Origin of the sequence: Nocardiopsis sediminis (genome assembly GCF_042650565.1) — a bacterium.
Taxonomy (GTDB): Bacteria; Actinomycetota; Actinomycetes; order Streptosporangiales; family Streptosporangiaceae; genus Nocardiopsis_B; species Nocardiopsis_B sediminis.
On the sequence record NZ_JBHSBH010000015.1, the window covers coordinates 375,648 to 430,386 of the forward strand.

At 73.5% G+C, this 54,739-nt stretch carries 54 protein-coding genes (2 of these 54 only partly in view); 15 read left to right on the forward strand and 39 right to left on the reverse strand.

The window, feature by feature from the left end:
* On the forward strand, positions 1-167 hold the end of the coding sequence (katG, locus tag ACFOVU_RS24195; RefSeq protein WP_378537250.1) for a catalase/peroxidase HPI. The gene continues 2,062 nt to the left of window position 1, outside the view; only the last 167 of its 2,229 coding nucleotides appear in the window; its start codon lies off the left edge, out of view; its stop codon occupies positions 165-167.
* A 108-nt stretch (positions 168-275) separates the two neighbouring features.
* On the opposite strand, the gene ACFOVU_RS24200 is transcribed toward katG, so the two are convergent.
* Positions 276-1,364, reverse strand: coding sequence for an acyltransferase family protein (locus ACFOVU_RS24200; protein WP_378537252.1), 1,089 nt, complete (start codon positions 1,362-1,364; stop codon positions 276-278).
* Between the two features lie 729 nt (positions 1,365-2,093).
* On the opposite strand from ACFOVU_RS24200, the gene ACFOVU_RS24205 reads away from it, so the two are divergent.
* Entirely contained in the window at positions 2,094-4,037 is a 1,944-nt protein-coding gene (locus ACFOVU_RS24205; RefSeq protein ID WP_378537253.1) for a helix-turn-helix domain-containing protein, read from the forward strand.
* Between the two features lie 545 nt (positions 4,038-4,582).
* On the opposite strand, the gene ACFOVU_RS24210 is transcribed toward ACFOVU_RS24205, so the two are convergent.
* From ACFOVU_RS24210 to ACFOVU_RS24225, 4 genes are all read right to left on the reverse strand, one after another.
* Entirely contained in the window at positions 4,583-5,653 is a 1,071-nt protein-coding gene (locus ACFOVU_RS24210) for an ABC transporter substrate-binding protein (RefSeq protein ID WP_378537255.1), read from the reverse strand.
* Positions 5,654-5,765: 112 nt separating this feature from the next.
* Complete coding sequence (locus tag ACFOVU_RS24215; RefSeq protein ID WP_378537256.1) at positions 5,766-6,365, reverse strand: DJ-1/PfpI family protein; 600 nt, start codon at positions 6,363-6,365, stop codon at positions 5,766-5,768.
* On the reverse strand, positions 6,362-7,189 hold the full coding sequence (locus tag ACFOVU_RS24220) for an ABC transporter ATP-binding protein (protein ID WP_378537258.1): 828 nt from the start codon (positions 7,187-7,189) through the stop codon (positions 6,362-6,364). Before ACFOVU_RS24220 ends, ACFOVU_RS24215 begins: the two co-directional genes overlap by 4 nt.
* Entirely contained in the window at positions 7,186-8,304 is a 1,119-nt protein-coding gene (locus tag ACFOVU_RS24225; protein ID WP_378537259.1) for a FecCD family ABC transporter permease, read from the reverse strand. Before ACFOVU_RS24225 ends, ACFOVU_RS24220 begins: the two co-directional genes overlap by 4 nt.
* Before the next feature lie 348 nt (positions 8,305-8,652).
* Here ACFOVU_RS24225 and ACFOVU_RS24230 point away from each other — a divergent pair, with 348 nt between their 5' ends.
* Positions 8,653-9,552 carry a TIGR03619 family F420-dependent LLM class oxidoreductase gene (locus tag ACFOVU_RS24230; RefSeq protein ID WP_378537261.1) on the forward strand — a complete coding sequence of 300 codons (900 nt, stop codon included), beginning with the start codon at positions 8,653-8,655 and terminating at the stop codon, positions 9,550-9,552.
* 186 nt (positions 9,553-9,738) lie between these two features.
* On the opposite strand, the gene ACFOVU_RS24235 is transcribed toward ACFOVU_RS24230, so the two are convergent.
* Positions 9,739-11,166, reverse strand: a complete 1,428-nt coding sequence (locus ACFOVU_RS24235; RefSeq protein WP_378537263.1) for a xylulokinase — start codon at positions 11,164-11,166, stop codon at positions 9,739-9,741.
* 428 nt (positions 11,167-11,594) lie between these two features.
* Here ACFOVU_RS24235 and ACFOVU_RS24240 point away from each other — a divergent pair, with 428 nt between their 5' ends.
* The 6 genes from ACFOVU_RS24240 to ACFOVU_RS24265 all read left to right on the forward strand — a co-directional run bounded on the left by ACFOVU_RS24240 (position 11,595) and on the right by ACFOVU_RS24265 (position 16,854).
* Positions 11,595-11,957, forward strand: a complete 363-nt coding sequence (locus tag ACFOVU_RS24240; RefSeq protein WP_378537265.1) for a hypothetical protein — start codon at positions 11,595-11,597, stop codon at positions 11,955-11,957.
* A gap of 256 nt (positions 11,958-12,213) precedes the next feature.
* The gene (locus ACFOVU_RS24245) at positions 12,214-12,741 is read left to right on the forward strand and encodes a hypothetical protein (protein WP_378537267.1); all 528 of its coding nucleotides are present in this window, start codon (positions 12,214-12,216) and stop codon (positions 12,739-12,741) included.
* Positions 12,742-12,822: 81 nt separating this feature from the next.
* Complete coding sequence (locus tag ACFOVU_RS24250) at positions 12,823-13,845, forward strand: peptidoglycan-binding domain-containing protein (RefSeq protein WP_378537269.1); 1,023 nt, start codon at positions 12,823-12,825, stop codon at positions 13,843-13,845.
* The gene (locus tag ACFOVU_RS24255) at positions 13,838-14,581 is read left to right on the forward strand and encodes an ABC transporter ATP-binding protein (protein ID WP_378537271.1); all 744 of its coding nucleotides are present in this window, start codon (positions 13,838-13,840) and stop codon (positions 14,579-14,581) included. The genes ACFOVU_RS24250 and ACFOVU_RS24255 overlap by 8 nt, the downstream gene beginning before the upstream one ends.
* Positions 14,581-15,648, forward strand: coding sequence for a hypothetical protein (locus tag ACFOVU_RS24260; protein ID WP_378537272.1), 1,068 nt, complete (start codon positions 14,581-14,583; stop codon positions 15,646-15,648). Before ACFOVU_RS24255 ends, ACFOVU_RS24260 begins: the two co-directional genes overlap by 1 nt.
* A gap of 105 nt (positions 15,649-15,753) precedes the next feature.
* Positions 15,754-16,854 carry a phosphotransferase gene (locus ACFOVU_RS24265; RefSeq protein ID WP_378537274.1) on the forward strand — a complete coding sequence of 367 codons (1,101 nt, stop codon included), beginning with the start codon at positions 15,754-15,756 and terminating at the stop codon, positions 16,852-16,854.
* Between the two features lie 98 nt (positions 16,855-16,952).
* Here ACFOVU_RS24265 and ACFOVU_RS24270 read toward each other — a convergent pair whose 3' ends face one another.
* Positions 16,953-17,390 (reverse strand): ATP-binding protein, encoded by a 438-nt coding sequence (locus ACFOVU_RS24270; protein WP_378537275.1) that lies wholly within the window; start codon positions 17,388-17,390, stop codon positions 16,953-16,955.
* A 324-nt stretch (positions 17,391-17,714) separates the two neighbouring features.
* Here ACFOVU_RS24270 and ACFOVU_RS24275 point away from each other — a divergent pair, with 324 nt between their 5' ends.
* A complete protein-coding gene (locus tag ACFOVU_RS24275) occupies positions 17,715-18,527 on the forward strand; it encodes a helix-turn-helix domain-containing protein (RefSeq protein ID WP_378537277.1) in 813 nt (270 codons plus the stop codon).
* On the forward strand, positions 18,524-18,706 hold the full coding sequence (locus ACFOVU_RS24280) for a DUF397 domain-containing protein (RefSeq protein WP_378537278.1): 183 nt from the start codon (positions 18,524-18,526) through the stop codon (positions 18,704-18,706). The genes ACFOVU_RS24275 and ACFOVU_RS24280 overlap by 4 nt, the downstream gene beginning before the upstream one ends.
* A gap of 53 nt (positions 18,707-18,759) precedes the next feature.
* On the opposite strand, the gene ACFOVU_RS24285 is transcribed toward ACFOVU_RS24280, so the two are convergent.
* From ACFOVU_RS24285 to ACFOVU_RS24350, 14 genes are all read right to left on the reverse strand, one after another.
* Positions 18,760-19,302, reverse strand: a complete 543-nt coding sequence (locus ACFOVU_RS24285; protein WP_378537280.1) for an NUDIX hydrolase — start codon at positions 19,300-19,302, stop codon at positions 18,760-18,762.
* A gap of 11 nt (positions 19,303-19,313) precedes the next feature.
* On the reverse strand, positions 19,314-19,463 hold the full coding sequence (locus tag ACFOVU_RS24290) for a hypothetical protein (protein WP_378537282.1): 150 nt from the start codon (positions 19,461-19,463) through the stop codon (positions 19,314-19,316).
* A gap of 132 nt (positions 19,464-19,595) precedes the next feature.
* The gene (locus ACFOVU_RS24295) at positions 19,596-20,522 is read right to left on the reverse strand and encodes a TIGR03619 family F420-dependent LLM class oxidoreductase (RefSeq protein ID WP_378537283.1); all 927 of its coding nucleotides are present in this window, start codon (positions 20,520-20,522) and stop codon (positions 19,596-19,598) included.
* 183 nt (positions 20,523-20,705) lie between these two features.
* On the reverse strand, positions 20,706-22,133 hold the full coding sequence (locus ACFOVU_RS24300) for an Nramp family divalent metal transporter (RefSeq protein ID WP_378537285.1): 1,428 nt from the start codon (positions 22,131-22,133) through the stop codon (positions 20,706-20,708).
* Between the two features lie 110 nt (positions 22,134-22,243).
* The gene (locus tag ACFOVU_RS24305) at positions 22,244-23,404 is read right to left on the reverse strand and encodes an enolase C-terminal domain-like protein (RefSeq protein WP_378537287.1); all 1,161 of its coding nucleotides are present in this window, start codon (positions 23,402-23,404) and stop codon (positions 22,244-22,246) included.
* Positions 23,405-23,478: 74 nt separating this feature from the next.
* Positions 23,479-24,429: a phosphoglycerate dehydrogenase gene (locus ACFOVU_RS24310; protein ID WP_378537288.1), complete on the reverse strand. Its 951-nt coding sequence runs from the start codon at positions 24,427-24,429 to the stop codon at positions 23,479-23,481.
* On the reverse strand, positions 24,426-25,673 hold the full coding sequence (locus tag ACFOVU_RS24315; RefSeq protein WP_378537290.1) for a sialidase family protein: 1,248 nt from the start codon (positions 25,671-25,673) through the stop codon (positions 24,426-24,428). Before ACFOVU_RS24315 ends, ACFOVU_RS24310 begins: the two co-directional genes overlap by 4 nt.
* Entirely contained in the window at positions 25,670-26,440 is a 771-nt protein-coding gene (locus tag ACFOVU_RS24320; protein WP_378537291.1) for an HpcH/HpaI aldolase family protein, read from the reverse strand. Before ACFOVU_RS24320 ends, ACFOVU_RS24315 begins: the two co-directional genes overlap by 4 nt.
* 84 nt (positions 26,441-26,524) lie before the next feature.
* Positions 26,525-27,529, reverse strand: coding sequence for an aldo/keto reductase (locus tag ACFOVU_RS24325; protein WP_378537293.1), 1,005 nt, complete (start codon positions 27,527-27,529; stop codon positions 26,525-26,527).
* Positions 27,526-28,395: an ATP-binding cassette domain-containing protein gene (locus tag ACFOVU_RS24330; RefSeq protein ID WP_378537295.1), complete on the reverse strand. Its 870-nt coding sequence runs from the start codon at positions 28,393-28,395 to the stop codon at positions 27,526-27,528. The genes ACFOVU_RS24325 and ACFOVU_RS24330 overlap by 4 nt, the downstream gene beginning before the upstream one ends.
* Positions 28,392-29,315: an ABC transporter ATP-binding protein gene (locus ACFOVU_RS24335; RefSeq protein WP_378537296.1), complete on the reverse strand. Its 924-nt coding sequence runs from the start codon at positions 29,313-29,315 to the stop codon at positions 28,392-28,394. Before ACFOVU_RS24335 ends, ACFOVU_RS24330 begins: the two co-directional genes overlap by 4 nt.
* Entirely contained in the window at positions 29,312-30,277 is a 966-nt protein-coding gene (locus ACFOVU_RS24340) for an ABC transporter permease (protein WP_378537298.1), read from the reverse strand. The genes ACFOVU_RS24335 and ACFOVU_RS24340 overlap by 4 nt, the downstream gene beginning before the upstream one ends.
* A complete protein-coding gene (locus ACFOVU_RS24345; protein ID WP_378537299.1) occupies positions 30,274-31,209 on the reverse strand; it encodes an ABC transporter permease in 936 nt (311 codons plus the stop codon). The genes ACFOVU_RS24340 and ACFOVU_RS24345 overlap by 4 nt, the downstream gene beginning before the upstream one ends.
* A gap of 3 nt (positions 31,210-31,212) precedes the next feature.
* Complete coding sequence (locus tag ACFOVU_RS24350) at positions 31,213-32,790, reverse strand: ABC transporter substrate-binding protein (protein ID WP_378537300.1); 1,578 nt, start codon at positions 32,788-32,790, stop codon at positions 31,213-31,215.
* 556 nt (positions 32,791-33,346) lie between these two features.
* Between ACFOVU_RS24350 and ACFOVU_RS24355 the strand changes: the two genes are divergently transcribed.
* Positions 33,347-34,135: a DeoR/GlpR family DNA-binding transcription regulator gene (locus ACFOVU_RS24355; protein ID WP_378537302.1), complete on the forward strand. Its 789-nt coding sequence runs from the start codon at positions 33,347-33,349 to the stop codon at positions 34,133-34,135.
* Between the two features lie 126 nt (positions 34,136-34,261).
* Here ACFOVU_RS24355 and ACFOVU_RS24360 read toward each other — a convergent pair whose 3' ends face one another.
* Both ACFOVU_RS24360 and ACFOVU_RS24365 read right to left on the reverse strand, forming a co-directional pair.
* Positions 34,262-34,879, reverse strand: a complete 618-nt coding sequence (locus tag ACFOVU_RS24360; protein ID WP_378537303.1) for an FMN reductase — start codon at positions 34,877-34,879, stop codon at positions 34,262-34,264.
* A complete protein-coding gene (locus ACFOVU_RS24365; RefSeq protein ID WP_378537305.1) occupies positions 34,876-36,045 on the reverse strand; it encodes an LLM class flavin-dependent oxidoreductase in 1,170 nt (389 codons plus the stop codon). Before ACFOVU_RS24365 ends, ACFOVU_RS24360 begins: the two co-directional genes overlap by 4 nt.
* 622 nt (positions 36,046-36,667) lie before the next feature.
* Between ACFOVU_RS24365 and ACFOVU_RS24370 the strand changes: the two genes are divergently transcribed.
* Complete coding sequence (locus tag ACFOVU_RS24370) at positions 36,668-37,216, forward strand: hypothetical protein (protein ID WP_378537306.1); 549 nt, start codon at positions 36,668-36,670, stop codon at positions 37,214-37,216.
* Between the two features lie 58 nt (positions 37,217-37,274).
* Here the strand turns inward: ACFOVU_RS24370 and ACFOVU_RS24375 are convergent, their stop codons facing one another.
* From ACFOVU_RS24375 to ACFOVU_RS24395, 5 genes are all read right to left on the reverse strand, one after another.
* Entirely contained in the window at positions 37,275-38,714 is a 1,440-nt protein-coding gene (locus ACFOVU_RS24375) for a CitMHS family transporter (protein ID WP_378537308.1), read from the reverse strand.
* Positions 38,715-39,023: 309 nt separating this feature from the next.
* Entirely contained in the window at positions 39,024-39,353 is a 330-nt protein-coding gene (locus tag ACFOVU_RS24380) for a hypothetical protein (protein WP_378537309.1), read from the reverse strand.
* 114 nt (positions 39,354-39,467) lie between these two features.
* A complete protein-coding gene (locus ACFOVU_RS24385) occupies positions 39,468-40,436 on the reverse strand; it encodes an HpcH/HpaI aldolase/citrate lyase family protein (RefSeq protein ID WP_378537310.1) in 969 nt (322 codons plus the stop codon).
* Entirely contained in the window at positions 40,420-41,643 is a 1,224-nt protein-coding gene (locus ACFOVU_RS24390) for a CaiB/BaiF CoA transferase family protein (RefSeq protein ID WP_378537311.1), read from the reverse strand. The genes ACFOVU_RS24385 and ACFOVU_RS24390 overlap by 17 nt, the downstream gene beginning before the upstream one ends.
* Positions 41,644-41,800: 157 nt before the next feature.
* Positions 41,801-42,535, reverse strand: a complete 735-nt coding sequence (locus ACFOVU_RS24395; protein WP_378537313.1) for a TetR/AcrR family transcriptional regulator — start codon at positions 42,533-42,535, stop codon at positions 41,801-41,803.
* A 107-nt stretch (positions 42,536-42,642) separates the two neighbouring features.
* Here ACFOVU_RS24395 and ACFOVU_RS24400 point away from each other — a divergent pair, with 107 nt between their 5' ends.
* Positions 42,643-43,344 carry an NAD(P)-dependent oxidoreductase gene (locus ACFOVU_RS24400; RefSeq protein WP_378537314.1) on the forward strand — a complete coding sequence of 234 codons (702 nt, stop codon included), beginning with the start codon at positions 42,643-42,645 and terminating at the stop codon, positions 43,342-43,344.
* Between the two features lie 51 nt (positions 43,345-43,395).
* Here ACFOVU_RS24400 and ACFOVU_RS24405 read toward each other — a convergent pair whose 3' ends face one another.
* The 6 genes from ACFOVU_RS24405 to ACFOVU_RS24430 all read right to left on the reverse strand — a co-directional run bounded on the left by ACFOVU_RS24405 (position 43,396) and on the right by ACFOVU_RS24430 (position 49,314).
* Positions 43,396-44,319 (reverse strand): LysR family transcriptional regulator, encoded by a 924-nt coding sequence (locus ACFOVU_RS24405; protein ID WP_378537316.1) that lies wholly within the window; start codon positions 44,317-44,319, stop codon positions 43,396-43,398.
* 544 nt (positions 44,320-44,863) lie between these two features.
* Positions 44,864-45,280, reverse strand: coding sequence for an STAS domain-containing protein (locus tag ACFOVU_RS24410; RefSeq protein WP_378537317.1), 417 nt, complete (start codon positions 45,278-45,280; stop codon positions 44,864-44,866).
* A 228-nt stretch (positions 45,281-45,508) separates the two neighbouring features.
* Positions 45,509-46,432 (reverse strand): universal stress protein, encoded by a 924-nt coding sequence (locus tag ACFOVU_RS24415; RefSeq protein ID WP_378537318.1) that lies wholly within the window; start codon positions 46,430-46,432, stop codon positions 45,509-45,511.
* A gap of 178 nt (positions 46,433-46,610) precedes the next feature.
* Positions 46,611-47,780 carry an NAD-dependent formate dehydrogenase gene (locus tag ACFOVU_RS24420; RefSeq protein WP_378537320.1) on the reverse strand — a complete coding sequence of 390 codons (1,170 nt, stop codon included), beginning with the start codon at positions 47,778-47,780 and terminating at the stop codon, positions 46,611-46,613.
* Between the two features lie 150 nt (positions 47,781-47,930).
* Positions 47,931-48,860, reverse strand: coding sequence for a LysR family transcriptional regulator (locus tag ACFOVU_RS24425; protein ID WP_378537321.1), 930 nt, complete (start codon positions 48,858-48,860; stop codon positions 47,931-47,933).
* 52 nt (positions 48,861-48,912) lie between these two features.
* Complete coding sequence (locus tag ACFOVU_RS24430) at positions 48,913-49,314, reverse strand: MerR family transcriptional regulator (protein ID WP_378537323.1); 402 nt, start codon at positions 49,312-49,314, stop codon at positions 48,913-48,915.
* Between the two features lie 59 nt (positions 49,315-49,373).
* Here ACFOVU_RS24430 and ACFOVU_RS24435 point away from each other — a divergent pair, with 59 nt between their 5' ends.
* The gene (locus ACFOVU_RS24435; RefSeq protein ID WP_378537324.1) at positions 49,374-50,339 is read left to right on the forward strand and encodes an NAD(P)-dependent oxidoreductase; all 966 of its coding nucleotides are present in this window, start codon (positions 49,374-49,376) and stop codon (positions 50,337-50,339) included.
* Between the two features lie 20 nt (positions 50,340-50,359).
* Here the strand turns inward: ACFOVU_RS24435 and ACFOVU_RS24440 are convergent, their stop codons facing one another.
* The 5 genes from ACFOVU_RS24440 to ACFOVU_RS24460 form a co-directional block, all read right to left on the reverse strand.
* Positions 50,360-51,241 carry an alpha/beta fold hydrolase gene (locus ACFOVU_RS24440; RefSeq protein WP_378537326.1) on the reverse strand — a complete coding sequence of 294 codons (882 nt, stop codon included), beginning with the start codon at positions 51,239-51,241 and terminating at the stop codon, positions 50,360-50,362.
* 66 nt (positions 51,242-51,307) lie between these two features.
* Complete coding sequence (locus ACFOVU_RS24445; protein WP_378537327.1) at positions 51,308-52,189, reverse strand: amidohydrolase family protein; 882 nt, start codon at positions 52,187-52,189, stop codon at positions 51,308-51,310.
* Positions 52,186-52,515: an L-rhamnose mutarotase gene (locus ACFOVU_RS24450; protein WP_378537329.1), complete on the reverse strand. Its 330-nt coding sequence runs from the start codon at positions 52,513-52,515 to the stop codon at positions 52,186-52,188. The genes ACFOVU_RS24445 and ACFOVU_RS24450 overlap by 4 nt, the downstream gene beginning before the upstream one ends.
* On the reverse strand, positions 52,515-53,585 hold the full coding sequence (locus ACFOVU_RS24455; RefSeq protein WP_378537330.1) for an aldo/keto reductase: 1,071 nt from the start codon (positions 53,583-53,585) through the stop codon (positions 52,515-52,517). The genes ACFOVU_RS24450 and ACFOVU_RS24455 overlap by 1 nt, the downstream gene beginning before the upstream one ends.
* A gap of 49 nt (positions 53,586-53,634) precedes the next feature.
* Positions 53,635-54,739: the 3' portion of an alpha-L-fucosidase gene (locus tag ACFOVU_RS24460; protein WP_378537331.1), read on the reverse strand. 248 nt of this gene lie beyond the right edge of the window; 1,105 of the gene's 1,353 nt are visible here — the last part of the coding sequence; its start codon lies beyond the right edge, outside the window; its stop codon occupies positions 53,635-53,637.

Genomic DNA, 54,739 nt, shown 5'->3' on the forward strand with positions numbered 1-54,739 from the left:
AGCTGCTGTGGACCGGCAGCCGCGCCGACCTCGTGTTCGGGTCCAACTCCGAGCTGCGCGCGGTGGCGGAGGTCTACGCGGCCGACGACGCGAAGGAGAAGTTCGTGACCGACTTCGTCGCGGCGTGGCGCAAGGTCATGGAGCTCGACCGGTTCGACCTCGCCTGATCCGCTCCGCGGGGTCCGTCCGGTCCCCGCACGGAAGCCGGCCCGGCCGTCATGGCCGGGCCGGCTTTTCTGTATTTGCTGTGCGCGCGGACGTGCGCGGGGTGACGCCTACCTGCGGCCGCTGGTCTCGGTGGTGCGGGACCGGGTTCGCGACAGGGGGAGCTCGAACAGCCACGGCGAGGGCAGGACCCGGTACAGGACCAGGCAGATCCCCACGACGACCGCTGTCAGCACCACGGGCTCGACGGCCGCGACCACCAGCTGCACGGTGGGGCCGGCGTCCGAGATCGGGCCGAGGAGCGCCAGGTGCAGCAGGGCCAGCAGCGGCATGTGCATGACATAGATCGGCAGCGTCTTGCGGCCGACGCTCACCAGGGCGCCGGTCACCGTCTCCCAGCGTGTCACCAGGCTGGCCGCGGTCACCCCGAGGAACACGGCGACGGAGGAGACGACCGGCCACAGCCCGAACCAGGTCTCGATGCCGAAGTACTGGACCGCCCCGAGGATCCCCACATAGGGCACGGCCACGGCGAAGAGCCTCGCCCAGCTGGCCGCTTCGGCCACCCGCTTGATGAACGTCTTGCCGTACACGCCGACGAGGAAGAACAGCAGGTTCTCGAGGGGGTCGAGGCGGTCCCCGGGCACAGGGATCAGTTCGGCGGACGCCGCAGCGGAGAGCGCGAACGCCGCCGCGAGCACGGCCGGCGCCGGGATCGGGCGGGCCAGCTTGGCCAGCACGAAGTAGACGGCCAGCGCGTAGAGGTACCACAGGTTCGTCGGGCTGATCGTGAGCTGCGCGAGGAGTTCACCGAGGGTGCCCGCGTGCGCGGTGTCGAAGTCGGGGACGAACGCCAGCACGGCGGTGTGGATGAGCAGCCACAGCGCGTACAGGTAGAGGAAGTTGGCCACCTTGGAGCGGCCGATGACGCGCCACGGCCGGCTCAGCGCGCTTGCCGCGAAGAAGCCGGAGATCGCGAAGAACAACGGCATCCGCAGCGGCAGGAAGATCTCGCCCGCGGCGCCCCACAGGCCGGGGAAGGGCAGGGCGATGTTCCAGCCGACCTGGAGGTAGTGCTTCATGATGACGTGCCACAGCACGACGAGCAGGATGCAGACGCCCTTGGCGACGTCCGCCCACTCGAGCCGTCCCGTCTGACCCGCCGGGGACTGGGGGGTGGACGTGTGTGCGCCGGCCATCAGCCGAGGCGCCTCTCGGGCAGCCGCGCGAGAACGCCTCGCACGGGGTCGGTGTGCGCAGCGCAGATTCCCTGCACATCCATGACGCACCTGTTCCTTTCTCATCGATGGCGTGACGCCGGCCCGCATCGTCGGGGCAGCGGTGCCGGCCGGGCACGCCGTGTCCGTGCGCGTTTCCCGGCGCCCGGGAGGGGAAGGGGCGCAGGCCGGTGCCGGGCGTGGGGGAACGGTCTCCTTCGAAATCCGAAAAGGGGGGGTCCTCCCGGGCACGGGGGCCGGTGCCGTCCCGCGTGAACCGCGGGCACGGAGCTGGACGGCCCGGCCGTGTGCGCACGCGGCGCCGGGGCATCGCCGGGATCCCCGCCACCCTAGGAAGAGTGCGATTGGTCCCGGTATCGACCAAAGGTCCCGATCCGTTGTCCGCGGGTACCGCGGTCGCCCCCGGCCCACCTCCACCGGAGGCGGGAGCGACGGATCAGCGCGGCGAGGAGACCGGTTATGGGGACCGGCGGCGGCCTGACCGGCCACGGTCCCCCGTAAGCGCCCCTGACCCGCCCCGGCCCGTATCGGCGTCGCGAGGACCGCCGCGCCGTCGCCGATTAGGGTGCAAGGGTGGCTGAATCAGCGACCAGGGCCCCGTGCAACCGCGTCCTCGCATGCCCGGACGCCCGGCCGCCACGCGCCGTCCCTGCGGACCCCCCGCGCAAGGCCAGGTAAGGAAGGTGCACCATGCCAACGCTGAGCGGCATGTGCGACGAGCCCGACTTCTGTCTCCGCTTCGCGATCAACGGTGACCAGCACGGCGACCGGGCGGTCGACTCCGTTCGCGTGCTCCCAGGGCGCGCCTGGAAGGGCGACCACCCCGGCGACGTCCGGGACGCCCTCGTGGTGATCGGCCGCCCGGAACCCGCCGGGCACCAGGACCTCCGGGCCGCGGCCGACCGGCTGCTCCGCGAACTCGCCCGCCAGCGGGCGGCCGGCCTCGCGGTGGTGACCGACCGGCACGGGGCCCGCACCGTCCCGCTGCCGGTCCGCAACTCGGCCGCCCGGCTGAACGTGCCGTTGCTGACCACGACCGCGACCCCGGACGCATGGGCGACGGCGCTGATCCCCCGCCTGCGCGACTACCGCTTCCGGCAGGCGGAGTGGCACGCCGATCAGCTCACCGCGCTGTTCAACCGGCTCCCGGACCGCCTGGGCGATGCGGGCGAGGCCGCAACGCAGCGGATCGCCGACTGGCTGGCAGCGGCGGTGGACGCGGAGGTCATGGTCAGCGACCCGGAGCGCGGCGTGCTGGCCGCCTCACCCGAGACGGCACCCGGCACCCTTGCCCCGCTGCTGGTCACGCAGAGCGTGCGCCCGGAGTCCTCCGATCCCCCCGGACCGGCCGCGGGCGGCGCCCCTCACACGCGCCTGATCCCTCTCGCCCCGACCCGTACGGCGGCGGTGCTGTCGGTGGCCGGGCGCCGCCCCTTCAACGAGGTCGACACCGACCTCATACGGCACGCCGCCAAGGTACTCGGGCTGATCGACCAGGCCGAACACCGCCACCGCATCGCCGGCGCCGAGCGCGAAGTCCACCTGAGCACCTTCCAGCTGCTGCTCCTCGGGGAGGAGATCGCCGCCCAGCGCGTGATGGCCGCGATCGCCCCCGGTCTGCTGGCGACCGATCACGTGCGCGTTTACGTGATCGACTGCGCCGATGAGGACCGGGAGATGACGGCCCGCGACGCCGAACACGCCGTCGCCGACCGGGCGCTGCTCGCCCTGTGCCCCGCCTTCAACCACCTGCTCGTGGTGGATCCGCTGCACGAGGGCGATACCGACGATCCGGGCCGGGTGCGCGACGCGCTGCGGCGGGTCGTGGCCGCACGGCCGCTGCACCGTATGGGCGGCAGCCGGATGCGCCCCCTCGGCGGCGTCGCGGACGCCTACAACGAGGCCATCAATGCCCTGCCGCTCGCGCAACGGCTCCCGGACCGGGTGGCGCTCTCCGACGAGCGCGCCAACCTCGTGGACGTCCTGCCGGTGGAGCCGGCGCGGCGCTGGGCGGGGGCCGTACTGCGCCCGCTGCTGACACTGCCGACGGACCGGAGCGACAGACTGCTCGGGACGCTCGATCTCGGCCTGGATTTCACGCAGAAGGCGGCCGGCCGCATCCTGAGCATCCACCGCAACACGGTGACGCACCGGATCACCACGTGCTTCGACCTGCTCGGCATCGATCGCGACCGCGTCCTGAACCAGGTCGCCGTCTCGGCGGCCCTCAAGATCATCGGCGTCCACGGACACGACGACGCCGCGACCGATCCCGCGGCCGACTTCGCCGCGATGCTGTCCGCGCCCGAGGTGCGGGCGTGGGCCGAGGCGTTCCTTGCGCCGTTGCGGGACGACCCACGCGACCTGCTGGGCACGCTGGGCGCGTGGCTGGACAACGACACCCACGCCGAGCGGACGGCCGCCGCGCTGGGCACGTCGCCCGCGGTGGTCCGGGGCCACCTGCGCGCGGCCGCGCCGCTGATCCGGCGCGAACTGGTGCCGGACGTGGAATCCGACGACGCGCTCGATGACGAGCACGTGCTGGGCGGGGTGCGGCCGCTGGCCTTCGCCCTGCGCGTCGGCGTGGGCCGGCCGCACATCCCCGACGCCTGGCCCCGGGCGGCCCGGGGCTGACTCCGCGCGGCGGGCGCGGGGGCGGCCCGGTGTGGCCGGGCCCGGCCACATCGCCGGCCGGCCGACCCGTGCACCGGCGGCAGATCTCCTCCTGCCCGTTGTGCACTGCGGAGGGCGGGGCGCCCGACCCGTGCACCGGTCACGCGCCCGCGAGGGCGATTGTGCACCGGTGGCGTGGCGCGAAGCCGGCGGGCTCTTTAGCGTGGTGGCGGTGCCCCGGACCGGTCCGGGGCCGAGGACCGCAGAGATCCGGTGACACACCGGCCGCACCGGCATGAGCCCGCCGGGGCACCGGCTGAGGACGGACGCCGACCACCCATCGGTCGGCGTGCAGCCGGGGCACCGCGGCCGGTGCCCCGTCACCGCGCTTCTCGGCGATCCGCGCGGCCTCCAACTGCCGGTCGGGTGCGTCCCCCGGGCGGCGGGTGAGGGAGAAGGGCCTCTCCCCGCCGCCCGGGGGACGGCCGGGGGCACAGGGGCACCCCGGCCGTATCCGGCCGTCGTCGCTGATCCCCTGCCACACGCGCGGTCGGCCGGTCGCCGGTTCACGCGGTCGCGTGCAGGGTTTCGGCGATGGCGGCCACGGCCCGCCCGTTGAGGACGCTCGGCGAGACGGCGATGGACTGGGGCAGGACCGCGAACCGGTCCTCCCGGACCGCCGTGGTCCGGGACAGGACCGGGTCGGCGCGGACGGCGTCGGCGATCTCGGGTCCGCTCAGGGTGGAGAAGCCGGTGAGCACGACGATGGCCTCGGGGTCGCGGGCGACGACCTCCTCGGGGCTGACCTCCAGCAGCTCCTGCTCGATGTCGCCCGCGATGTTCTCCCCTCCCGCGCGCGTGATGACGCCGTTGGCCGGGCTTGCGGCGCCCAGGGTACCGATCGGCCGGCCCGCCTGAGGCGCGTCGGAGACCATCAGGACGCGCACGGGCGCCGTGCCGGACGGCGGCGCCGCCGCGTCGGCATCGGAGGCGACGCGCTCCGCCAGCTCCTCCCCGCGCTCGGGCACCCCGAAGACCTCCGCGGTCTGCCCTATGAACTCCAGCGTGCCGTCGATGCCGGTCACCGTGCCCGATGCCGGGCAGGCCACGAGCGCGTCGCTGCCCGCAGCGCGCAGTTCGGCGACGGTCGGGGTGCCGTCGAAGGACCCGAACTGGAAGGGGTGGATGCCCATCACGAGATCGGGTTCGGCGGCGATCACCAGCTCCCGGCCGGCCTGCCCGTCCTCGAGGACCGGGATGCGGGACAGCTCCTGAGCCTCCTCTCCCTCGAACGGGTCGAAGAAGCCGGTGTCGGCGGTGCCCACGATCCGGTCGGCCAGCCCGAGTCCGGCGAGGATCGCGGCCGATCCGCCGTCGAGGGTCACGACGCGTTCGGGCGGGTCGTCGGGGGTGGGCGGCGCGGGGCAGGACTGCGCCGCCGTGTCCGCGGCGCCCTCGGCCGGGGTACCGCCGCCCGGCTGGGCGCAGCCCGCTGCGGTGGCGAGCAGCGCCCCCGCTGCGGCCACCGCCACCAGGCGGCGCAACGGCGCCGCCCGGCACGCGGCGCCCGCGCCCGCGTCCGCGTCCGGGGCGGCCCGCTCCGGCGCCGGGGAGGGTTCCGCGGAGATCGTCGTCATCGTGCGCCTTTCGACGGGCGGGCCGCTTCGCGTGCCGCGGCGGGACGGGGGGCGGCCGCCTCCGGCGGCCGGAAGGGTCCCGGACCGCGGGCCGGAGCGGTCGGCGGGGCCATCAGGCGCGGGCGGGTTCGTACTGGATGCCGCGGCGCACCGTGTCGGCGGCCGCGGGCGAGTCGAGCCGGCCCACGAGGTGCAGCGCCATGTCGATCCCGGCCGACACCCCGGCGCTGGTCACCACGTCGCCCTCGTCGACGAAGCGGGCATCGTGCACCACGTCGATGGCGGGTCCGCTGTCGGCGAGCACGCCCAGCGACCGCCAGTGGGTGGTCGCCCGGCGCCCCTGGAGCAGCCCGGCGGCGCCGAAGACCAGCGACCCGGTGCACACGCTGGTCATCAGCGGCGTGCTGCGGCGCCATTCCCGGACGCGGTCCAGGTGCGCGGCGTCGCCCATGAGGGGCCGGGTGCCCTGGCCGCCGGGGTGGACGAGCACGTCCAGCGGGGGAGCATCGGCGTAGGAGGCGTCGGCGGCGATGCGCAGTCCCTTGGCGCAGCGCACCGGTTCGCCGTCGGGGCTGAGGGCGAGCACCCGGGGGCCGCCGGAGGCGACGTTGGCGGCCCAGAAGGAGAACACCTCCCAGGGGCCGACGGCGTCGAGCTCCTCGACGCCGGGGAAGAGCAGGATGCCGATGACGGGGCCGGTCGAGTCGCTCATGCGGTGTGTTCCCTGTTCTCTTGGGGTGCAGCGCCCGCCGCACGGTGCGGCGGGCTGTCGGTGGCGGGGCGGATCAGCAGGCGGGGGCGGCCGTCCACGGGGTCGGGCAGCAGGCTCGCCTCGACCCCGAACACGCGGCGCAGCAGGCCGGGGGTGCAGACCTCGTCCGGCGCCCCCGCACCGGCGACCTTTCCGCCGGACAGCACCACCACGGTGTCGCAGTAGTAGGCGGCGAGGTCGAGCGAGTGCAGGGCCGCGATCACGGTGATGCCCATGCCGCGGACCAGGCTCAGCACGTCGAACTGGTGGCGCGGGTCCAGGTGGTTGGTGGGCTCGTCGAGGATCAGCAGCCGGGGGCGCTGGGCGAGCGCGCGGGCCAGCAGGACCCGTTGGCGCTCGCCTCCCGACAGGGTCGAGACGGGGCGGTCGGCGAAGGCGGCGCACCCCGTCGTCTCCATGCACTCGGCGACCACGGCCGCGTCGGCGGGGCCGATCCGGTCGAAGACGCCCAGGTGCGGGGCGCGGCCCAGGGCGACGGCCTCGCGGGCGGTGAAGTCGAACCCGCCGTGCTGGTCCTGGCCCAGGACGCCCACCGACCTGGCGACGTCGCGGTGCGGCAGGCGCCAGACGTCGGCCTCCCCCAGCACCAGCCGCCCGGCTGTGGGGCGCAGGGCCCGGTAGACGGTCTTGAGCAGCGTGGACTTCCCGCTGCCGTTCGGTCCCACCAGCGCCACCATACTCGCGTCGGCGATGTCGAGATCGACCCCTGACACGGCGGGGACCGCGGTCCATCCTGCTGTCAGCCCTTCCACGCGCAGTCTCATGCCGCCCCCGTTCTACCGGGGCCGCCGCGTCTGACGGCGATGACGAAGAACGGGACGCCGACGACCGCCGTGAGGATGCCGATGGGCAGTTCGGAGGGGGCGAGCACGATCCGGGCGGCGGTGTCGGCCCACACCAGCAGCAGCGCACCGAGGAGGGCCGCGACCGGCAGGACCCGCCGGTGGTCGGCGCCGACCAGGATGCGGGCCAGGTTGGGGACCACCAGGCCGACGAAGCCGATGGTGCCCGACACCGCGACGACCGTCCCGGTCAGCAGCCCGGCGGCGGCGAAGAGCACGGCCCGGGCCCGGGTGGCGTTGAGGCCCAGGGCCGCGGCGCCCTCGTCGCCCAGGACCAGCAGGTTGAGCCGGCCCGCGCCCGCGATCAGGGCGAGGGAGAGCACCGCCACCACCGCGGCGCAGGTCAGAGCGAGCGGCCACTGCGCGCCGGCGAGGCTGCCGAGCAGCCAGAAGAGCACCTGCTGCTGGGCGTCGGCGGAGTCGGTGCGCAGCACCAGGAAGGAGGTGAGGCCGCCGAGGAGCTGGCCGGCGGCGATCCCGACCAGGATCAGCCGCATGGGGTGCAGCACTCCCCCGCTGCGCGCGGTGGCGAAGACGCACGCCCCTGCGGCCAGCGCGCCGCAGAATGCGGCGAGGGGCAGGGTGAGCGTGCCCAGCAGCGCCGAGCCGGCGACGGTGAGCACGGTGACGGCGCCGAGGCCCGCACCGGAGGACAGCCCGAGGATGAAGGGGTCGGCGACCGGGTTGCGCACCAGCGCCTGCACGACCGTGCCCGCCACGGCGAGCCCGGCGCCGACGGCGACCCCTTCCACGACCCGCGGGGCGCGCAGGCTCCAGACGATGAAGTCCTCCGTGGTGCCCGGCGTGTCCATGCCGAGCAGGTGCAGGCCGAGGATGCGGGCCACCGTGCCCGGCGCCACGGCGACCGGTCCGATGCCCACCGCCAGGACCACCGATGCGGCCAGCAGGACGGTCAGCGCGGCGATGAGCACCGGCAGCGGAACGGTCCGCCACCGCGGCCGCTGTGCGGGCGCCCCGGTGCTACGGCCCTGCTCCGGCGCGGCGTCCGTGGCCGTCCCGGGGCCCGCCGCGCTCAACGGTCGTCACCGCACGGTCCCGCAGCGTGCAGGGCCGCCGGCCAGCGGGGGCGCCCGGCGCCCGGGGGCGGCCCGGCGGGGTGCCGCCGATGCTGCCGATGCCTCATGGTGGCGGGCTCCTCGTCGTGTCGGCGTCGCGCCGCGGCCGATCGCCGCGCACCCTGAGCAGTCGTCGGCGGGGCCCGGGGAGTTCCCGGCGACTGCGGCGGGAATCGCACGCGGTCGCGGGCGGCGACCCGGCACGCGGATACCGGCCGGATACCCGTGCCGCGCGGTACGCCGCCGCCGCGCACGGATACGACCATGGGTAGAGTCGTGGACACCGTCGGTAGCCGGATGGAGCGCCAGATGAAGATCGGATTCACCCTGCCGCAGATGGGCCCGCTCGCCCACGAGGCCGGAGAGGTCGCCCGGTTCGCCCGCGAAGCCGAACGCCTGGGCGCGGACAGCCTGTGGGTCGGCGACCGGCTCCTGGCCCCGATCGAACCCACCGTGGGCTACGCGGGCAGCGACACCATCCCCGAGGCCTTCCACTCGATCCTGGACCCCTTCGCGCTGCTGGCCGTCGCCGCCGCTGCCACGGAGACCGCGCACATCGGCACCAACGTCCTCAACGCACCCTGGTACGCACCCGCGGTGCTGGCCCGCTCCCTGACCACGATCGATCTCATCAGCGACGGCCGCCTGCTGCCCGGGTTCGGCACCGGGTGGTCGCCCGAGGAGTACCGGGCGGCGGGGATCCCCATGGAACAGCGCGGGGAGCGGCTGGACGAATGCCTCGACGCGCTGGAGGAGATGTGGTCGGCCGGGCCCGCCCAGTACGAGGGCCGCTACTGGAAGGTCCCGGCCACCCACGTCGACGTCAAGCCGGCCCAGCGCCCGCGCCCGCCGGTGTACCTGGCCGGGTTCGCCCCGGCCGCCCTGCGCCGGGTGGCCCGCCGCGCCGACGGCTGGCTGCCCGTGTGCGCCCCCGGGGCGGGCGGTTTCGACCCGGGGAGCATCAACGGGCCGATGGCGACGGTCCGCGACTTCGCCGAAGAGCTGGGCCGCGACCCGGTCGCCATCGGCCTGGTCCTGCGCGTCTACCCCGTCGCGGGCGCCTCGGTGGACCAGATCGTGCAGGCCATCACCCGCGCCGCGGACGAGGCCGGTGTCGACCACGCCTTCGTGGAGATGATGAACCTCGCCCGGACCGTCGACGAATCACTCGACATGGCCGGGGAGATCCTCACCGCCGTCCGGGGCTGACCCGGCGGTGCCTCGTCGCCGGGTACCCCGGCGGATCAGTCGGCGGCGATGGCCTCCAGCTCGATGAGGAGTTCGGGGCGGGCGAGCCGGGTGACCCCGGACAGCACGCCGGGCGGGCGGACGTCGAAGGCGGCCAGGCGTTCGGCCGTCACACGACGGGCAGGGGTCCCGGCGCGTGCGCCCCGGTCAGCCGGGCGGGGTCGCCGGGACCGCGGTGCCCGTCCCCTCGGCGGCCAGCAGGGCCGCGCCGCGCACCGATGCGGCGCCGGCGCCGGGGACCGGCTCCAGAGGACGCGCGAGGACGCGTTCGAGCAGGCGGCGCCAGCGCGGGTCGCGCGCGCCGCCGCCCGCTGTGCGGACCGGCGTCCCGTCGCGCTCCGCGAGCACGTCCACCGCCTCGGCGATGGCTTCGGCCACCCCGACCAGGACTGCGTGCAGCAGGTCGGCGCGGCCGTGCCCGGCCCGCAGGCCCGTGAAGGAGCCCGCCGCGCCGGGCGCCCCTCGCTCCGGGGACAGGTGCGGGCGGAAGACGGGGCCTCCGTCGCGGTCGGCCGCGGCGTACAGCTCGTCCCAGGTGGCGCCGAAGACCCGCACCGCCCACTCCAGGGCGAGGCCGGCGTTGGCGATGGCCGCGAGCCGGTAGCGGCCGCGGGGGGTCGCGGTGCGGAACACGTTCGTGCGCGGGTCGAGGGCGGCGCCGACCCCGTCGGTCAGCGCCACCACCTGGGCGCCGGTGCCGATGGTCAGCTGGACGTCGCCGGGCGCCAGGCCGGTGCCGAGCGCCGCGGCGGCGGTGTCGGCGGCGCCGGTGACGACCGGTGTGCCCGGCCGCAGGCCGAGCGCGTCTGCGGCGCCCGGCAGCAGGTCCCCGGCCCAGTGCGCCGAGGGCTGGACCGGGGCGAGCAGGTCCGGCCGGATCCCGAGTGCGGCGGCGATGTCGGGCGCCCAGTCGTCGGCGACGAGGTCGTAGAGGAGCGTCCCCGAGGCGTCGCTCGGGTCGGTCGCCGCCCGGCCGGTCAGCCGCAGGCGGAGCCAGTCCTTGGGTTGCAGCGCCCAGCGTGCGCACGCGAGGGCCGGCGGCTCGTGCTCGCCCAGCCAGGCGAGCATCGGACCGGCCGCGCCCGGCATCGGCGGGTTGGCCAGCCGCCGGTGCGCGTCGGCGTCCAGCGCGGCATAGCGGTCGAGCTGGGTGGCGGCGCGCGCATCGGGCCACAGCATCGCGGGCCGGACGGGGTCGCCGCCGGCTTCGGTGAGGACGACCCCGTGCATCTGCCCGGACAGGCCGACGGCCTCGACGCGGTGCGCCCGGCCGTCCACACAGCGGCGGACGGCGTGGACGACGGCGTCCCACCACAGCCGCGGGTCAATCTCCGACCACGACGCCTGCGGGCTGCTCAGCGCATAGGCGGCCGAGGACACCGGGCCCAGGCGGCCGTCGGGCGCCAGCAGCGCGGCCTTCACGGAACTGGTCCCGAGGTCGATTCCTAGGAAAAAAGGGATGAATGGCTCCGAATGGGCCGCATATGAATTCACTTCACTCCACCTCGACCGCACACCGCCAGGGGCATACGAAACCGACCCATCGACGAAATGGCGCCCACCGCCATCACCCATCCCACCACGTCATGCATTCCCCGAAAGACAATCCCCACCCCACAGCCGCGCATGAAACCCAAGGAGGATTCGGACTTACGACCCGCCGATCCCAGCGGACGACACATTCACCGTTCCGCCTCACACCGTTCTCTTACTCGGATTTAGTGTCCGCATTCGGACAAGGGAGCTAATATACGAACCATCACTCCACGCGAGCTGGGAGGTCAAAGCTCGCACTAACCGATTGTAATGGCGGGATCACCTGAAAACATCTTCCTTTCACTCCAATGCGCGGATAGATTCCGAAGCACTTCGGAAATACTCCGGACATCTCCGAAGTGGCAGGGTGCCGATCCGGACGGCCCATGCCGCCCCGGCCGACCGGCCAGTCGGCCGGGGCGATTCAAGCGTCACACATCCCATCGCTGGAGTGAAAGAGAATGAGCGTGACGACCACTTCCGGGAAGACTCCCGCCACCCTGTCCACCCGCGTCAAGGCGGGCCTGTTCACCGTTCTGGCCACGGCCGGGATGGGCCTGGCCCTCGCCGTCCCGGCCGCCCCGGCGTCCGCCGAGGCCACCACCGCCGGGGACGTCTCCACCCTCCGCTGCGACTACTACCTCCACGCCGGCACCGACTACGCCGAAGCGTGGGGCTACGTCGACACCTGCGGCTCCTACAACCAGGTGCGGGCCTACGCCCGGCACGGCAACGTCAGTGCGCTCACCGCCTGGTACACCCGGTACGCCCGCGCCTACGTGGACTCCGGCACCTCGTCGATCTCCCAGGCCCGGGTGGACTACCGCTGAATGAGCGGGAACCGATGAAGTGAATTCAACGCCGGTCACCGCCCGTCGCGAGTACTTTCCGAATACCACGTGGAGCGGCTCGCGGTGACCGGCACCTTAAAATGAAAAACCGATTCCACCGAGGACGGAAAACATGCGGATTTCCGCTCCGGCACGAACGGCGACCCTATTCACGGCCGCTGGAATACTCTTTCTGACGGGATGCTCGGCTCTGGATCCGAGCGCCCCGGACGCATCCGGGCCGAGCGGCCCCACCATGGACCTCAGTCTGGTGGAGCAGTTCGAACAGGCCCGCGAGAACGCCGCCTCGGACTTCGAGCGCGAGGTCTTGGACCGCGCAATAGAGAACGGCGAGATCGCGGCCGAGGATTATGAGGACGCGTTCAACCGGTACCGGCAGTGCGCCGAGGACGCGGGGCTGGACGAGACCTACGAGCGGCGCTCCGACGGCATCTACACGATCACGCCCCCTCTGCTGGAAGCCGACGCGGACATCGACGAGTACCTGGAGGTCAGCGGCGACTGCGCCGAGGGCACCACCATGCAGATCGAGGCGCTGTACCAGACGCAGGTCAACAACCCCGGCCTGATCGAGGACACCCGGGTACTCACCGTCGACTGCCTGGTCGCGGAGGGACTGGCCCCAGAGGGGTACACACCCGACGAATTGGACGAGGACGTCTCCGACGGCTTCGCCGACGCACCCTTCGACCCCGCGGAACCCGCCGCTCAGGAATGCCTCCAGCAGGGCGGGTACAGCATCTCGGTCGAGGACGGCTCCTGACACCGGAACGACGGCCGGTGGGTCCGGGCGGCGCCCGGCGCCGCCGTTCCCTCGGGATCACCACCACGTGAAAGGTCCGGTGTGAACTACAGGTCCTGGACGACCGCGCTGCTCGCCGGGGCGGCCCTGCTGAGCGCCGGTGCGGGCGCGGGCTACCTGCTGCGCCCCGCCGATGTGCCCAGCGGGCTGGCGGCCTCCGACGGGCAGACCACGGCCCCGGTCACCCGTGAGGAGTTCGCCGACGAGCGCACGGCGCAGGTCGCCTTCCAGGTGACCCCGGAGTCCACCCTGGAGATCGGGCTGTCGGGCCGCGTCACCACCACGGACTGCGCCGCGGGGGCCGAATTGGTGTCGGGCGAGGCGGTCGCCACCATCGGCGCCACCCCGCTCATCGCGCTGGCGACGGAGGTCCCGCTCTACCGCGACCTGGAGGAGGGCGACCGCGGCGGCGACGTCCAGGCGTTGCAGCGGGAGCTGGCCCGGCTCGGCTACGCGGTGGGCGACGACGGCGTCTTCGGCCGTCCCACGGCCACCGCAGTGCGCGACCTGCTGGAATCGGCGGGCGTGCGCGATCCCGATGGCGAGATCGAGTCCGACCAGGTCCTGTGGCTGCCCTCCCCCACCTCCGTCCTGGACGAGTGCGAGGCGCCCCTCGGCATGACGGTCGGTGGCGGGGCGCCGTTCGGCACGGTCCCCGGCGGGCTGGACGGGATCCGGGTCGACGCGATGCCCGGCGGCGCGGTGGAGGGCGACCGGATCATCGACGTCTTCGGGATACGCGGCCCGATGTCGGAGGAGGGCGAGGTCACCGACCAGGGCTTCCTGGACGAGGTGGAGGCCGCCCCGGAGTTCGCCGAGTTCCTGTCGTCGGAGGAAGCGGTGACCGCCGAGATCTCGCTGGCCGAGCCGTTGCAGGCGCTCAAGGTGCCGCCCGGGGCGGTGTTCGGCATCGACGGCGACGACGCGTGCATCGAATCGGGCGGCACCGCCCACCCGGTGCGGATCGTCGGCTCCAACCTCGGCGCCACCCTCGTCGTGCTCGACGGCGAGGCGCCGGCCGACGTGAACCTCGGCTCGGCCATCCGATCGGAGTCCTGTGACTGAGCCGTCCGCCGCCCCTGATCCCGGCCCCGGCGCGGCGGTCCGCGCCCGCGGGCTGGGCCACCGCTTCACCGGGACCGCGGACCTGTTCACCGGGCTCGACTTCGACCTGCTGCCGGGCGAGGTCGTGGGCGTGTGCGGCCCGTCGGGGTGCGGGAAGTCCACACTCCTGTCGATCCTCGCGGGGTGGCTGGCACCCCACTCCGGAACCCTGGAGGCGACCGGGGTCGAGCGGACCGGCTGGGTGTTCCAGAACCCGTTCGGCGTTCCGGGGCGCACCGCGCTGGACCACGTCGTCCTCCCCCTCCTGGCCAAGGGCCTGGACCGGTCCGCCGCCGAGACGCGGGCCGATGAAGCGATGGCCGACTTCCGGCTGGAGGCGGTGCGCGACCGGCCGTTCCGCGAGCTGTCCGGAGGCGAGGCGCAGCGGCTGATGCTCGCCCGCGCCGTGTGCTCGGCCCCCGATCTGCTGCTGGTCGACGAGCCCACCGCCCAGCTGGACCTGCGCACCGCCGCCACCGTCAACCGGACGCTCGGGGCGATCGCCCGCGCCGGCACGATCGTGGTGATCGCCACCCACGATCCGCACACCCGCGAGGCGTGTACCCGCGTCCTCGACCTGGCGACGGCGGCAGCGGGCGGGGCGAACGCTGAGGGGGGCGGCGGGGGCGATGGAGCGGGCGGCGCCGGGCCGCACGCGGGGGCCGCGGATGTGCCCGGCAGCGGGGCGGCCGGCTGATGCGCCCCGGATCGGTCCTCTCCGAGGCCCTGCGCAACCTGGCCGCCGGGGCGACCCGCGCCGCGGTCTTCGGCCTGTCCCTGTTCGCGGTCACGGCCGGGCTCGCCTTCGTCGACACCCGCTACGTCGTCGGGCTGGAGCGCCAGGCGGCCGAGTTCGTGGCGACGGGGGCATCGGTGCGCACGCTGCTCGCCGAGAACATGACCGACGGCCAATCCTGTGAACGGCTCACCGAGTCACCCGCGATCCGATCCTCGGGCGCGCTGCGCGAGGCCGATGCGCTGGAGCTGTCGGCCATGCCCGCGGACCCGCTTCCCGTCTACGAGGTGACACCGGGGCTGGCCCGTCTGCTGGGTGTGGAGGGCACCGCGTCGGAGGGCGTGTGGCTGCCCGTGCCCCTCGCCGAATCGCTGGGCGTGCGCGCGGGCGAGCGCCTGGCCACCGGGTCGGGGCCGATGACCGTCGCGGGGACCTACGACTACCCCGATGACGGGCGCGACCGCAGGCTGGGCCACGCCGTCCTGGTTCCGCGGGTCCCCGCCGCGACGTTCGACGAGTGCTGGGCCGAGGTCTGGCCGGTATCGGAGTCCGCGGACGCGCTCATCTACGCCGCCGCCGACGTCGTCCCCGATGCCACGACCACGATCACCATCGGCCAGCTCAACACCGCCCGGGGCGCCGACTTCGATGCCACCGCGCAGTTCGCGGCCCGCCCGACGCGCCACGCCGCCGCCGGCTGCGCCGTGGTGGGGTTCGCGCTGGGGTTCGTGGCGGTCCGGCTGCGGCGGCTGGAGATCGCCGGGGCGCTGCACGTGGGCGTGGGGCGGGGCGCCCTCCTCGCCCAGGTGGCGATCGAGACCGGGGCGTGGGCGCTGGGCGCGCTGGCCATGGCGGTCGGCGCCCTCGCCTGCGCCGCCGGGATCGGCAACCCGGCGGACACCGCCGAGGTGTTCGCCATCGGGCTGCGCGGGCCGGCTGCGGCCGCGCTCACCGCCCTCCTCGGGGCGGCCGGCGCGCTGCTGCTCATCCGGGAGAAGCACCTGTTCCGCTACTTCAAGGGCCGCTGACCCGGGTCCCCTGCTCCGGCGAGGAACGCCTCAGCCATGGCGGATGGCGGCGCGGCGCGGAAAATCCGGGTGCCCGGGCGGCGCGTGGCCGGTAGCGTGCGGCCCATGCTGTACCGACCCACGGAACTCGATGACCGCGATGTGCTGGACGCGCTGAAGGACTGGGGGATCGACGCCGCGACGGCGGACTACGCCGCGGTCGGCTTCGGCGACCACCACTGGACCGCGGCCGACGGCGACGGCCACCGCTGGTTCGTGACCGTCGCCGACCTCGAGCAGAAGTCGGCGCCGGGGGTGTCCACCGACGCCGCACTGGAGGACCTGCGCCGCGCGATGGACACCGCTGCGGACCTCCACGAGGGAACCGCGGCCGGACACGATGGCGGCACGGCGGAGGCCACGGGGGACGGGGAGCCGGGCACGCGGAACGGGACGCCCGGCACCAGGCCGACGGGCGACGACGACGGCCTGGACTTCGTCGTGGCGCCCCTGCGGAACACGGAGGGCGCGACCGTCCGGCGGATCGGCGACCGGTACGCCCTCAGCGTCTTCCCCTTCACGGCGGGTGAACCGGAGGGCTTCGGGCAGGAATTCGACGCGGCCGGGCGCCGCAAGGTCGTGGACCTGCTCGCCGCGCTGCACCGGCGCCGCCCTCCGGAGTCGGCCCCCGCTCGGCCTCCCCAGGTCCCGGGGCGGGAGGGGCTCGACCGGGCCCTCGCAGAGACGGACCGCCCCTGGGAAGCGGGCCCGTTCTCCGAGGCCGCACGGGCTCTGCTGGGCGGGCACGCCGAGGGCCTGCGCGCGGGCCTGGCCCGGTTCGACCGCCTCGCCGATCAGGTGGCCCGCCGATCCGGGGACCTCGTCGTGACCCACGGGGAGCCGCACCGCGCCAACCTGCTGTGGCGCGCGGACGAAGGCCGGTTCGTGCTGGTCGACTGGGACACGGCCGGCCTGGCGGTACCCGAACGCGACCTGTGGCAGGTCACCGCCGACCCCGGCGACCTCGCCCGCTACGAGGCGGCCACGGGACACACGCCCGACCCTGCGGCGATGGAGATGTACCGGCTCCGTTGGGACGTCGAGGAGCTGGTCATTTACACCGGCTGGTTCCGCGCCCCGCACGAGCGCAACGCCGACACCGAACAGGCATGGACCGGCCTCATCGAATCGGTCGAACGCCTTGCGGACCGGGCCTGCGACCACTGACATGGGAGTGCCGGACCGCCTGGGGGTCATGGGGCGGTCCGGCGGGGACGCGCGGTCCTGTCCCGCCCCCTCATCGATCGGGACAGGACCGCACGTGGTCAGGCAGAGGCCGCGGCGGAGGTCGCCCGGTCGCTCCAGGTGAGGGTAAAGGCGACCCCGGTCCGGGGTTTGGGCAGGGGCTCCCAGGTGTCGGCGAGGTAGTCGACCAGGGTCATGCCGCGCCCGTGCTGCGCCATCGGTGTCAGCGGCCGGATGAAGGGAAGTGTCCCGCCGGCGGGACGCCCTTCGTCCTCGACCTCGATCGTTATCTTCCGCTGCTCCACCATCAGGGTCACGTCGAACGTCCCGCCGCGGCCCGAGGCCGTATAGCGGACGGCGTTGGTCACCGCCTCACTCAGCAACAACACCGCCGACGCGACGGTCTCACCGGGGATGTCGAAGGCGGAGTGGGCGGACAGCAGGTCCTCACACCAGTGCCGCGCCCGCTTCACCTGCTCGGCCCACCCCGGAAACCGGGCGTAGTAGACCACGGCCATCACCGCCCCCCGATCCGGAACAGGTAGGGGCGAACGCGGCGCCCCCGGTGTCGACGGCAATTCCCATATCGGGATTGCATCCCGATAAGCTGCGTCATTGAGTCCTCCCTGGTTGTGTCAGGTTGAGGGCTGAAGGTCCTGTCCTGTGCGCTCACACAGGGCGGGACCATTTCCATTCGGGCGACCAGAATCTCCGTAGCCCTGGTAAGACCTCGCTAATGATCCTGGCCTTATAAAGGAACCTTTTCCAGCTATCGCCGCAGGTTGCGAAGATCTTCGATTGTTCCAAGTGATTTCCGATGGGAGTCTGCTAATCTCCGATGCATGCCGATAGACATCGCTGACGCTGCCCGAAAGTTCGGTGCGGAGGTGAGGAGAAGACGCAATCAAGCTGGGCTTTCGCAGACCCAGCTCGCTGACCAGATACCGCTGGCCCAGTCCACCATCAGCAGCATCGAGCTAGGCAAGACGCACACCAAAAGGGACCAGGCCGCACGAATCGACCGCGTTCTTACCGGGGGCGGGAAGATCATCGCCCTCTGGGAAAGCCAATACGACGGATTTCAGGTCCCCGCTTGGGTGCGTGAGGTATCCGAACTGGAAAGCCGAGCAACGGAGATCCGGGACTACCACCCATTGGTCGTCCCCGGACTGATGCAGACCGGAGGCTACGCACGCGCTGCGATCCGCGCGGGTAACAAGGGTGCGGCCGACAGCGAGATCGATGGGCTGGTCGCAGAACGGCTCGCCCGACAGCGGATATTCGACGCTGAGCTTCCTCCCCGCGTCGTCGCCGTGATCGACGAGTCGGTCTTTCGGCGCGCAACGGGCGGCCCCACCGTGCTTGCGGCCCAGATCGATCATCTACTGTCCATGATGGACCGAGACCGTGTGGAGATCCTCGTCGTGCCTCTGGAGACACGGTCTCACCCGGGCATGGATGGAGCGTTCCGCCTCATCAGGGTCCCCGAGGTGGGGGATATTCTTTGGCTGGAAACCCGTGTTTCCGGTGGTCCCGTCGAAGACGCTGATGCCACGTCAGTCCACTTGGGCCTCTTCGCCGACCTGCTTGGGGTCGCGCTCCCAGTGGACGGTTCGCGCGCCCTGTTGGAAAAGATCAAAGGAGACCTGAAGTGATCAAGAACGAGTCGTGGCGCAAGTCCTCGTACTCGGTCGGCGAGTCCAACTGCGTCGAGGTCGCGGACACGGCCGATAAGGGAAGAGCCGTCCGCGACACTCAGAACCGCGATGCCGCCACTCTCCCGGTGGGCTCCCGTGAGTGGGTCGCCTTCCTCGCCGACATCGACGCCCTGTAGCCCCCGCCGCCCGGTCGCCGTTGATGCCGATAAGCGCCGGGCGGCCGGATCGGTCAGTTCAGTGCGTGCACGACGCGGTTGCGCAACATCTCGCCCGCGATCGTGTCGGCATCGCGCCAGGCCGCTGCGAGAACTTCCTCCGTCTGGAGTTCGCCGACATCGGCCGACGTCCGGAAGAGGAACCGGAAGTCGAAGTGTCGGTGCTCCGGCTCTCCCTTGGCGTCGTTGGCGGGGATGGGATGCACGTCGATGTGCAAGGGGCGCGTCCCAACCGGGGTGGCGACCGAGGCGGCGATCCCCGTCTCCTCCGTCAATTCGCGCTGAGCCGCGTCGATGAGCCAGGAGTCACCGGACTCGATGTGACCACCGGGCAGCAACCAGGCGTCAAGGGCCCGGTGCCGGACGTGGAGCACGCGCCCCCTGGCGTCGGCGAGGATCGCCCCGGCAGTGGCGTGGCCACGGAATTCCGTGCGCGAGGTGAGGTCGGCCCCAGATTCAAGAAGGTCGAGGACGGGGGCGAGCACCTCCTTCTCGTCCGGGTGAGCGCCGAGGTAGTCGTCCAGGGTCTCGCGGATGTGCTCGGCCGTGATGGACAAGGGCAGGGCTCCTATCGGTTGAAGTAATCGAGCCACGTCGCGGCGATGGCGGCGCGGTCGGTTGGACCGATCTCGTGGATACCAGGGTTCAGCCCGCCACGCGTGAGCATTGCGGAAGCGGCGATGATCTCCGCCTGAACGAGGAAGATGAACGGTCCCACCTCGGCCCCGTGCAGGAAGTTGACGGCGTTACCGCCGTTGAGCTTCCGAACAACTGAACGCGGTCGATTCCCGCGAAACGGATCCTCCGTGACGACGTACGCCGACCCTCCGGCTCTTCGGCCCGGCGGCTCTCAGTCGGCTGCCGGAGCCAGGGATTCGGCGATTTCGGTGGAGCGGGCCGTGGCGGCAGCGGGATCGACGTCTGGGGAGCCGACCTCCGGGTCCCAGTTGAGGTCGTAGAAGAGTTCGGTGACGCCCTGGTCGCCGAGCCAGGCGGTGTCCTCGCGGATCTGGGCGGCAGACCCCGACAGCGGCAGACGGCGTCCGTCCTCCCCCGCCGCCTCGGCGCCGTAGCGGACCACGCCGCGGCACACGACCCGTACCGCCCGGGGGTCGCGCCCGGCCTGTTCGGCTGCGGTGCGCACTACCGCGATCTCCTCTGCGATGTGGGACAGGTCGGTGGCGCTACGGCTGAGCCACCCGGCGGCGAGCCGACCCGCCCGTTGCAGCGCGGTGTGCGCCACGCCGCCCAGCAGCACCGGCGGCCCGCCGGCCTGCACCGGCTTGGGCGCCATGCGGCTGGGCGGGATGGTGTAGAAGTCGCCCTCGAAGCCGCTGACCTCGTCGCCCCACAGGGTGCGCAGCACGGCGAGGTACTCCTCGGCGCGGGCCCCGCGCCGGGCGGGCGTGGTGCCCGAGGCGGTGAACTCCTCCGGCGACCACCCCGATCCCAGCCCCAGGTCCAGCCGCCCGCCGGAGAGGACGTCGAGGGTCGCCGCCTGCTTGGCGACCAGCACCGGGGACACGAAGGGCATGTTGACGATGGACACCCCCAGCCGGATGCGCGAGGTGACGGCCGCGGCGAACCCCAGCGTCACCATGGGGTCGAGGACACTGCGGTAGCCGGGCCCGACCTGGCTGTCGTCGGCCGGAGTGAGCAGCCGCTGGAAGGTCCACAGCGAGTGGTAGCCGAGTTCCTCGGCGCGGGCGGCGAACGCGCCGAGATTGTGCGGGGTGGCCCACGCCCCGGACACCGGGGCTCCGAATCCGATCAGCATGCCCCCACCGTAGCCAGACCCGTTCGAGAACGGGTCACCGGCACGACCGTGCCGCGCGCGGTGCCCCGCCCCCGCGGGCCCGCGCCCGGACGGTGGGCGCCGGGAGCGGTCCGGCCCGCCCCCACCGGCGGGCCGGACCGCTGAGAGCCGTCGTCCCGCCACGGCGGGACGATGGCGGCACCCTTACTCGGGCACGCCGAGCCCGAACACCTCGATGATGCTGTAGACGCCCAGGACCGCGATGGCGATGCTGCTCAGCACGAGGGCGCCGGTGAGCCACGGGTTGGCGCGGAAGCGCCGGTCGACCTCGGTGGTGCGCAGGTGCCAGACGGCGATCACCACGGCGACCAGGAAGATGCCGGTGGCGACCCCGCCGATCTGGACCATGATCACCGGCGACTGGATGAACAGGAAGAACGACGCCCACAGCGGCGGGAAGCACCAGGTCAGGATGCGGATGGTGCGGCGGCGCACGGCGACGTCGGACCAGTCGATGACCCCGAGCAGCCCCAGGGTGTTGGTCCACAGCCGCGGCACGCTGGCGGTGGAGCCGATGTTGGTGGACCACAGCACCGCGATCGCACCGATCAGGAACACGTACTGCGCCCATTCGCCCATGGTGTCGGTGTACATCCGGGCGAGGGTGGTGATCATGTCGTTGCCCTCGGGCACGAGGCCCTGCGGGTGCAGGACCGATGCGCCGATGACGTAGAACGCCAGGGTGCACAGCGTGCAGATCAGCCACGACACCAGCACGTCCAGCCGCATCACCCGCAGCCACCCCTCGGCGCGGACGGCCCGCTCCTCGGTGCCGTCGTCGGGGCCGGTCCAGCGCGCGTAGCCCTTCTCCAGGCACCAGTAGGTGTAGGTCGTCATCTCGTCGGCGCCGACGCCGGTCATGCCGAACATGGCGACGGCGATGCCGATCGTGCCGGCGGGGATCGCGAAGCTCAGCCCGGTGGCGAGGTCGGCCGAGCCGTAGCCGAACTCGGTCAGCGGCAGCCCCACCGCCAGGCCCACGGTGGAGAAGGTGAAGATGCCCACGGAGATGGCGGCGGCGCGCTCGACGATGCTGTACTTGCTGCTCTGGAGCAGCAGGATCGTCGTGATGGTGATGATGGCCGTCCAGACCAGCATCGACGGGAACGACAGCGCCTCGCCGTAGATGGGCCACAGGATCGACAGCGCGGCCGCCGTCCCGCCGATGATGCCGCCGCGTTGCAGCATCTTCGCGAAGTCCATGCCGATCCACAGCCAGTTGATCCAGCCGACCCGGCCGATCTTCGGCCCCACCTGGCTGTAGCCCTCAAGCGCGGGCTTGCCGGTCAGGATGGTCCAGCGCGCCAGCTCCATCTGGACCCAGACCTTCACCGCGGTGCTGATGATGACCAGCCACAGCAGCACGAACCCGGCACGGGCGCCCAGGGAGGTGGTGACGATCAGCTCTCCGGAGCCGACCACCGCCGCCGACAGCACCAGCCCGGGGCCGAGGTAGCGCAGCCGGCCGGCGAAGGTGGTCGGGGCGTCGCGGGCGTCCTCGGGGCGCAGCGCATAGGGGTCGGCGGCACCCGGCGGTGGGGCGGAGCCCTCGTCCGCGGCGGTGTTGGACATGGTGGGGGCCTTTCGTGGCCGGCCCGGCGCCGCCGTGCGGCGCCGGGGTCGAACTGGACGGGGAACGGTGCGGGGACGGCCGGGTCAGGGGCGGTTCACCGTTGTGCGGGTCAGGCGAATTCGCGGGTCTCGACCGTGTGCGCCTCGATGGCGTCCCAGTCGTAGGCGATTCCCAGGCCCGGTCCTTCGGGCACCGGCACGCAGCCGTCGGCGCCGATGGCGTCGAGGCCGTCGCGGTAGTCGTCGGCGTAGATGAGCTGGCTGCGCCCGATCTCCGACGACTTGGGGTGGACGAACGACATCTCGTAGTAGTTGGTGTTGCGGATGGACGCCATGAGCTGGCGCTGCGCGGGCCCGGGGGTGTGCAGTTCGACGTCGAGCCCGAGGCCCTCGGTCGCGTGGGCGATCTTCAGCGCGCCGGTGATGCCGCCGTCGTACTCGGCGTCGGCGCGCACGAAGTCGGTGCCGCCGCCGACCGCGAAGTCCACGTGCTGCTCGAGCCCGCGCACGTGCTCGGTCTGCAACAGCGGGGTGCGGATCAGCTCGCGCAGCCGCTTGTGGCCCTGGATGGAGATGCCGGTGTCCTTGTAGGGGTCCTCCAGCCACAGGTAGCCGGCCTCGTCGCAGGCGCGGCCGACCTGCACGGCGTGGGCGAAGGTCTCCAGCTTGCAGCCGGGGTCGAGCATGAGGTCCATGGCGGGGCCGACGGCGTCGCGCACCGCGGCGATGGTCTCGACGACCTCGGCCACCTCGTAGTCGTCCCAGACGTGCAGCTTGTAGGCGCGGTAGCCCAGCTCCTTGCACTGCACCGCGAAGTCGGCGTAGGCCCGTGCGCAGTCGAGGCCGCCCGCGCGGTCGCCGGCGGCGGTGGAGGCGTAGGCGGGCAGCCGCGTCTTCCAGCCGCCCAGCAGGGTGCGGACGGAGACGCCGAAGGCGCGCCCGGCGAGATCCCACAGCGGGATATCGATGAGCCCCATGCCCATCTTGTCGAACTTGCGGAGCTGGCGTTTGACGTCGTTGTAGATCAGCTCCCGCTGGAACGGGTCCTTGCCGATCAGGTAGTCGCCGAACATGTTGACCTGGGCGGCGGCGATGGAGTTGCCGCCCACGTACTCGCCGGTGACGCCCTCGTCGGTGTAGATCCGCACGGCGTAGGCGCTGACCGGTTTGCTGCTGCCGGGCTCGTAGACCAGGGAGAACCCGGTGGGGTGCTTGGCGAAGTCGCGCATCTCGAACTTCGCCTTGTCGATGCGGATGCGCTCGATCTTCATAGGGTCCGCTGCTCCAAGTGTCGGAGGGTCCGGTGTCGGGTCGGGTCGAGTGGAGCCGCCGAGGGCGGCGGGCGTCAGGTGGCCTCGTGCCGGGGGTCGCCGCCCGCCAGCACCCGGACGACGTCCTCGGCGACCATGACGCCCATGGTCCGGTTGGCCTCGCGGCTGCACGCGCCGATGTGCGAGGTCAGGACGAGGTTGGGCGCGGTCCGCAGCGGGCTCTCGCCCAGCGGCTCGACGGCGAAGGCGTCCAGCGCCGCGGCCCCCAGATGCCCGCTGTGCAGCAGGTCGGCGAGGGCGGCCTCGTCGACCAGGCCGCCGCGTGCCGCGTTGACCAGGCAGGACCCGGGGCGCATCGATTCCATCCGCGCGCGGTCCAGCAGCGGCGCCGCACCGGGCTCGGCGGGCAGGTGCAGGCTGAGGACGTCGGCGCCGGTCACGCACTCGTCCAGGCCGACCCCGCGCGCGCCGTGCTCGGCGAACGCCTCGGGGGCGAGGTAGGGGTCGTAGGCGACGACGTCCATCCCGAAGGCCCGGCCGTAGCCGGCCAGCAGCCGCCCGATCCTGCCGAACCCGATGATGCCGAGGGTCGAGCCCGCCAGCTCGCGGCCGAAGAGCTTCGGCCACCCGCCGTCCAGGACCTCGGTGTGGGCGCGGCCGATCTTGCGGGTGGCGCTGAGGATCAGCCCGAAGGTGAGCTCGGCGACGGCGCGGGAGTTGCTGCCGGGGGCGTAGACGACGCGGATGCCCCGCTCGCGGGCGGCGTCCAGGTCGATGTTGTCCACGCCCACGCCGTGCTTGGCGATGACCTTCAGCTTGGGCCCGGCGTCCATGGCCTCGGCGGAGATGGGGTCGAGCCCGACGATCAGCGCGTCGGCGTCGCCCGCCCGCTCCAGGAGTTCCGCGCCGGGCAGCGCCCGGTCGTCGTATGGCCGCACGGCGGCGGTGCCCGCCCGTTCCAGGACCCGCCACGGCTCGTCGGAGAACCGGCCGAAGGTGGGGGTGGTGATCAGGGTGGTCGTCACGCGGGGACGCCCTCCTCGGGACCGCCGTCGGCCGCGGCCCAGCCGGGGCCGACGCGGACGTGCTTGATGGCCTGGCGGTGGTAGGTGAAGGCGATGTGCAGGTCGCCGTCGGGGCCCTGGACGACGGAGGGGTAGGACAGCTCCCGGTTGAGGCCGTCGCGGGAGTTGTTGGTCATGCAGTAGCCGTCGCCGGTCTGCACGTCGCGCCGCACCGGCCAGGTGCGCCCGCCGTCGGGTGAGATGGCGAGGGTCAGCGGGGCGCGCGGGGTGCCCCAGAACGCGGTTCGCGCCCCCTTCGCTCCGGAGGGCGCGGCGGCGGCCGGGGCGGGCCCGGCGGGCGCCTCGGCGAGCCCGTCGTCGCCGATCTCGTCGTAGAGGGAGACGCGGCGCTCGGTGGTGCCGGTGGCGCGGGCGTCGTTGTAGACCAGCGCGAGCCGGCCGTCATCGAGCCGGGTGACCTGGATGGAGGAGTTGTTGTTGGGCAGTTCGGTGGCGACCGGGACCGTCCAGCTGCGCCCCTCGTCGGTGGAGCGCGACTCGTAGATGGAGTCGGCCCAGCGGCTGCGGAACAGCGCGAGCAGGGTGCCGTCGTCCAGCGGGACGACGTTCATGTGCACGCATCCGGTGCTGCCCGGGATCTCCTGGTGGCGCCAGGTTGTGCCCTCGTCGTCGGAGACCAGGAGCCCGCTGGTGTCGAGGTCGCCGACCCACTTGCCCTCGGCGGGCCGCACGCAGTGGAAGACGGGCAGCAGCCACCGGCCCGAGTCGAGCACCACGATGGGCTGGCGGACGAACACCCCGCCGGTCGCCGAGGCGTGGATCAGGGTGCGCACGGGCCCCCAGGTGTGCCCGCTGTCGTCGGATATGCGCACGCGGACTTCGGCGGTGTCCTGGTTCCCGGCGTGCTGGGCGGTGTAGAGCAGCCACAGCGCGCCGCCGGGAGCGGGGAACAACACGGGGTTCTGCTCGGAGCGGGTGGCGTCGTCGGAGAGCCGGACCGGCTCCGACCAGGTGCCGGAGCCGGCGGGCAGCCGGGAGAACCAGACGCTGATGTCGGCGACGCCCTCCTGGGTGCCGCCGAACCACACGCAGCCGAGGTCGCCGTCGGGCAGCACGGCCAGGTTGGCGGCGTGCGACTGGACGGTGGGCGCGGGCAGGAACGCGTCGCTGCGGCCCGGGTCGCCCTCGGCGGTGCGCAGCCGGCCGTCGGTCGGCAGCGCGCCGGGGGCGGGTGCGGCGCTCATTCGGCGCCGTCCCGGACCGCCTTGAGGTGGCCGGTGGCGGCCTGCTCCAGGTGGACGAGCTCGCTGGCGACGGAGGCGAAGGTGAAGCCCTCGGCCAGGCGCCGGGCGGCGACCTCGCCGCTGGGGGTGTGGATGCCGGCGGCGATCCCGGCGGCAGCGGCGGCCTCGCGCACCCGGACCACGGCGGCGTCGAACACCTCGTCGACCGCGGGGTCGGTGGAGGTCGCGCCGCCCACGGCCAGCCGCAGGTCGGAGGGGCCGACGTAGATCCCGTCGAGGCCGGGGGTCGCGCAGATCGCCTCGACGTCCTCCAGGCCCTGCGGGGTCTCGATCATCGCCAGGACCAGGGTGCTGTCGTTGGCCTCGGCGGGCACGGGGCCGATGCGCAGCATGGAGCGCATGGGCCCGTAGGAGCGGATGCCGTGCGGCGGGTAGCGGGTGGCGGCGACCGCGGCGGCGGCGTCGGCCGCGCTGTTGACCAGGGGCACGATCACCCCGGCGGCGCCGGCGTCGAGCGCCCGGCCGATGGGGGTGGGGTCGTTGGCCTCGACCCGGACCAGGCCGGCCGAGGCGCCGCCCGCGTCGATGGCGAGCAGCCCGTTGAGCATCCCGGAGTAGCCGAACAGGCCGTGCTGGGCGTCGAGGGCCACGTAGTCGTAGCCCAGCCGGGCGAGGCGCTCGGTGGCCACCGGGGCGTCCAGCAGCGCCCAGTAGCCGATGGCCTTCTCACGGTTGCGGATCTTGCGGGCGAACTCGGCCGCGGTCATGGTGGGGTGGCTCCTTCGTGTGGTTCGGTCCAACGGGTCCGGCGGTGCAGCGGGCGCCCGGCCGCAGCGGGCGGGCGCCGGGGGTCAGCGGTTGTAGGCGGGCATGGGGCCGTGGAGGGTGGCGCCGACCTCGTCGCAGGCCGCGACCAGGTCGGCGGGCAGCGGGCCGGCCGCGGCGGCGGCGAGGTTGGCGGAGAGGTGCTCGACCCTGGACCCGCCCAGCAGCAGCGACCCCACAACGGGGCGGGACAGCAGCCAGCGCAGCGACAGGTCGGTGAGCGCCAGCCCCGCGCCGTCGGCGATCTCCGACAGGGAGGCCACGGCGGCGAACAGCGCCGGGTCCCAGTAGCGCTGCCGGTACATGCCGGCGAGCCGGGAGTCGCCGAAGCGCCCGCTCGCGGGGTCCTCGTCGAAGCGGTGCCGGCCGGTCAGCAGCCCGCCGCCGAGCGGGTTGTAGACCATGGTGTGCAGGCCGGTCGTCGCGGCGAACTCGGCGTACTCGGTCTCGATGCGGCGGGCCAGCAGGTTGTAGAGCTGCTGGGCGACGACCGGGCGCGGCGCTCCGGCGGCGTCGGCGGCGTGGTTGAGCTCGCCGATCTGCCAGGCGGCGTAGTTGGAGACGCCCAGGGCCCCGATCTTGCCCTCGGCGACGAGCTCGGCCACGGCGCCCAGGGTCTCCCCCAGCGGGGTGGCCCGGTCGGGCTGGTGCAGGTAGAAGAGGTCCACCCGGTCGGTGCCCAGGCGGCGCAGGCTGCCTTCGAGCGAGGCCCGCAGGCCCGGCGCGGACAGCGGGGCGTGGTCCCCGGCGTCGGGGTGCGGGATGCCCGCCTTGGTGGCCAGCACGATCCGGTCGCGCCGGGCGGGCAGCAGGTCGCGCAGGATCTCCTCGCTGGCGCCGCCCGCGTAGCCGTTGGCGGTGTCGACGCCGGTGACGCCCGCGTCCAGCGCGGTGTCGAGCATCCGTGCCGCGCCGTCGGCGTCCACGGTGTCCCCGAAGGTCATGGTCCCGAGGACCAGCGGCGACAGCGGGGTGTCGATGCCGGGCAGCCGGGCGGGGGCGGGGTGGGCGGCGGTGGGGCCGGAGGTCATCGGGCGGCTCCTTCGGTGGCGGTTGCGGTGGGGGCCAGGGCCGCGGCGAGGACCGCGCGCGGCTTGCGCCCCGTGATGGTGGACGGGTCCAGCGCGGCGCCCCGGAGGGCGCGCGTGTAGGGGTGCTCGGGCGCGGCGAGGACGCGCCCGGTCGGGCCGCGCTCTACGACGCGGCCGCCGCGCATGACCAGGACGTCGTCGCTGAGCTCGCGGACGACCCCGAGGTTGTGCGAGATGAACAGGTAGGTCAGCCCGCTCTCGCTCTGGATCTCGCGGAGCAGGTCGAGCACCTGGGCCTGCACGGAGACGTCGAGCGCGCTGGTGGCCTCGTCGCAGACCAGCACATCGGGGCGGCTGGCCAGGGCGCGGGCGATGCCCACGCGCTGGCGCTGGCCGCCGGAGAACTCCGGCGGGCGGCGCTCGCCCGCCGAGGCGGGCAGGCCGACCCGGTCGAGCAGTTCGGCGGCGCGCGCGGCGCGCTCGGCCCGGGAGCGGACCCCGCTGAGGCGCAGCGGTTCGGCGACGATCTCGGCGGCGGTCAGGTGCGGGTCGAGGGAGCCGTAGGGGTCCTGGAAGACCATCTGGATGCGCCGGCGCAGCGGGCGCAGCCGCCGCTCGGGCATCCGGGAGATGTCCTGGCCGTCGAGCAGCACGGTCCCCGATGTGGGGGTGAGCAGCCGGACCAGGGCGCGGGCGATGGTGGACTTGCCGCAGCCCGACTCCCCCACGACGGCCAGCGTGCGGCCGCGCCCGACGGAGAAGGAGACCCCGTCGACGGCGCGGAACACCCCGCCGGGCACCGGGTACTCCACGACCAGGTCGCCGACCTGAAGGATCGGCGTCTCGCGTGCGGTGGGGTCGCTCATGCCGGGTCTCCGTTCGCGGCGGCGTGCTCAGCGGGTCCAGCGGGTCCGCCCGCGGCGGGCGCGGGGGCGCCGTCCCAGGGGCCCAGGGACGGGACCGAGCGCAGCAGGGAGCGGGTGTAGTCCTCGGCGGGGGCGCCGACGATCTGCTCGGCGGTGCCGCTCTCCACGAAGCGCCCGTTGCGCATGACGTGGATGCGGTCGGACACCACCCGGGCCACCCCCAAGTCGTGGGTGATCATCAGGATGCCGACCCCGGTGCCGGCCTGGAGCTCCAGCAGCAGGTCGAGGATCCCGGCCTGGACGGTGACGTCGAGGGCGCTGGTGGGCTCGTCGGCGACGATCAGCGACGGCTCCCCGGCCAGCGCCATGGCGATGAGCACCCGTTGCAGCATGCCGCCGGAGAGCTGGTGCGGGTAGGCGCGCAGCCGCCGCTCGGGCTCGGGGATGCGCACCTGGGTGAGCAGGTCGACGGCGCGGGCGCGGGCCGCGGCCCGGTCCAGCCCGGGGCGGCGCAGCCGCACGACCTCCAGGAGCTGGCCGCCGATACTGTGCACCGGGCTGAGCGCGGTCATGGGGTCCTGCGGGATGAGGGAGACCGCGCGGCCGCGCACCTTGGCGGCGGCGCGCGGGTCGGCGACGACGTCGTGCCCCTGGACGCGCACGCTCCCGGACAGGACCGCGAGGTCGTCGGGGAGCAGCCGCAGCACGCCCATGGCGGTGGTGGACTTGCCCGACCCCGATTCGCCGATGATGGTGACGGTCTCGCCGCGGTGGATCTCGAAGGAGACGCCGTCGACGGCGCGGACCACCCCGTTGTCGGTGATCAGCTCGATCTGGAGGTCGGTGACGCTCAGCAGCGGCTGCGAGCCGGCGGGCGTGCCGGCCTCGGCCGCGACGGCGCCGGAGGCGGTGGCGCTCATGACGTGGTCTCCTTCCGGGTGGCGAGGGCGGCGCGGGAGCGCCGGGAGCGGTCGCGCAGGCCGTCGCCGAGCAGGTTGACCCCGACCACGAGCAGCACGATGAACAGGCCGGGCAGGGTGACCAGCCACCACGAGGTGGTGATGTAGTCCTGGCCGTCGGAGATGATCCGGCCCCAGGTCGCGAACGGGCGCTGGGGGCCGGCGCCGAGGTAGCTCAGCGCGCTCTCCAGCAGGACCGCCTGGGCGAGCAGCAGCAGGACGACCAGGGTGGCCCGCCGCACGATGTTGGGCAGCACGTGGCGGACCAGCACCGATACGCGGCCCAGCCCCAGGACCCGGGCGGCGTCGACGTAGGGTTTCTCGCGTTCGACGATGACCAGCGACCGGGTGAGCCGGGCGACCTCGGGCCACTGGGCGATGGCGATGACGCCGGTGATGACCGGGACCGAGGGCCCGAACAGGGCGACCACCAGGAGCAGCATCATCAGCAGCGGCAGCGACATCTGCGCTTCCAGCAGCCGGGAGACGACGGAGTCGACCCAGCCGCCGAAGTAGCCGGCGGCGGCGCCGGCGATGATGCCGATGATGCCCGAGACGAGGATCGCGAGCAGGCCGATGGTCAGCGACACCTGGCCGCCGTGCAGCACGCGGGCGAGCAGGTCGCGGCCGAGCTGGTCGGTGCCGAAGAGGTGGCCGTCGGTCAGCGGCGGCAGCCGGCGCGCGTCGAGCTGCTGCTCGTCGGCGCCGGGGATGGGCAGCACCCCGGCGAGGGCCACCGGGATGATGACCAGGAGCGTGCAGACCGCGCCCGCCCACAGGCGGGCGGCGGCGCCCTTGCGGCGCCGGGTGGCGCCGGCGCGGGCGACGTCGCGCGGCGTGACCCGGCTGGGGCGGGCCTCCGGGCCGGCGGCGGCGCGCGCGGCGGGCACGGGGCCGGTGGGTGTGGTGGAGCCGGTGGTCATCGTCGGACCGCCTTCCCGATGCGGACCCGCGGATCGAGGAGCGGGTAGGCCAGGTCGATGAGGAGCTGGACGAGGATCGCCAGGGCGGCGGTCACGAGCACGGTGGCCTGGATCAGCGGGTAGTCGCGGGTCTCCAGGGCGCGCACCACGAGGGAGCCGACACCGGGCCAGGCGAACACGACCTCGACCACCACCACGCCGTTGAGCATGGCCGCGAAGCGGGTGCCCAGCGCGGTCAGCACCGGGATCGCCGCGTTGCTCATGGCGTAGCGCCAGGTGAGGGCGCGTTCGGAGACGCCACGCGAGCGCGCGGCGGTGAGGTAGGGCGCGTCGAGGTTGGCGGTCATCTCGCGGCGCACCAGCCGGGAGACGAGCGCGACCTGCAACAGCGCCACGGTCAGGGTGGGCAGCACGATCCCGCCCCAGGTGGCGAACCCCGATGCGGGCAGGACCGGGACCAGCACCGCGAACACGGTCAGCAGCATGACGCCGGACCAGAACTCCGGCATCGACTGGGCGGCGACGGTGCCGACGTCGGCCCCGATCTCCCGCGCGGTGTTGGCGCGCCGCGCCATCCACACGCCCAGCGGCAGGGCCACCAGGGTCGTGACGAGGATGGCGGAGGTGGCGAGCGTGGTCGTGTAGGGCAGGCGCTCCATGACGACGTCGAACGCGGGCGCCTGGAAGGAGTATGAGGTGCCGAGGTCGCCGGTGAGCATGTCGCGGACGAAGATCAGGTACTGGACCGGGAGCGGCTGGTCCAGGCCGAACTGCTGGCGGATGCGTTCCAGGTCCTCGGTGGTGGCGAGCGGGCCGGCGAAGGAGGTGGCGGGGTCGCCGGGGGCCAGCCGGATCAGCACGAACACGGCCGAGACCGTGAGGAAGACCGTCAGGGCGCTCTGGCCGAGGCGGCGCAGGAGGTAAAGGGCCATGGCTCAGCCGTCCAACCGGGTCGCTGCGAGGTCGTAGGAGTTGCTGGCCTCCAGGGCCAGGCCCGTGACGCGGCGCCGGCGCGCCAGCACGGAGTTGGGCACGAACGCCCACAGGCAGGGCCAGGTGTTCCACACCGCGTGCTGGACCTCTTCGGTGAGCGCCTGGCGGGCGTCGTCGTCGACTTCGTCGTAGGCCCGGTCGAGCAGGTCGGTGATCTCCGGGATGACGTAGCCCTGGTAGGTGTCGCGGGTCTCCTCTTTTTCGGCGGTGCCGCCGAACATGCCCTGGACGGTCGGCAGGGCCAGGCCGGTGGGGCTGGCGAAGCCGTTGCCCAGGACGTCCCAGTCGCCGGCGCGGCCCTGGCGCCACAGGGAGATGTCGCCGCCGGGCTCGAACTGCTGGAGGGTGACGTCGACCCCGATGGCCTTGAGCATCTGGAGGACGGCCTCCATGACCGTGGTGTCGCTGGCGAACTCGCCGGTCTCCCAGATGAGCTTGAGGTGGAGGTCGTTGGGGTGGACCCCCGCCGCGTCGAGGAGCTGGCGGGCCTTGCGGGGGTCGTAGGTGTAGGTGCCGGTGGGCACGGCGCCGGTGAGGGCGCTGGAGACGACGCCGTCGGCCTGGGTGACCGAGCCGACCAGGACGTCCTCGACCAGGCGTTCGCCGTCGATGGCGAAGGTCAGCGCCTCGCGGACGCGGGCGTCGGCGAGGGGGTGGTCGGCGGGCTTGCGGAAGTTGTAGAAGAGCTGGTTGATGCGGGTGCCCGGGACGCTCTCCATGGCGACGTCGCGCAGGCCGACGAGCTGTTCCTGGGAGTCGGGCGAGATGGTGTCGATGACGTCGACCTCCCCGCTGCGCAGCGACACCACCCGGCTGGACTCCTCGGGCAGGAACCGGACACCGACCCTGGCGACGCCGGAGCGGGGGCCCCAGTAGTTCTCGTTGCGTTCGAGGGTGTAGGTGCCGGTGCCGCGGTTGGCGGCGGTGACGGTGTAGGGGCCCGATCCGATGCCCGACTGGAGCTCTTCGGGGGCGTTATCGGCGGCGGGGGTGATGAGGATGTTGGCCATCAGGTAGTCGAGGACCGGGAGCGGGCGCTCGGTGTGCAGGAGGAAGGTGCGGTCGTCGACCTCTTCGACCTGCGGCCACTCCGGGAAGAAGGAGGCCAGGAAGGAGCCGCTGACGCCCTGGTACATCTCCAGCGCGGTGGCGACGTCCTGGGCGGTGACGGGCGAGCCGTCGGAGTAGTGGATGCCCTCGCGCAGCCGGACCGTCCACTCGGTGGGGGCGGTCAGCTCGAACCGGTCGGCGAGGACCGGCTGCGGGGTCAGCTCGGGGCCGATGCGGGTGAGCGCCTGGCGCACGGCGCGCTGCACGGTGACCGCGGCGTCGAACTGGTTGAGCTTGTTGTCGAGCGAGACCAGGGAGCGGTTGAGCGCCAGGGTCATGGTGTCGGCGCCCTGGGCGCCGGTGGGCCCGGCGCACGCGCCGGTGGCGGAGAGCGCGGAGACGCCGGCCACAGCGGCGCCCAGCCGCAGGAGACCGCGGCGTGAGAGCGCCGGCGATCCGGGTCGCATCATGTTTGTGCCTCCCTGCCTGCGTATCCGGGGTGTACGCAATGGCCCGTCCGGAGGTGCCTTGACCTGGTGTGACCCAGATCCGCCACCTTGTTACCTGGGTCACGATGACACAACTGCGCATTGTGCGCAATGGTCGGTGGGTAATTTTGCGCGGTCAGGGCGATGGAGTGCCCGCCGGACCCGCCGCGGGGGAGGGCGGCTCCGGGCCACTCGCCGCCCGCCCGCACGCAGTGAAAAGGGGGTTTCACTCCACGTTTCGACAGCACCGCCGCCGGCCCGAGGAGCGGGCTTCCGGCTGGGGGTGGTCAGGGGAGGAGGCGCGTGATTGAATGCGCGTTGTGCGCAGAACGGCGCCGAGGGCTGTCGCCACCCGCACGCCTCGGGACACGGGATCACCGGGTCTCCTGCCAGGACGACGGATGAGCGGCACGGCCGCAGCACCGGGACCGCGCACGCTTCTGCGGTCCTACCCTGCCGCCGCCGGTGGCATGATCGAGGCCGGTATCAGGCGGCGGGTCCGCCGCCGGTGCCGCCGAATCGATGTGAGAGGACGCCGATGCCCCGAGGTACCCGCGCCCGTCGTGAGGCGATCGTCCGCCTCGCCACGACCTCCGGGCTGGCGAGCGTGGAGGAGCTGTCGGCGACCTTCGGCGTGACCCCCTCCACCATCCGCCGCGACCTCGCCCAGCTGGAGGCCGCCGGCGAGCTGGCGCGTACCTATGGGGGCGCCATCGCGCTGGTCGCCCACCCCGAGGCGTCGCTACGGCAGCGGCTGGGCGAGGCGTTCGAGGCCAAGCGCTCGATCGCCCGGTGGGCGGCGGCCCAGATCGGCGCGGGCGAGACCGTGCTCCTGGACGCAGGGTCGACCACGGGCGCACTCGCCCACGAACTGCGCAATGCGCGCGATCTGACCGTCGCCACGACCGGGATGACGGTGCTGGAGCAGCTGGCCAACGCCGAGTACGTGCACGTGGAATGCCTCGGCGGAACGCTCCGCCACCTCAGCGAGGGCTTCGTCGGCCCGCTCACGGAGGCGGCGCTCGGCAGGATGACGTTCGACCGCGTCTTCCTCGGCGCCGACGGCGTGACGGCGGAAGACGGCATCTGCGAGGCGAGCCTCCAGCAGACGCGTCTCAAGGAACTGATGGCCCAGCGCTCGGAGAAGGTCTACGTCCTCGTCCACTCGGCCAAACTGGGCCGCCGCCCCTTCCACGCCTGGGCCCGCCTGCCCACCGGCTGGATCCTCGTGACGGACTCCAAGGCCGAGCCGTCCGCCCTGGCCCCGTTCCACGCAAGGGGCGTAGAGGTAGTGGTGGCCCACCCGGACGGAACCGTCCGGACGTAGCAGGCCCCGTCCGCGAATCGGGCGGAGGCCGGAGCAGCAGGTGGGGGCTACAGCGCCTCGATACCGGCGATCGGGCACTTCCCTCCCGCTTACGTCATTCCACCGGGGAACATTCGAAGCTCACCGTCACTGGTCGCCGAGGAGGCGTTCGAACGGGATGGGGTCCTCGTACGGGTCGGGCTCGACGACGGCGGTGCGGCCGGTGATCAGGGTGGCGAGTTCGGTTCCGGCGCGGCGGGCGCGGTCCGTGAGGGCGCCGGACGCGCCGCCGTCGCCGCCCCAGTCCTCCGATGCCGCGTAGACCGCGCTGGGCGCGACGACCGAACGCAGGTAGGCGAACATCGGGCGGATCGCGAACTCCAGGGCGAGGGAGTGGCGGGCGGTCCCGCCCGTGGCGCCGATCAGCACGGGCGTCCCCTCCAGCGCCCCGTCCTCCAGCACGTCGAAGAACGACTTGAACAGCCCGCTGTAGGACGCGTTGAAGACCGGCGTGACCGCGATCAGCCCGTCGGCGCCGGTGACCCGGTCGATGACGCCGCGCAGGCCGCTCGGCGCGAACCCGGTGAGCATGGTGTTCATCAGGTCGTGCGCGTGGTCGCGCAGCTCCACCGTCTCGACCCGGACGCCGTCGCCGTGGTCGCGCAGGGCATCGGCGGTCGCCTCGGCGAGGCGGTCGGCCAGCAGCCGGGTGGACGAGGGGCGGCCCAGCCCGGCGCTGACGACGGCCAGCGTGCGGTCGCTCATCGGGGATCCTCCGTCTGCTCCCGCTCCCCGGAACGGTCGGCCCGCTCCGCGCTCTGCGCCCCGTCCTGCTTCGCCTCCCCCTCCTCGGACTCCGACCTGGCGGCCGCCACACGCGCGGCGTGGGTCGGCCCCTCGGGGACGTGTGCGGGGCGCACCGCCTCGAACTCCTTGCGCAGCACCGGCACGACCTCCTCGCCCAGGATGTCCAGCTGCTCCAGGACGGTCTTCAGCGGCAGCCCCGCGTGGTCCATCAGGAACAGCTGGCGCTGGTAGTCGCCGAAATAGTCCCGGAAGGCCAGCGTGCGGTCGATGACCTGCTGCGGGCTGCCGACGGTCAGCGGGGTCTCCCGGGTGAACTCCTCCAGGGAGGGCCCGTGGCCGTAGACCGGCGCGTTGTCGAAGTAGGGCCGGAACTCCTTCACCGCGTCCTGGGAGTTCTTGCGCATGAACACCTGCCCGCCGAGGCCGACGATGGCCTGGTCGGCGGATCCGTGGCCGTAGTGCTCGAAGCGGCGGCGGTAGAGGCCGATGAGCTTCTGGTAGTGCTCCTTGGGCCAGAAGATGTTGTTGGCGAAGAACCCGTCGCCGTAGTACGCGGCCTGTTCGGCGATCTCGGGGCTGCGGATGGAGCCGTGCCACACGAACGGCGGGACGCCGTCGAGCGGGCGCGGGGTGGCGGTGAACCGCTGCAACGGGGTGCGGTGCTTGCCCTGCCAGTCCACGATGTCCTCCCGCCACAGCCGGTGCAGCAGGTGGTAGTTCTCGACCGCCAGCGGGATCCCGTCGCGGATGTCCTTGCCGAACCAGGGGTAGACGGGCCCGGTGTTGCCGCGCCCCATCACCAGGTCCACCCGGCCGTCGGCGAGGTGCTGGAGCATCGCGTAGTCCTCGGCGATCTTCACCGGGTCGTTGGTGGTGATCAGCGTGGTCGCCGTGGACAGGATGATCCGCTCGGTGCGGGCGGCGATGTAGCCCAGCATGGTGGTGGGCGAGGAGGGGATGAACGGCGGGTTGTGGTGCTCGCCCGTCGCGAAGACGTCCAGTCCGACTTCCTCGACCTTCTCGGCGATGGTCATGACGGCCTTGATGCGCTCGCCCTCGGTGGGGGTGCGCCCGGTGGTCGGGTCGGTGGTGACGTCGCCGACCGAGAAGATCCCGAACTGCATCTCCGAAGCCTTTCCGAGTAAATAGTTTCAATTTCAACCATACCAACGAGCGCGCCGGAACCCGTATTCCGCCGAAGCGAACCGTATCGGGGCCCGCACGCGTTGTGCCCTACAGATCCCTTTTGCGAGACGACCGACCTCCCCGGCCAGCGACCACCGCGCCGTCGCCGCCGACCTCACCCTCCCCGCCGCATGATCTCCGTGGCTCCCACGGGTACCCCGCTCACCTGCGGGAGCCACGGTCCCACCTGCCCCGTCCGTCTCGAACGGCAGAGTCGCAACAACCGTCATCCACAGGCCGGGGTGGGTGCTGGCGACGGCGCTTCCGGCCGCACTAGCATCTGGACCAGGCGCCGCCACCACGCTCCGTGCACCGGACCTCCACCGACCGTCCCCGCGCTTCCCGCCGCGCGGGCGTCCTGTTCCGGTACCGCCCTCTCCGTCGCACCGCGGCCCGTCCCGTCCCGTCTCGCGACCACGATCCCGCGACCGCGCCCCGAACCCCGGCCCGGCCCGCCGGCGCCGCGACACCCTCCCGGCGCGCCGGCCCCGCCGGCCCCGCGCCATCCGACCGCCCGCACCCGTGTTCTCAATGTCCGCACCAACGCAAGGAGCCCACCCCATGGCAGCCTCCGCAGTGACCCGCACCCTCACGACGGCCTTCGCCGGCCTGGCCCTGGCCGCCGCGGCGCCCGCCCTGCCCGCCACGGCCGCGGAATCCGGAGCAGCGGGCGTCCATCCCGACGGACCCTTCGCGTTCGGCGACCAGGCGGCGATCGCCTTCCCCGCCGGCGCCTACCCGGAGGAGTACGACTGGGACGACATGCGCGACGTCACCTTCGCCGTCGACTCCGTCGAGCGCTCCGGACCCGAATCCGTGCAGTACCGCCTGGTCATCGAGACCCCTGAGCTGGGCCGCGTGTTCGGGGTGGCCGATCTCCGGCCCCAGTGCTTCGCCGACGGCGGCGCCTCCGACACCCCCACCCGCCTGCCCGGCAACGTCGAGCTGGAGTCGGGCACCTACATCTACGCCCTCGAATGCGCGGTCCCGGCCGATGCGCGTGAGCTGGAGATCGGGTTCGACCAGCCCGATCCCCACGGCGAACCGCTCGCCATGGTGTTCGGCGGGACCGCCGAGGCCGCCGAGGCGACCGAGGCCGATGGTTCCTGAGCGGCGCATGAGCACGGGCCGCCGCGGGGGATCCCGCAGCGGCGGCCCGGCAGAGCCGTCAGAGGGAGACCGATATGGCGCCCGTGGCCACGGCCACGACCGTCATCACCAGGGTGGTGCCGAACGCCCATCGGAAGATGAACTTCTGGTGGTCCCCGAGCGATACCCCCGCCATCCCGATCAGGATGAAGGTGGCCGAGGTCAGCGGGCTCAGCGGGAACCCTGTGGTCATCTGGCCGAGGACCGCGGCGCGGCCGATCTCCGCGGGGTCCACGCCGAACTGGCTCGCGCCCTCCGCGAGCACGGGCAGCACCCCGAAGTAGTAGGCGTCGGGGGTGAACACCAGGCTGAGCGGCATGCTGGTCACCGCCACCAGCAGCGGCAGCAGGCCGCCGGCCGAGTCCGGGATGATCGACACCATCGCCGAGGCCATGGCCTCGATCATGCCCGACCCGGTGAGCACGCCGGTGAACACCCCGGCCGCGAAGATCATCGTGGTCACCAGCACCACGCTCTTGCCGTGGCGCTCCAGGAACGCCTGCTGGTCGCTCCACCTGGGCAGGTTGACCACGAGTGCGATCGCGGTGGCGATGATGAACAGCACGGGCAGGGGCATCACCTCCGCCACGAGGGAGACCACCAGGGCGACCGTCAGCACGAGGTTGAACACCAGCCGCGGGGTGCCCACCTGCACCTGCTCGCGGTCGGCGACGAGGGCGGCGCCGGGGCCGTCGGCCAGAGGGGCGGCCCCGCCCGCCCCACCGGCAGCGGCGTCGGCGGTGGTGGTGGCATCGGCGGCGGTGGCATCCGTGCCGGGCGTCTTCGCGGTCTCGGCGGGCTCCTCGGTCCCGCCGGACGCCACTCCGACCCCTTCCGCGGTGAGCGCGCCGATCCGGGCGCGCTCACGGCGGCCGAGCCACCACGCGGAGAACAGCACCCAGCCCATGCCCGCGACCATGGCGGGCAGCACCGGGGTGAAGATCTCGCCCGAGGTCGCGTCGAGCGTGGCCATCGCGCGGGCCGTCGGCCCGCCCCACGGGATCATGTTCATGACCCCGGCCGCGAGCCCCACGACACCGGCCAGCAGCAGCCGGCTCATGCCCAGCCGCAGGTAGACCGGGAGGAGGGCCGAGATCGTGATGAGGAAGGTCGAGGCCCCGTCTCCGTCGAGCGCGACGATCATCGTCAGTACCGCGGTCCCGACCGTCACCCGCATCGGGTCGCCCTTGGCCACCTTCAGGATCCCGCGGATCACCGGGTTGAACAGCCCGGTCTCCAGCATCAGGCTGAAGTACAGCACCGCAAAGGCGATCATGATGCCGGTCGGCGCCACCGTGAGCAGGCCGTCCAGCACGAAGGTGCCCAGGTCCGGGCCGAAGCCCCCGATCAGGGCGAAGGGGATGGGTACGAGCACCAGGGCGACGAGCACCGATACCCGGTTGCTCATCACCAGAGCCAGGAACAGCCCGATGGTGCACAGGCCCAATACGGCCGTCATCACTCGCCCGCCCTCCACGCGCCGGCTGACGCGGCGCGCATGTCGCGTGGATCACATTCGTTTCGCACGAGTGTCCGGCCCATGACTGAGCTTTGTCCAACATCAAAATCGGATGAACCAATGCATCACATGCATCAATGGGCGCGTGGACGATCTTTCCGCTCAGCGGGGGGCGATCTCCGCCCCCTGCTGGCACGGTGCTTCGGGGGCGGCACCGGCGCCCGGCGGCGGAGCGCAGCGGCACGGGTCAGGGCCCGATCGGGTAGCGGTCAGGGCGTCGGGGAGGGCGGCCGCGGGCTCACACCCCGCCTATGGCCACCACGACTGCTGGAACCTCGCGAAGAGCGGGTCGTCCGCGAAGAGCTCGGCCAGCGACCGCACGGTCGGGCACGGCCACCGCTCGACGAGGCTTTCGGCGAAGCCGAAGACCCCGTTGTCATACCGGCGCGGCTCGCGCGAGCACGCCTTACAGCCCCTGACGAACCTGTAGGGCGGATCCCAATTGGGCATCACGGGGTGGTCGTCGACCCGGAACTCCAGCGGCTCGTGCCCGTCGAGCCGCTCCATCCCCGCGTCGTCCAGGCGTTCCAGCAGGAAGTCGATCAGCGCATCGTCCAAGGCACGCCTGAAGTACCACACCGGACGATCGTAGGCCGCCGGGATCCGGCCGTCTCCCCGTCTCCCGGGTGGACGGCCGGACCGGGCATGCGGGGCCGTTCAGCCGGCGGCGCCATCGGGCCGCCGGCCGCCGCCTCACCCCGCGGAGCCGCCCGCGTCCGGGGCCCCGTGGCGGGCCAGGCGGGTGCGGGCCGAGGCGAGCATGGCCTCGTCGATCATCACGCCCTCGAACACCACCGCACCCTCCCCCGCCGCCTGGGCGCGCTCCATCTCGGCCACGAGCCGCCGGTCGCGGTCCAGGTCGGCGGCCGTGGGCGCGAACACCTCGTTGATGACGGGCACGTGCGCCGGGTGGATCGCCATCATCCCCGCATACCCCAGCGCGCGGTTCTGCTCGGCGAACCGGCGCAGCCCGTCGAGGTCGCGGATCGCCGTCCACAGGCCGCTGACCGGGTTGGGGGTCCCCGCGGCTCGGGCGTCCAGGAGCACCCGGGAGCGCAGCTCCAGGGTCTCCGTCCCCTCAGGGCTCCACCGGAACCCGACCGCGCGCTGGATGTCGCCGTCGCGGGCGCTCAACGCCCCCAGGCACATGACCCGGCGCGACGCGAGGCCCACCTCGTAGGCACGGCGCAGCCCCGCCGCGGTCTCCAGGAGGGGGACGATCGCCAGCCCGCCGCGGGGCAGCCCCGCCTCGGCCTCGCTCCAGTCCAGCAGCCGGGCGGCGAGCGCGACGTCGGCCGGGCCGCCGACCTTGGGCACGACCACCCCGGCCAGGCCGGGGGCGGCCACGGCGCGCACGTCCTCGGCCCCCGCCCAGTCCTCCAGCGCGTTGACCCGGACGAACAGCGCGGGCCCGCCGGGGCCGGCGGCGGCCGTGGCGGCGATCGCCGCCACGGTGTCGCGCCGCGCCGCCTCCTTCCCCCGTTCCGGGACCGCGTCCTCCAGGTCGATGATGACCGCGTCGGCGCCGGACTCCAGCGCCTTGGGGACCCGGTCGGGCCGGTTGCCCGGCACGAACAGCAGCGAGCGGATCGGGGTGGCCGCGGCGGCGGGAACGGGCCCGCCCTCCCCGCCGTCCCACCGCGGTTCAGATGGCGCCGGCATCGCGCAGCCTCCGCATCCGGTCGTCGTCGATACGCAGCCAGTCCCGGTAGACCAGGTCATTGTCGGCGCCGAGGGCCGGCCCGGTGCGCCAGACGTGCCCGGGCCGCTCGCCGAAGCGCGGGACGACCCCCTGCATCCGCACGGGCCCCAGGTCGGGGTCCTCGACGGTGATGATGTCGCCGCGCTCGGCGTAGATCGGGTCGTTGACGATGTCCTCGGCGGTGAAGATCCGCGAGGCCACCACCTCCGCCTCCGCCAGCCCCCGCAGGGCCTCCTCGGCGTCGCGCTCGCGGACCCACTCGCGCAGCGCCGCGCCGAGCCGTTCCCGCCCCTCCATCTGCCGCTCCACGGTGTCGAACTCCTCGACGGGCAGCCCGACCAGGCGGACGACGTTGAGGACGGAGCGCAGCGTGGCGGAGGTGACCGTGATCCACTCGCCGTCGCGGCTGCTGTAGGTGTCGATGACGGCGGCGGGGGCCACCGCCAGCTGGTTGCCCTGGCGGGCCGGCGCCACGCCCAGCTGGTCGTAGGCGATGACCTGCCACTCGACCAGGCGGAACAGCGGCTCGAACAGGGCGAGGTCGATCCACTCGCCGCGGAAGCCGGGGTCGCGCTCGCGCCGGTAGAGGGCGGCGAGCACCGCGTGCGAGCCCATCAGCCCCGTGACGGCGTCGCCGTGGGAGAACCCCGTGTGCACGGGCGGGCCGTCGGGCGCCCCGGTGATGTGCACGACCCCGCTGCGCGCCTCGCCCATCTTGCCGAACCCGGGTGCGTCGGCCAGCGACGACGTTGCGCCGAACCCGGAGATCTGGAGGACCACCGCGCGCGGGTTGCGGGCGCGGATGGCCTCGTGGTCCAGGCCCCACTTCTTCAGCCGCGAGGCGCGGAACGTCACGATCACCACGTCGGCCCAGGCCACGAGCTCGTCGGCGACCTCGCGGCCTTCGGGGGTGTGCAGGTCGAGCGTGACCGACCGCTTGTTGCGGCCCGAGACCTTGAACCACAGCCGGACCCCGGCGCGCTCGGGACCCATCGACCGCGCCGCGTCACCGGCCCCCGGCGGCTCGACGTGCACGACGTCGGCCCCCATGTCGGCCAGCAGCGACCCTGCCAGCGGGCCCGCGACGACGTGCGCGAACTCCACGACCTTGAGCCCCGCGAGCTGACCCCAGCCCTGGGCGCCGGGCTCCGGTGGACGGTCCTGCATGGGCGTCGGCCTCCTGTCCGCACGGCGGGCCGCCACCCTGACGCGCCGCCCGCTCCTGCCTGCCAGCATGCCGAGCCCACACATGAGCGTCCAACATCAAAAGAGCATGGACATATGAGCCTGATACATAGGTTGTGCAGGACGACCGGGACGGCGGTCAGTCGCCCGGCTCGATGCCCAGCGACCGGACGAGCTGGGCCAGTTCCACCCGGAAGAGCTTGTCCGGACTCACGGTCTGGGTGCGCAGATGGCCGTAGACCTCCAGGGACACCAGGCCGTGCAGGTGGCCCCAGATGCGCAGGGCCAGCGCGATCGCCGCCGGGGGGAGGTCGGGGAACTCCGGTCGGACCTTGTCCAGCAGGCCGGGGTCGAAGTCGGACCATGCGAAGTCGTCGCCGGCGTGGAGGTGTCCGATGTCCGGCCAGGCGGCGGCCGCGAGGCCGGCCAGTCCGGTGCAGACCCGGCGCGCGGCGTCGGGGGCGGCGCCGCCCTCGGGTGCGCGGTATCCGGGTACGGGGTCGCCGTAGATGAGGCGGAAGCCTTCGGGGTTGGCCAGCCCCCAGTCGCGGAAGGCGTGCGCCCACGCCCGGATCCGGCCGGCCGGGTCGCCGGCGGGGACGGCCTCCCAGGCGGCGTCCACGGCATCGGCCAGCGCGGTGTACACGTCGTTGATGAGGGTGGTGACCAGGTCGTCGCGCGTGGCGAAGTAGCCGTAGATGGCGTTGGCGGTCATGCCCATCTCGCGGGCGATGGCGCGCAGCGTGATCGCATCGGGCCCGCCTGAGGCCATCAGCGCGAGCGCGACCTCCTTGATCTCCGCCGTCGTCTCGGCGCGCAGCCGCTCGCGCCGTCCCCTGGTGCGGCCCGTGCCGCTCGTCGTCGCGGTTCCCACGTCCGCCACTCTACAGCGTCACATGATCTGATTGCCGTATCTATACTTCACGCCGTATAGTTTCCGCACGGCGTCACCACCGTGGTGTCGCGAGACAAGGGGGAACCATGCACATCGGAGTCATCGGGGCCACGGGCACCATCGGCAGCCGCGTCGTCACCGAAGCCCTTGGCCGGGGGCACCGGGTCACGGCGTTCAGCCGCGACCCCGCTCAGATCCACGAGGACCGGGAGAACATCGCCTGGAAGGGCGTCGACGTCCTCGACGCCGACGACATCGCCGCTGTCCTCCCCGGCCTGGACGTGCTGATCAGCGGGTTCCAGCCCGGCAACGCCGCCAAGGACATCACCGACACGGTGCAGCGCTCGATCGCCGACCCCACCGTCTACGCCACCGCCGCAAAGGCCCTGCTGAAGGCGCTGGAGAGCCGCCCCCGGACCCGGCTGATCGTGATCGGCGGCGCCGGCAGCCTGGAGATCGAGCCCGGACTCGTGCGGGCCGACTCCGACACCCTCCTGCACGAGAGCCTCGACCAGATCGGGCTGCCGAGGGAGTACGCGGCCGCGGTGCGCGGCCACCGCGACGCCCTCAACGTCCTCCGCACGTCCAACCGGCTGTGGACCTACTTCAGCCCCGCTGAGGACATCGCGCCGGGCCAGCGAACGGGCCGGTTCCGGATCGGCGGCGACCAGCCGGTCCTCGACGCCGACGGCCGCAGCCGCATCTCCGCGGAGGACGCCGCCGTCGCCCTGGTCGACGAGGCGGAACTCCCCCGCTTCGTCCAGCGGCGCTTCACCGTGGGCTACTGACACCGAGCGGACGCGGGCGGGACACGGCCGGCGTCCGGCCGCGGGGGCGGCTCAGGCCCAGTCGACGTCGGGTGGGAGTTCGAAGCCGCCGAGGCGCAGGTCGTCGAGGGTTTCCAGGAAGCGGCGGGCCGCGGCGGGGATCGGGCGGTCGGTGGGGCGGAGGACGTCGAGGCGGCGCGTCACCACCGGGTCGGCGAGCGGGCGGTGGGCGACGTCGGCGAAGCTCACCAGGACCCGGACCAGCGCCGGCAGGGCGGACACCCCCAGGCCGGCCGCGACCAGGCCACCGACCGTCGCCACGTTGCTCGCCTCGACCACCCCGCGCGCCGGGCCGCCGACCTGCGCGAACGCCGAATCGGTGAGCGGGCGGATACTGGTGTCCGCCGCCATCACGATGAACCGCTCGCCGCGCAGGTCCGACCAGCGCAGCTCGGCGCGGCCGGCGAACGGGTGACCGGTCGGCACCACCCCCACGAACCGGTCGTGTGCCAGGGGGCGGCTCTCCAGCCAGGACGGGACGCCGGCGGCGACCGCGATCGCGAAGTCGGCCTCTCCCCGTTCGACCGCCGCGACCACCGGCCGCGACAGCCCGTCGTGGATGCGGACGCTGATGTCGGGCCAGCGCTCGCGGAACACCGCGATGACCGGCGGGAGCAGCACCGCGGCCACCGACGGCAGCGCGGCGACGGTGACCGCCCCCGCTCCGCCCTCCACGTAGCGCCCGAGCTGGCGCATGCCCGCCCGGTGCACGGCGAGCACGTGCTCCGCGACCTCCAGCAGCTCCCGGCCTTCGTCGGTGAGGGTCACGTTGCGGGTATCGCGGTGGAACACGCGCGCCCCCAGCGCCCGTTCGATCTCGGCGACGGTCCGGCTCAGCGACGACTGCGAGACGAGCAGGTCGGCCGCTGCCGCGGTGAAGCTCAACCGGCGCGCCACCGACACGAACACCGACAGCTGGCGCAGAGACAGGTCCATGCCTCGCGAGCTTACGGCCCGGTCCACGGGCCGGGCCGCCCGCACCACGCCGGTGGAACGGGCACCGCCGCCAACGGGGCGAAGCGGTCACGGCGCACAGAGGCGGTGCGGTGGCCCCCCGCTGCCGCCACCGCACCGCGCGGGCCGGGGGCGGCGCCCGTCCTGCGTCGCCCCCGTCCCTTGCGGTCGATCCTCGCAGCGTGGGGGCATCGGGGCCTGAGTACGGCTACTCAATCCGCCCGGGGGAGAACCCCGTGCCCGGTACCCGGTCCGGCGGAGGTCGGGCGTCGCGGACCGAGGCTCCTGCCATCGCCCGCCGGGTTCGCGGCCCGCCCCACGCGGGCCGCGACCGCGGCGGGCACGTTCGGTGCCCGCCGGGCGGCCCCGCACCGCCGACGCGGGGCCACCCGGGAGGAACCGATACGCACGCCCGAGGGGGTCGGCACCGCGCGCCGGCGGGAAGCGACACCGTGCGGCGGCCGGAGCCGATTCCACGGCCCCGGACGGCGGCCGCCGCGTGCTGTCGTCCGCCGGCGCGCGGTGCTCACCCTCCCGGAGGCGGTCCGGGCGCAGGAAGGACGGGCTCCGCCGCGGTCGGGGCGCCGAAGCGGGCCGCCGTCGCCGTGATCGCCAGGAGACGGTCCAGATCGGGGCCCACGCCGTGCAGGGTCAGCGCCCCTCCCACGCACTCCGCCCACGCCGCGGCGCGCAGGAGCGCCGCCAGCCCGTAGGCGTCACAGAAGCCGACGCGGGAGACGTCGGCCTCGATGCTGGGCCCGGCGGTCAGGGCCGCGTGGACGAGTTCGGCCGCCACGGCGTCGGCGGTCGCGAAGTCCAGTTCGCCCGACACCGTCACCAGCGCGCGGCCACGGGCCGCGTGCACGACGTCGGCCCGCGCGCCGCGGGAGCGCCGGGCCTGGCCCGCCGCTCCGCCGGGCGTGCCGTCCTTGCCGGTGGTCATCGTCGTATCCCCTTGTGTGGTCTCGTCTCCACCTTGACGCCATGCGTGCGCTCATGCGAGGGACGAAGGTCCCCCGCAACCCGGTAGTTGCGACCCGATCCGATCGTCTCGCCCGGGAGCCGCCACCGGATCGGAAGGCGATACCGGGAAATCGTCGCCGTTCCCCGCGGTGGGGCCCGCTTCCGGCGAAGACTCCGCCGCGCCTTCCCGGCCCGATCGCGCCCCGGCTCAGGCCCGGGTGACGATCACCGGGACGGTCGTGTGGTGCAGCACTGCGTGGCTCACCGAGCCCAGCAGCAGGCCGGCGAACCCGCCCCGCCCCCGCGAGCCGACCACGATGAGCCCGCCGTCGGAGCCCTGTTCCAGCAGCGCCCGTGCCGCGTGGTCCACGACGGCCTTGACCTCCACCAGGACGTGGGCGGTCGCATCGGTGCGCGCCTCGGCCACCATCCGGTCGATCTGCTCGACCACGCGCTCCTCGGCCCGGTCACGGGTCGGGCTGGGCACCTCGGTGTCGTACATCAGCAGGTCGACGGGGGCCGGGGTGTGCCAGGCGTCGAGCACCGTCACGCCGACGCCGCGGTGGGCCGCTTCCTCCAGGGCCACGCCCAGCGCCACAGCGGACGCCGCGGAACCGTCGACGCCGACGATGACGGGGCGCTCCCGCAGCGCGCTCGGCGGCCCGTCCGGCGGGACGACCGCCGTGGGGCAGGTGGCGTGCGCGGAGACGCGGACGCTGACCGATCCGAGGAAGATCGCGCCCACCGCCCCCAGGCCGCGCGAGCCGACGACGACCAGGCCGGCGTCCTTCGCGGCGGCCAGCAGGGCCTGCGCGGCGGCGAGGGTCGAGATCTGGGTGCGCACGGAGAGATCGGGCCACCGCTCGGTGACCCGGTCGACGGCGTGGGTCAGGAGCCCCTTGGCCCGTTCGACGATCTCGGGGGTCTCGGGCATGCGGACCGGGGCCGCCAGCGGCACCGCTATCAGCGGCATGCTGAGCGCGTGCAGGATCCGCAGGGAGACCCCGCGGTCGACGGCCTCCTGGGCGGCCCAGTCGAGCGCGGCGAGCCCCGTTTCGGAGCCGTCGATACCGACGACGACCTCTCCCGGAACCGCTTCGACACCCTCCGATTCGATGTTCGCGCTGGTCATCACCCCTCCTTTGCGTCTCCGCCCACTACCCATGGGCGCCGATGACGAACGCGCGGGCGCGCAACGGTGTCTCGCAACGCCGACCGCCCCGGACCGGCGGCGGGCCGTTCCGGGGCGGTCGGCGGCGGCACGACGGGCGGGCGTGGCGGTCGCGCGCCGGCCGTGCCGCGGTGCGGGGTCAGGCCTTGGTGCCCCCGGTGGAGTAGGAGTGCGCCCCGGCGCCGGCGAGCCCGCCGCCGTCGACGATCAGGTACTCGTCGCGGATCGCGGTGCCCGACAGCCACGACTCCAGGATCTCCCGGGTGCCGGCCGCGTAGCGGGCCTGCGCCGACAGCGAGGAGCCGGAGATGTGCGGCGTCATCCCGTGGTGCGGCATGGTGCGCCACGGGTGGTCGGCGGGCGCCGGCTGCGGGTACCAGACGTCGCCCGCGTACCCGGCGAGCCGCCCGCTCTCCAGGGCCCGCACCACCGCGTCGCGGTCGGCGATGCGCGCGCGGGCGGTGTTGATCAGGTAGGCGCCGCGCTTCATGGTCGAGATGAGCGCGTCGTCGAACAGCCCCTCGGTCTCGGGGTGCAGCGGGGCGTTGACGGTCACCACGTCGCAGACGGGGGCCATCTCGCGGGCGCTGGGGTGGAAGGTGAGGTTCAGCTCCTCCTCCACCTCGCGCGGCAGGCGGTGCCGGTCGGTGTAGTGCAGGTGGACGTCGAACGGGGCGAGCCGGCGCAGGACCGCCAGGCCGATCCGGCCCGCCGCCACGGTGCCGACGTGCATGCCCTCCAGGTCGTAGGAGCGCGACACGGCGTCGGCGATGTTCCAGCCGCCGTCGAGCACGATCCGGTTCGCGGGCAGGTAGTTGCGGACCAGCGAGAGGATCATCATCACGACGTGTTCGGCGACCGAGATGGAGTTGCAGTAGGTCACTTCGGCGACGGTGACGCCGTGGGCGATGGCGGCGTCCAGGTCGACGTGGTCGGAGCCGATTCCGGCGGTCACGGCGAGCTTCAGCCGGGGCGCCCGGGCGATCCGCTCGGCGGTGAGGTAGGCGGGCCAGAACGGCTGGGAGATGACGATGTCGGCGTCGGGGAGCTCGCGGTCGAACTCGGAGTCCGGGCCCTCCTTGTCGGAGGTGACGACCAGGGTGTGGCCCTGGGCCTCCAGGAAGGCGCGCAGGCCCAGTTCACCCGAGACGCTGCCGAGCAGGTGGCCCGGTGTGAAGTCGGTCCCCGAGGGGGTGGGGAGGGTCTGGCCGCCGGGGTAGTGCGCGATGTGGGGGAGGTCGTCGCGCGCGTAGGACGACGGGTAGCCGTCGGCCGGGTCGTCGTAGAGCACACACAGCACCTTCGCCATTGCAGGGCTCCCAACTCGTGGCGAGTACGTGGTACCGAGGCTCCCCTCCGCCGAAGGCGCAGGTCAAAGCGAACTTCTCTATGGCGGGATAGCCGGTTTCTATGGCGCCGGCCGGCGCCTTCCCCACCTGCGGCGCGACGGCCGGGCGGGTCAGGGGCGGGCCAGGTAGCCGTGCAGCAGGCGCTCGAGGTCGCCGCGCACGTCGGCTTCGCGGGCGGTCTCCAGCAGCGCCTCGGCGAGCAGCGACTCCGGGCGGTGGTCGGCGACCACCAGGCCGATCTGCGGGAACACGGCCGGGTCCGCGAGCCGCACCACGCGCATCCCCTCGGGCACCCCGAACATGTGCAGCCAGGCGTGGGCGATCACGCTCGACCACCGGTGCGTGGCCACGTGCGCATAAAGCGCCGAGACGGTGTCGGTCTCGATGGCGGGCACGACGGTGGCGCCGGCGGCGGCGAAGAAGCCGTCGAGGATCCGGCGGTTACGCATGCGCGGGGAGAGCAGGCACAGCGGGAGGGCCGCCACCTCCGACCAGCGGACGGAGGCGCGGTCGGCGAGCTCGCCGTCGTTGGGGGTGAGCAGCACGTACCGCTCCTCGTACAGCGGCACCGCGCGCACACCGTCCAGCTCTTCGTCGTCCACGTAGGTCATGGCGGCGTCGAGCTCGAACTCGGCGAGACGGCGGGCGATCTCGCGGGAGGAGAGCGATTCCAGCGTCACGCGGGCGTGCGGATGCCGGTCGCAGAACGGGGCGGTGAGCAGGGAGGCGGCGGTCAGCGCGGTGGGGATGGCGCCCACGCGCAGGACCCCGGACAGGCCGGTGCGCATGGCGGAGAGGTCCTGGCGCAGGCCGTCGCGCTCGGCGAGGATGCGGTGCGCCCACAGCAGGACGCGCTCCCCCTCGGGGGTGAGCCCGGCGAAGCGGTTGCCGCGGCGCACGATGGGCACGCCCAGTTCCCGTTCGAGCTTGCGGATCCCGGCCGACAGCGAGGGCTGGGAGACGTGGCAGGCGTCGGCGGCCCGGGCGAAGTGCCGCTCGCGGGCGAGCGCCACCAGGTACTCCAGTTGTCGAAGCAGCACGGTCCAGCATGGACCGGGCGGGCGGCGCGCGTCCAGGCGCGGGCGCCGCCGGTCAGCAGGCCGCGGTGGCGACCGGCGCTCCGTCACCGCCATAGGGCAGGGGGGAGACCGGCCGGGCGATGATGTCGTCGAGGATGGCGCGGGCCGCGAGCAGCTCCTCGACCTCCTCGGTGATCCGTTCGCGCTCCTGGGCGAGCCCTTCGGCGAGTTCCCCGCAGGCGAGCGCGATCTCCCCGCTGTCGTCGGACATGCACGGCAGCACTTCGGCGATCACGGCCGTGCCCAGGCCCGCGGCCAGCAGGGTGCGGATATGGCGGACGGTGGCGACGTCGGACTCCGCGTACTCGCGGTAGCCGCTGGGCCGCCGCGCCGGGTGGAGCAGCCCCTGTTCCTCGTAGTAGCGGAGCGCCCGCTCACTGACTCCGGTCCGCCCGGCCAGCTCTCCGATGCGCATGTGACCTCCGACACAGGACGTTGACTCTGACGTCGACGTGAAGCTCTAGCTTATGGGCCATGACGGACGGACGACACGACCACAGCACCCCCGACGACCTCCACGAACACCCCGGCGACGACCACACCGAGGGCGCCGCCGGCCGGCCGGTCACGGTCCTCGGCCTGGGCCCCATGGGCGCCGCGCTGGCCGGCGCCTTCCTGGCGGCGGGCCACCCCACCACCGTGTGGAACCGCTCCCCCGGCAAGGCCGGTCCGCTGGTGGAGCGGGGCGCGCGGCACGCGGCGAGCGCCACCGAAGCGGCGGCCGCGAGCCCCCTGGTGATCGTGTGCGTGATCGACTACGACGCGGTCCACGCCATCGTCGACCCCGCCGCCGGCGCCCTCGCCGGCCGCGCCCTGGTCAGCCTGACGGCGGACTCCCCCGGCAGGGCGCGGGAGATGGCGGCGTGGGCGGCCGAGCGGGGCATCGGCTACCTCGACGGGTCGATCATGACGCCCACCACGACGATCGGCGGCCCCGCCGCCCAGGTCCTCTACAGCGGAGAGGAGAAGCTCTACGAGGCGCATCGGGCGACGCTGGCCGCCATCGGCCCGCGCCACGTCCACCTCGGCGCCGACCCCGGCCGCGCCGCGGCCTTCGACGTGGCCCTGCTCGACATGTTCTGGACCGCGGTGAGCGGCCTCACGCACGGCTTCGCCCTCGCGGCGGCCGAGGGGATCCCCGCGCGGGAGCTGGCCCCCTTCGCCAAGGGGATCCACGAGCTGCTCCCCGGGACCATCGACGGCATCGCCGCCAACGTGGACTCCGGCGAGCACCCCGACGAGGTGTCGAGCCTGCGGTCCATCACCGCGGGGATGGAGCACGTCGTGCACGCCACCCGGGCCCGAGGGCTGGACGACGGGGTGATCAGCGCCGCCACGGCGGTGGCACGGCGGGGGATCGACGCGGGCCACGGCGCCGACAGCGTGTCCCGCCTGACGGAGCTCCTGGTCCGCACGGCGACGCCCCCGGCATCGGACTGACGCCCCCGGGGCTTCCCGCCTCAGCCCGCCGCGTCGGCGAGGAAGGCGGTGACCAGCTCCGCGAACCGGCCGGGCCGGTCGAGAGGGGCCAGGTGGCCCGCGCCCGCGATCGGCACGAACCGGCCCCCGGGTGCCGCCGCGGCGGCGCGGCGCACGGCCTCGGCGGGGACGAGGTGGTCGTGTTCGCCGTGGAGCCACAGCGAGGGCGGGACCAGCTCCGGCAGCCGCGGGGACAGGTCGAACCGCATCCGCCGCGGCCCGTAGGCCACGATCTGCCAGTCGTCCAGCACCCGTTGGCGGTGCTCCCCCTGGAGCCGCGCCTCGGCCCCGGCGAGCGCCATCAGGCCGGCGAAATCGGGGGTCCGGGCGCCCGCGGCCAGGCTGCGCTCCATGGACCGGCGCAGCAGCGCGGGCGACGCCGCAACCCAGGCCGCCGACCAGCGCAGCAGGGCGTCCGACCGCGACACGAGCCAGGTGGCGAACTGCGCCGGCCGCCGCGCCTCGACCCCGCCCGGGGCCGAGGCGACGACCGAGCGCACCCGCTCGGGGTGGTCGAGTGCGTGGCCGATCGCCAGGCCACCGCCCATCGAGAGCCCGACAAGGTCGGCGCGCTCCACCTCCAGGCGGTCAAGCAGCCCGGTCAGGACGGCGGACAGCCGCGCCTGGTCCAGGGTGCCGCTCCAGGGGCGCGAGCCCCCGTGGCGGGGCAGGTCGGGCGCGATGACCCGGTGGTCGCGGGCAAGGACCGGCATGAGGTGCCGCCAGGTGAAGGGGGCGGTGTCGAGCATCGCGCCGTGCAGCAGCACGACCGGGCGCCCCGCGGCGGGGCCGGCCTCGTAGACCCGGAGCGGGCCGCCCGGCAGGGCGAGGTCGCGATGGTCGCGGAAGGCATCGGCGGTCATCGCGCTCCCCGGATCGGTGTCGTGACCAATTTAGCCAATCCGGTCACGACGGTCGATCACAGAGTCCTACCGGCCCTGAGGCAGGCCCTGCCCGGTCTCCCCCAGGAGCCCGGCCAGGCCGTAGACCTCCGTTGCGGTGCCGGAGAACAGGCGGGCGCGGTCGGCGGGGGGCCAGTCGGCGGTGCAGGCGTCGATGGCCGCGCGGACGCGGCGGTAGCCGCCGGCGAGCTCGCACACGGGCCAGTCGCCGCCGAACATCAGCCGCCCGGCGCCGAAGGCGCGCAGAGCGTGGTCGGTGAAGGGCCGCAGCGCTTCCGCGGTCCAGTCGGGGGTGCCGGTGAGCGTCCCCAGCCCGGAGACCTTGGCGACGACGTTGGGCCGGGCGGCGGCCTCGGCCAGGGCCGCCGCCCAGGGGCCCGGGTCGCCGCCAGCGATCGGCGGTGCGCCCAGGTGGTCGACGACGATGGTGAGATCCGGCAGCAGGTCGGCGAGGGCGGCCACGTGGGCGAGGTCGCGTTCGCCGATGGCGACGATGTCGAAGGTCAGGCCGTGCGGCGGCAGCAGCCGCAGGCTCTCGGCCACATCGGGCCGCACGAGCCAGTCGGGGTCGGGCTCGTTGTGGTTGAGGTGGCGGACGCCGACGAAGCGGGGGTCGGCGGTGCGCCGTTCCAGCTCCGCCGCCGCCTCGGCCGGGCGTTCCAGGGGGACCCAGCCGACGACCGCCGCGGCGACGGGCCAGCGGTCGCAGGCCGCGAGCATGTCGTCGGTGTCGGCGCGGGAGTTCTCGGCCTGCACCAGGACGGTGCGGGTCACACCGGTGCCCTCGATCAGCGGGGCGAGGTCGTGCTCGTCCCAGCTCCGGGCGATCGGGGCGTCGCCGGGCCCCAGCCAGGTGTAGCGCCCCGGAGACAGTCGCCAGAAGTGCTGGTGGGCGTCGATCACGCTCACGTACCCTCCCCCCGCTGGCGGCGCAGCCGCCATACCTCGGGCAGGGCGGTGCCGCCGTCGTCCACGGTGACGAAGTGGTCGACGTAGCGGCTGATGAACGCCTGCCAGCGGAGGTTGGCGGGGTCGGAGTCGAGGGCGTCCATCGCGGCGGCGAAGTCGTCGCAGTCGACCACGTGGAACAGGTGGCGGCCGCTGCGCCAGATGGTCCAGTCGTGGATCCCCACCCGGCGGAAGGCGGCATCGAGGTCGTCGGGGATGCGCCGGTGGGCGGACTCGTATCCGTCCTCTTGGCCTTCGCGCAGCAGGGAGTGCAGGGCGACGCGCATCAGGCGGGGTGTCCTTCCTGGGCGGCGGTGTCGGGGCCGGGGACTTCGCCCGGGCCGGCGGGGCCGGGCCATGGGGCGTCGGCGCGCAGGAGCCCGGAGCCGGCGAGGTCGGCCCACAGGTCGCCGGGGACGGGGTCGGCGAAGAGCGCGGCGTTGCGGGCGGCCTGCCCGGCGGAGTAGGAGCCCAGGCAGACCGTTGCGACGGCCGGGTGGCCGAGCGGGAACCGGGCCGCGGCGGCGGGCAGGGTGGTGCCGTGGCGCTCGCACACGGCGGCGATGGCGCGGGCGCGCCGGACCAGCTCCTCGGGCGCGGGCGCGTAGTTGTAGGCGGCGCCGGGCGCGGGGTGCTCGGTGGCCAGGAGCCCGGAGTTGAACGCGCCCCCGGCCACGACCGAGACCCCGCGGCGGGCGCATTCGGGCAGCAGGTCGTCGAGGGCCCCCTGTTCGAGCAGGGTGTAGCGGCCGGCGAGCAGGACGACGTCGAGGTCGGTGCCGCGGACGAACCGGGTGAGCATCTCCGACTGGTTCATGCCCGCCCCGTAGGAGCGGATGACGCCTTGGGAGCGCAGCTCCTCCAGCGCGGGGAACGCGCCCTCCATGGCCTCGCGGTAGTGGTGGTCGGGGTCGTGGACGAAGAGGATGTCGACGCTGTCGCGGCCCAGGCGCTCCAGGCTCGCCTCGAGGGAGCGCAGAACGCCGTCGCGGCTGAAGTCGTGGACGCGCACGGCGGTGTCGGGGACGGCGAAGCCCTCGGGGTCGGTGCCCGTTCCCGGGCCGGGGGCGAGCAGCCGGCCGACCTTGGTCGAGACGATGGCGCCGTCGGCCGCGGGCAGGCCGGCCAGGGCGGCGCCGAGCCGGCGCTCGGCCAGCCCCAGGCCGTAGTGGGGGGCGACGTCGAAGTAGCGCGCCCCGCCGGCCCAGGCCGCGAGGACGGCGCCGGTCCACTCGTGGTCGGGGACCGGGCGGCCGAGGTTGCCGAGCTGGGCACCGCCGAAGGAGTAGGGGCCCACCCGCAGCCCGCCGCGGCCCAGCGGACGGGCGGCCGCGGGGGGCCGGTCGTGGCCGGTCATGCGGGGGCCTCCTCGTCGCGCTGCGGACACCGGGGGCTGCGGCCGCGGGTCACCGGCCCGCCAGGGGGAGCACGACCACGGAGGGGCCGGGGACCGCGGCGGCGGGCAGGTCGACGACGATGCGGCCGTCCTCGCCGCGCGCCGGGACCGGGGCGCCGCCGGGGGTCCGGGCGGCGGAGAGGTCGAAGGCGCCGGGGTCGCCGGCCAGGGCGACGGTGCCCGCGGCGTCGACGAAGGCGTTGGCGTGGCCGCCGGTGCGGGTCCAGCGCACCCACGGATCGGCGCCGGGCGCGCCGATGGCGGGGTCGAGCACGGTGCTGTCGAAGACCGCTCCGCCGTTGAGCGCGGTCCATTCGGCGACCGCCTCGAGCGCCGCCCTCTGCTGCGCGGGCAGCCGCCCGGCGGAGTCGGGACCGACGTTGAGCAGCAGGTTGCCGCCGCGCGAGACGACGTCGACCAGGTGGCGCAGCACGCCGGGGCCGTCGAGGTAGTGGCGTTCGTCCTCGACCCGGTTGTAGCCGAAGGAGAAGCCGATGCCGCGGGTGTTCTCCCACATCCCGGAGTTCTCGGATTCGGTGCCCTGCTGGTACTCGCTGGTGCGGAAGTCCCAGTGGGTCAGCCCCCACCGGTCGTTGACGACGCCGTGCGGGACGGTGGCGTAGTAGTGGTCGAACAGCTCGACCAGGCCGCCCGGGCCTTCGCGCTTGCCGGAGTCGGGCCACTCGATGTCGTTCCACAGCACGTCGGGGCGGTAGCGGTCGATGAGGTCCTTGACGTGGGCGTAGGCGAAGGCGTTGTAGTCCTCGCCCAGCGGGCGCCGGCTCTGGAAGTGGTCGTCGGTGATCGGCGGGTGGTCGCTGAAGTTCCAGTCCAGGCCGCCGGAGTAGTAGACGCCGAAGCGCAGGCCGGCCCGGCGCGACGCCTGCTCGAACTCGCCGATGAGGTCGCGGCGGGGGCCGCGGTGCACGGTGTTGCGGGTGCCGGTGCCGGGGGCGTCCCACAGGGCGATGCCGTCGTGGTGCTTGGAGGTGGGGACGACGTAGCGGGCGCCGGTGCGGGCGAAGAGGGCGACCATGGCGTCGGGGTCGAACTCCTCGGCGCCCCACTGGTCGAGGAAGTCGTCGTAGGGGGCGCCGCCGTGTGCCTGCCGCTGG

Coding starts and splice junctions, on each gene's coding strand:
- ACFOVU_RS24200 (WP_378537252.1), bottom strand. CDS start 1,364: ATGGCCGGCGCACACACGTCCACCCCCCAGTCCCCGGCGGGTCAGACG.
- ACFOVU_RS24205 (WP_378537253.1), top strand. CDS start 2,094: ATGCCAACGCTGAGCGGCATGTGCGACGAGCCCGACTTCTGTCTCCGC.
- ACFOVU_RS24210 (WP_378537255.1), bottom strand. CDS start 5,653: ATGACGACGATCTCCGCGGAACCCTCCCCGGCGCCGGAGCGGGCCGCC.
- ACFOVU_RS24215 (WP_378537256.1), bottom strand. CDS start 6,365: ATGAGCGACTCGACCGGCCCCGTCATCGGCATCCTGCTCTTCCCCGGC.
- ACFOVU_RS24220 (WP_378537258.1), bottom strand. CDS start 7,189: ATGAGACTGCGCGTGGAAGGGCTGACAGCAGGATGGACCGCGGTCCCC.
- ACFOVU_RS24230 (WP_378537261.1), top strand. CDS start 8,653: ATGAAGATCGGATTCACCCTGCCGCAGATGGGCCCGCTCGCCCACGAG.
- ACFOVU_RS24235 (WP_378537263.1), bottom strand. CDS start 11,166: ATGGGTGATGGCGGTGGGCGCCATTTCGTCGATGGGTCGGTTTCGTAT.
- ACFOVU_RS24245 (WP_378537267.1), top strand. CDS start 12,214: ATGGACCTCAGTCTGGTGGAGCAGTTCGAACAGGCCCGCGAGAACGCC.
- ACFOVU_RS24260 (WP_378537272.1), top strand. CDS start 14,581: ATGCGCCCCGGATCGGTCCTCTCCGAGGCCCTGCGCAACCTGGCCGCC.
- ACFOVU_RS24265 (WP_378537274.1), top strand. CDS start 15,754: ATGCTGTACCGACCCACGGAACTCGATGACCGCGATGTGCTGGACGCG.
- ACFOVU_RS24270 (WP_378537275.1), bottom strand. CDS start 17,390: ATGGCCGTGGTCTACTACGCCCGGTTTCCGGGGTGGGCCGAGCAGGTG.
- ACFOVU_RS24275 (WP_378537277.1), top strand. CDS start 17,715: ATGCCGATAGACATCGCTGACGCTGCCCGAAAGTTCGGTGCGGAGGTG.
- ACFOVU_RS24295 (WP_378537283.1), bottom strand. CDS start 20,522: ATGCTGATCGGATTCGGAGCCCCGGTGTCCGGGGCGTGGGCCACCCCG.
- ACFOVU_RS24300 (WP_378537285.1), bottom strand. CDS start 22,133: ATGTCCAACACCGCCGCGGACGAGGGCTCCGCCCCACCGCCGGGTGCC.
- ACFOVU_RS24305 (WP_378537287.1), bottom strand. CDS start 23,404: ATGAAGATCGAGCGCATCCGCATCGACAAGGCGAAGTTCGAGATGCGC.
- ACFOVU_RS24315 (WP_378537290.1), bottom strand. CDS start 25,673: ATGAGCGCCGCACCCGCCCCCGGCGCGCTGCCGACCGACGGCCGGCTG.
- ACFOVU_RS24320 (WP_378537291.1), bottom strand. CDS start 26,440: ATGACCGCGGCCGAGTTCGCCCGCAAGATCCGCAACCGTGAGAAGGCC.
- ACFOVU_RS24325 (WP_378537293.1), bottom strand. CDS start 27,529: ATGACCTCCGGCCCCACCGCCGCCCACCCCGCCCCCGCCCGGCTGCCC.
- ACFOVU_RS24330 (WP_378537295.1), bottom strand. CDS start 28,395: ATGAGCGACCCCACCGCACGCGAGACGCCGATCCTTCAGGTCGGCGAC.
- ACFOVU_RS24335 (WP_378537296.1), bottom strand. CDS start 29,315: ATGAGCGCCACCGCCTCCGGCGCCGTCGCGGCCGAGGCCGGCACGCCC.
- ACFOVU_RS24340 (WP_378537298.1), bottom strand. CDS start 30,277: ATGACCACCGGCTCCACCACACCCACCGGCCCCGTGCCCGCCGCGCGC.
- ACFOVU_RS24345 (WP_378537299.1), bottom strand. CDS start 31,209: ATGGCCCTTTACCTCCTGCGCCGCCTCGGCCAGAGCGCCCTGACGGTC.
- ACFOVU_RS24350 (WP_378537300.1), bottom strand. CDS start 32,790: ATGATGCGACCCGGATCGCCGGCGCTCTCACGCCGCGGTCTCCTGCGG.
- ACFOVU_RS24355 (WP_378537302.1), top strand. CDS start 33,347: ATGCCCCGAGGTACCCGCGCCCGTCGTGAGGCGATCGTCCGCCTCGCC.
- ACFOVU_RS24360 (WP_378537303.1), bottom strand. CDS start 34,879: ATGAGCGACCGCACGCTGGCCGTCGTCAGCGCCGGGCTGGGCCGCCCC.
- ACFOVU_RS24365 (WP_378537305.1), bottom strand. CDS start 36,045: ATGCAGTTCGGGATCTTCTCGGTCGGCGACGTCACCACCGACCCGACC.
- ACFOVU_RS24370 (WP_378537306.1), top strand. CDS start 36,668: ATGGCAGCCTCCGCAGTGACCCGCACCCTCACGACGGCCTTCGCCGGC.
- ACFOVU_RS24375 (WP_378537308.1), bottom strand. CDS start 38,714: ATGACGGCCGTATTGGGCCTGTGCACCATCGGGCTGTTCCTGGCTCTG.
- ACFOVU_RS24385 (WP_378537310.1), bottom strand. CDS start 40,436: ATGCCGGCGCCATCTGAACCGCGGTGGGACGGCGGGGAGGGCGGGCCC.
- ACFOVU_RS24390 (WP_378537311.1), bottom strand. CDS start 41,643: ATGCAGGACCGTCCACCGGAGCCCGGCGCCCAGGGCTGGGGTCAGCTC.
- ACFOVU_RS24400 (WP_378537314.1), top strand. CDS start 42,643: ATGCACATCGGAGTCATCGGGGCCACGGGCACCATCGGCAGCCGCGTC.
- ACFOVU_RS24405 (WP_378537316.1), bottom strand. CDS start 44,319: ATGGACCTGTCTCTGCGCCAGCTGTCGGTGTTCGTGTCGGTGGCGCGC.
- ACFOVU_RS24410 (WP_378537317.1), bottom strand. CDS start 45,280: ATGACCACCGGCAAGGACGGCACGCCCGGCGGAGCGGCGGGCCAGGCC.
- ACFOVU_RS24415 (WP_378537318.1), bottom strand. CDS start 46,432: ATGACCAGCGCGAACATCGAATCGGAGGGTGTCGAAGCGGTTCCGGGA.
- ACFOVU_RS24420 (WP_378537320.1), bottom strand. CDS start 47,780: ATGGCGAAGGTGCTGTGTGTGCTCTACGACGACCCGGCCGACGGCTAC.
- ACFOVU_RS24430 (WP_378537323.1), bottom strand. CDS start 49,314: ATGCGCATCGGAGAGCTGGCCGGGCGGACCGGAGTCAGTGAGCGGGCG.
- ACFOVU_RS24435 (WP_378537324.1), top strand. CDS start 49,374: ATGACGGACGGACGACACGACCACAGCACCCCCGACGACCTCCACGAA.
- ACFOVU_RS24440 (WP_378537326.1), bottom strand. CDS start 51,241: ATGACCGCCGATGCCTTCCGCGACCATCGCGACCTCGCCCTGCCGGGC.
- ACFOVU_RS24450 (WP_378537329.1), bottom strand. CDS start 52,515: ATGCGCGTCGCCCTGCACTCCCTGCTGCGCGAAGGCCAAGAGGACGGA.
- ACFOVU_RS24455 (WP_378537330.1), bottom strand. CDS start 53,585: ATGACCGGCCACGACCGGCCCCCCGCGGCCGCCCGTCCGCTGGGCCGC.